The sequence below is a fragment of the Streptomyces sp. NPDC088147 genome (assembly GCF_044741565.1).
In the GTDB taxonomy this organism is placed as follows: domain Bacteria; phylum Actinomycetota; class Actinomycetes; order Streptomycetales; family Streptomycetaceae; genus Streptomyces.
The window spans coordinates 1-57,671 of record NZ_JBIUSY010000009.1 but is presented as its reverse complement, the minus strand read 5'-3'; the positions used below and the strand labels follow the sequence as shown (position 1 = coordinate 57,671).

At 70.3% G+C, this 57,671-nt stretch carries 49 protein-coding genes (1 of these 49 running past the window's edge); 32 read left to right on the top strand and 17 right to left on the bottom strand.

Annotation, left to right across the window (positions count from 1 at the left end):
* From ACIOGX_RS29125 to ACIOGX_RS29095, 7 genes are all read left to right on the top strand, one after another.
* Positions 1-273, top strand: the 3' portion of a protein-coding gene (locus ACIOGX_RS29125; RefSeq protein ID WP_401917626.1) for a hypothetical protein. The gene continues 519 nt to the left of window position 1, outside the view; only the last 273 of its 792 coding nucleotides appear in the window; the start codon falls outside the window, past its left edge; it ends in the stop codon at positions 271-273.
* Positions 274-356: 83 nt separating this feature from the next.
* Positions 357-1,622, top strand: coding sequence for a 1-deoxy-D-xylulose-5-phosphate reductoisomerase (dxr, locus tag ACIOGX_RS29120; protein WP_401917624.1), 1,266 nt, complete (start codon positions 357-359; stop codon positions 1,620-1,622).
* On the top strand, positions 1,619-2,920 hold the full coding sequence (locus tag ACIOGX_RS29115) for a site-2 protease family protein (protein WP_356511495.1): 1,302 nt from the start codon (positions 1,619-1,621) through the stop codon (positions 2,918-2,920). The genes dxr and ACIOGX_RS29115 overlap by 4 nt, the downstream gene beginning before the upstream one ends.
* Before the next feature lie 163 nt (positions 2,921-3,083).
* Complete coding sequence (gene ispG, locus ACIOGX_RS29110; protein WP_129772149.1) at positions 3,084-4,238, top strand: flavodoxin-dependent (E)-4-hydroxy-3-methylbut-2-enyl-diphosphate synthase; 1,155 nt, start codon at positions 3,084-3,086, stop codon at positions 4,236-4,238.
* Between the two features lie 200 nt (positions 4,239-4,438).
* Positions 4,439-5,284: a GNAT family N-acetyltransferase gene (locus tag ACIOGX_RS29105; RefSeq protein WP_356511497.1), complete on the top strand. Its 846-nt coding sequence runs from the start codon at positions 4,439-4,441 to the stop codon at positions 5,282-5,284.
* A 16-nt stretch (positions 5,285-5,300) separates the two neighbouring features.
* Complete coding sequence (locus ACIOGX_RS29100; RefSeq protein ID WP_356511499.1) at positions 5,301-5,882, top strand: GNAT family N-acetyltransferase; 582 nt, start codon at positions 5,301-5,303, stop codon at positions 5,880-5,882.
* Between the two features lie 67 nt (positions 5,883-5,949).
* A complete protein-coding gene (locus tag ACIOGX_RS29095) occupies positions 5,950-7,641 on the top strand; it encodes a proline--tRNA ligase (RefSeq protein ID WP_401917621.1) in 1,692 nt (563 codons plus the stop codon).
* A gap of 94 nt (positions 7,642-7,735) precedes the next feature.
* Here the strand turns inward: ACIOGX_RS29095 and ACIOGX_RS29090 are convergent, their stop codons facing one another.
* Genes ACIOGX_RS29090 through ACIOGX_RS29080 form a run of 3 tightly spaced genes read right to left on the bottom strand, consistent with a single transcriptional unit; the run spans position 7,736 to position 9,683 of the window.
* Complete coding sequence (locus ACIOGX_RS29090; RefSeq protein ID WP_401917619.1) at positions 7,736-8,662, bottom strand: aminoglycoside phosphotransferase family protein; 927 nt, start codon at positions 8,660-8,662, stop codon at positions 7,736-7,738.
* Between the two features lie 32 nt (positions 8,663-8,694).
* Positions 8,695-9,171, bottom strand: a complete 477-nt coding sequence (locus ACIOGX_RS29085; RefSeq protein ID WP_356511503.1) for a DUF4439 domain-containing protein — start codon at positions 9,169-9,171, stop codon at positions 8,695-8,697.
* Positions 9,168-9,683: a hypothetical protein gene (locus tag ACIOGX_RS29080; RefSeq protein WP_401917617.1), complete on the bottom strand. Its 516-nt coding sequence runs from the start codon at positions 9,681-9,683 to the stop codon at positions 9,168-9,170. The genes ACIOGX_RS29085 and ACIOGX_RS29080 overlap by 4 nt, the downstream gene beginning before the upstream one ends.
* A gap of 187 nt (positions 9,684-9,870) precedes the next feature.
* Here ACIOGX_RS29080 and rimP point away from each other — a divergent pair, with 187 nt between their 5' ends.
* From rimP to ACIOGX_RS29040, 8 genes are all read left to right on the top strand, one after another.
* Positions 9,871-10,368, top strand: coding sequence for a ribosome maturation factor RimP (gene rimP, locus ACIOGX_RS29075; protein WP_401917615.1), 498 nt, complete (start codon positions 9,871-9,873; stop codon positions 10,366-10,368).
* A gap of 2 nt (positions 10,369-10,370) precedes the next feature.
* On the top strand, positions 10,371-11,444 hold the full coding sequence (gene nusA / locus ACIOGX_RS29070; protein ID WP_401761334.1) for a transcription termination factor NusA: 1,074 nt from the start codon (positions 10,371-10,373) through the stop codon (positions 11,442-11,444).
* 157 nt (positions 11,445-11,601) lie between these two features.
* Positions 11,602-11,892, top strand: a complete 291-nt coding sequence (locus ACIOGX_RS29065) for a YlxR family protein (protein WP_129772252.1) — start codon at positions 11,602-11,604, stop codon at positions 11,890-11,892.
* Between the two features lie 149 nt (positions 11,893-12,041).
* Positions 12,042-15,158, top strand: a complete 3,117-nt coding sequence (infB, locus tag ACIOGX_RS29060) for a translation initiation factor IF-2 (RefSeq protein ID WP_356511511.1) — start codon at positions 12,042-12,044, stop codon at positions 15,156-15,158.
* A gap of 139 nt (positions 15,159-15,297) precedes the next feature.
* Complete coding sequence (locus tag ACIOGX_RS29055; RefSeq protein ID WP_129772140.1) at positions 15,298-15,591, top strand: DUF503 domain-containing protein; 294 nt, start codon at positions 15,298-15,300, stop codon at positions 15,589-15,591.
* Between the two features lie 40 nt (positions 15,592-15,631).
* The gene (gene rbfA, locus ACIOGX_RS29050) at positions 15,632-16,090 is read left to right on the top strand and encodes a 30S ribosome-binding factor RbfA (RefSeq protein ID WP_129772139.1); all 459 of its coding nucleotides are present in this window, start codon (positions 15,632-15,634) and stop codon (positions 16,088-16,090) included.
* On the top strand, positions 16,087-16,986 hold the full coding sequence (truB, locus tag ACIOGX_RS29045) for a tRNA pseudouridine(55) synthase TruB (protein ID WP_129772138.1): 900 nt from the start codon (positions 16,087-16,089) through the stop codon (positions 16,984-16,986). The genes rbfA and truB overlap by 4 nt, the downstream gene beginning before the upstream one ends.
* A 260-nt stretch (positions 16,987-17,246) precedes the next feature.
* Positions 17,247-18,197 carry a bifunctional riboflavin kinase/FAD synthetase gene (locus ACIOGX_RS29040; protein WP_356511513.1) on the top strand — a complete coding sequence of 317 codons (951 nt, stop codon included), beginning with the start codon at positions 17,247-17,249 and terminating at the stop codon, positions 18,195-18,197.
* A gap of 410 nt (positions 18,198-18,607) precedes the next feature.
* On the opposite strand, the gene ACIOGX_RS29035 is transcribed toward ACIOGX_RS29040, so the two are convergent.
* From ACIOGX_RS29035 to eccE, 9 genes are all read right to left on the bottom strand, one after another.
* Positions 18,608-19,588 carry an oligopeptide/dipeptide ABC transporter ATP-binding protein gene (locus ACIOGX_RS29035; protein ID WP_401917611.1) on the bottom strand — a complete coding sequence of 327 codons (981 nt, stop codon included), beginning with the start codon at positions 19,586-19,588 and terminating at the stop codon, positions 18,608-18,610.
* A 32-nt stretch (positions 19,589-19,620) separates the two neighbouring features.
* Positions 19,621-20,613 (bottom strand): ABC transporter ATP-binding protein, encoded by a 993-nt coding sequence (locus tag ACIOGX_RS29030; protein WP_356511517.1) that lies wholly within the window; start codon positions 20,611-20,613, stop codon positions 19,621-19,623.
* Positions 20,610-21,554: an ABC transporter permease gene (locus ACIOGX_RS29025; protein WP_401917608.1), complete on the bottom strand. Its 945-nt coding sequence runs from the start codon at positions 21,552-21,554 to the stop codon at positions 20,610-20,612. Before ACIOGX_RS29025 ends, ACIOGX_RS29030 begins: the two co-directional genes overlap by 4 nt.
* Positions 21,551-22,624 carry an ABC transporter permease gene (locus tag ACIOGX_RS29020; RefSeq protein ID WP_356511521.1) on the bottom strand — a complete coding sequence of 358 codons (1,074 nt, stop codon included), beginning with the start codon at positions 22,622-22,624 and terminating at the stop codon, positions 21,551-21,553. The genes ACIOGX_RS29025 and ACIOGX_RS29020 overlap by 4 nt, the downstream gene beginning before the upstream one ends.
* Before the next feature lie 3 nt (positions 22,625-22,627).
* Positions 22,628-24,532 carry an ABC transporter substrate-binding protein gene (locus ACIOGX_RS29015; RefSeq protein WP_401917606.1) on the bottom strand — a complete coding sequence of 635 codons (1,905 nt, stop codon included), beginning with the start codon at positions 24,530-24,532 and terminating at the stop codon, positions 22,628-22,630.
* A 196-nt stretch (positions 24,533-24,728) separates the two neighbouring features.
* The gene (locus tag ACIOGX_RS29010) at positions 24,729-27,905 is read right to left on the bottom strand and encodes an SCO5717 family growth-regulating ATPase (protein WP_401917604.1); all 3,177 of its coding nucleotides are present in this window, start codon (positions 27,903-27,905) and stop codon (positions 24,729-24,731) included.
* A gap of 598 nt (positions 27,906-28,503) precedes the next feature.
* Complete coding sequence (locus ACIOGX_RS29005) at positions 28,504-28,737, bottom strand: DUF397 domain-containing protein (RefSeq protein WP_030351665.1); 234 nt, start codon at positions 28,735-28,737, stop codon at positions 28,504-28,506.
* Positions 28,738-28,918: 181 nt separating this feature from the next.
* On the bottom strand, positions 28,919-29,638 hold the full coding sequence (locus ACIOGX_RS29000) for a hypothetical protein (protein ID WP_356511527.1): 720 nt from the start codon (positions 29,636-29,638) through the stop codon (positions 28,919-28,921).
* A complete protein-coding gene (gene eccE, locus ACIOGX_RS28995; protein ID WP_356511529.1) occupies positions 29,635-30,981 on the bottom strand; it encodes a type VII secretion protein EccE in 1,347 nt (448 codons plus the stop codon). Before eccE ends, ACIOGX_RS29000 begins: the two co-directional genes overlap by 4 nt.
* A 183-nt stretch (positions 30,982-31,164) precedes the next feature.
* On the opposite strand from eccE, the gene eccB reads away from it, so the two are divergent.
* The 7 genes from eccB to ACIOGX_RS28960 all read left to right on the top strand — a co-directional run bounded on the left by eccB (position 31,165) and on the right by ACIOGX_RS28960 (position 38,574).
* Positions 31,165-32,694: a type VII secretion protein EccB gene (gene eccB, locus ACIOGX_RS28990; RefSeq protein ID WP_401917601.1), complete on the top strand. Its 1,530-nt coding sequence runs from the start codon at positions 31,165-31,167 to the stop codon at positions 32,692-32,694.
* An 8-nt stretch (positions 32,695-32,702) separates the two neighbouring features.
* Positions 32,703-34,031 carry a type VII secretion-associated serine protease mycosin gene (mycP, locus tag ACIOGX_RS28985; protein ID WP_401917599.1) on the top strand — a complete coding sequence of 443 codons (1,329 nt, stop codon included), beginning with the start codon at positions 32,703-32,705 and terminating at the stop codon, positions 34,029-34,031.
* Positions 34,032-34,246: 215 nt separating this feature from the next.
* Positions 34,247-34,735 (top strand): hypothetical protein, encoded by a 489-nt coding sequence (locus ACIOGX_RS28980; protein WP_401917597.1) that lies wholly within the window; start codon positions 34,247-34,249, stop codon positions 34,733-34,735.
* Between the two features lie 7 nt (positions 34,736-34,742).
* A complete protein-coding gene (locus ACIOGX_RS28975; RefSeq protein WP_401917595.1) occupies positions 34,743-36,395 on the top strand; it encodes a hypothetical protein in 1,653 nt (550 codons plus the stop codon).
* Between the two features lie 25 nt (positions 36,396-36,420).
* Positions 36,421-37,731, top strand: a complete 1,311-nt coding sequence (locus ACIOGX_RS28970; protein WP_401917593.1) for a S8 family serine peptidase — start codon at positions 36,421-36,423, stop codon at positions 37,729-37,731.
* A 119-nt stretch (positions 37,732-37,850) separates the two neighbouring features.
* Complete coding sequence (locus tag ACIOGX_RS28965; protein WP_356511539.1) at positions 37,851-38,210, top strand: WXG100 family type VII secretion target; 360 nt, start codon at positions 37,851-37,853, stop codon at positions 38,208-38,210.
* A 64-nt stretch (positions 38,211-38,274) separates the two neighbouring features.
* The gene (locus ACIOGX_RS28960) at positions 38,275-38,574 is read left to right on the top strand and encodes a WXG100 family type VII secretion target (protein WP_129772126.1); all 300 of its coding nucleotides are present in this window, start codon (positions 38,275-38,277) and stop codon (positions 38,572-38,574) included.
* 173 nt (positions 38,575-38,747) lie between these two features.
* Here ACIOGX_RS28960 and ACIOGX_RS28955 read toward each other — a convergent pair whose 3' ends face one another.
* Positions 38,748-39,254 carry a DinB family protein gene (locus ACIOGX_RS28955; RefSeq protein ID WP_401917591.1) on the bottom strand — a complete coding sequence of 169 codons (507 nt, stop codon included), beginning with the start codon at positions 39,252-39,254 and terminating at the stop codon, positions 38,748-38,750.
* A 96-nt stretch (positions 39,255-39,350) separates the two neighbouring features.
* Positions 39,351-40,034, bottom strand: coding sequence for a class I SAM-dependent methyltransferase (locus tag ACIOGX_RS28950; protein WP_401917589.1), 684 nt, complete (start codon positions 40,032-40,034; stop codon positions 39,351-39,353).
* Between the two features lie 134 nt (positions 40,035-40,168).
* Between ACIOGX_RS28950 and ACIOGX_RS28945 the strand changes: the two genes are divergently transcribed.
* The gene (locus ACIOGX_RS28945) at positions 40,169-40,747 is read left to right on the top strand and encodes a helix-turn-helix domain-containing protein (protein ID WP_401917587.1); all 579 of its coding nucleotides are present in this window, start codon (positions 40,169-40,171) and stop codon (positions 40,745-40,747) included.
* Positions 40,748-40,981: 234 nt separating this feature from the next.
* On the opposite strand, the gene eccCa is transcribed toward ACIOGX_RS28945, so the two are convergent.
* Positions 40,982-44,959, bottom strand: a complete 3,978-nt coding sequence (gene eccCa / locus ACIOGX_RS28940) for a type VII secretion protein EccCa (RefSeq protein ID WP_401917585.1) — start codon at positions 44,957-44,959, stop codon at positions 40,982-40,984.
* Between the two features lie 334 nt (positions 44,960-45,293).
* Here eccCa and eccD point away from each other — a divergent pair, with 334 nt between their 5' ends.
* The 6 genes from eccD to ACIOGX_RS28910 all read left to right on the top strand — a co-directional run bounded on the left by eccD (position 45,294) and on the right by ACIOGX_RS28910 (position 52,457).
* Entirely contained in the window at positions 45,294-46,802 is a 1,509-nt protein-coding gene (gene eccD / locus ACIOGX_RS28935) for a type VII secretion integral membrane protein EccD (RefSeq protein ID WP_401917583.1), read from the top strand.
* 154 nt (positions 46,803-46,956) lie between these two features.
* Positions 46,957-47,247: a 30S ribosomal protein S15 gene (gene rpsO, locus ACIOGX_RS28930; RefSeq protein ID WP_030351649.1), complete on the top strand. Its 291-nt coding sequence runs from the start codon at positions 46,957-46,959 to the stop codon at positions 47,245-47,247.
* Positions 47,248-47,613: 366 nt separating this feature from the next.
* The gene (locus ACIOGX_RS28925) at positions 47,614-49,839 is read left to right on the top strand and encodes a polyribonucleotide nucleotidyltransferase (protein WP_356511551.1); all 2,226 of its coding nucleotides are present in this window, start codon (positions 47,614-47,616) and stop codon (positions 49,837-49,839) included.
* Positions 49,836-51,212 (top strand): pitrilysin family protein, encoded by a 1,377-nt coding sequence (locus ACIOGX_RS28920; RefSeq protein WP_356511553.1) that lies wholly within the window; start codon positions 49,836-49,838, stop codon positions 51,210-51,212. Before ACIOGX_RS28925 ends, ACIOGX_RS28920 begins: the two co-directional genes overlap by 4 nt.
* Before the next feature lie 35 nt (positions 51,213-51,247).
* Positions 51,248-52,000 carry a 4-hydroxy-tetrahydrodipicolinate reductase gene (gene dapB, locus ACIOGX_RS28915; protein ID WP_129772119.1) on the top strand — a complete coding sequence of 251 codons (753 nt, stop codon included), beginning with the start codon at positions 51,248-51,250 and terminating at the stop codon, positions 51,998-52,000.
* Positions 52,001-52,004: 4 nt separating this feature from the next.
* Entirely contained in the window at positions 52,005-52,457 is a 453-nt protein-coding gene (locus tag ACIOGX_RS28910) for a tetratricopeptide repeat protein (protein WP_356511557.1), read from the top strand.
* 117 nt (positions 52,458-52,574) lie between these two features.
* Here the strand turns inward: ACIOGX_RS28910 and ACIOGX_RS28905 are convergent, their stop codons facing one another.
* Together ACIOGX_RS28905 and ACIOGX_RS28900 are read right to left on the bottom strand one after the other, a co-directional pair.
* Positions 52,575-53,120 (bottom strand): hypothetical protein, encoded by a 546-nt coding sequence (locus ACIOGX_RS28905; RefSeq protein ID WP_356511559.1) that lies wholly within the window; start codon positions 53,118-53,120, stop codon positions 52,575-52,577.
* A 94-nt stretch (positions 53,121-53,214) separates the two neighbouring features.
* On the bottom strand, positions 53,215-53,454 hold the full coding sequence (locus ACIOGX_RS28900) for a hypothetical protein (protein WP_356511561.1): 240 nt from the start codon (positions 53,452-53,454) through the stop codon (positions 53,215-53,217).
* Between the two features lie 203 nt (positions 53,455-53,657).
* Here ACIOGX_RS28900 and thyX point away from each other — a divergent pair, with 203 nt between their 5' ends.
* The 3 genes from thyX (at position 53,658) to ACIOGX_RS28885 (ending at position 57,342) form a co-directional block, all read left to right on the top strand.
* The gene (thyX, locus tag ACIOGX_RS28895) at positions 53,658-54,395 is read left to right on the top strand and encodes an FAD-dependent thymidylate synthase (protein WP_356511563.1); all 738 of its coding nucleotides are present in this window, start codon (positions 53,658-53,660) and stop codon (positions 54,393-54,395) included.
* A gap of 199 nt (positions 54,396-54,594) precedes the next feature.
* The gene (dapA, locus tag ACIOGX_RS28890) at positions 54,595-55,494 is read left to right on the top strand and encodes a 4-hydroxy-tetrahydrodipicolinate synthase (protein ID WP_356511565.1); all 900 of its coding nucleotides are present in this window, start codon (positions 54,595-54,597) and stop codon (positions 55,492-55,494) included.
* Positions 55,495-55,656: 162 nt separating this feature from the next.
* Positions 55,657-57,342 (top strand): ribonuclease J, encoded by a 1,686-nt coding sequence (locus tag ACIOGX_RS28885; RefSeq protein WP_356511567.1) that lies wholly within the window; start codon positions 55,657-55,659, stop codon positions 57,340-57,342.
* Positions 57,343-57,671: the final 329 nt, after the last annotated feature.

Sequence of the window (57,671 nt, the reverse complement as noted above, 5' to 3'; positions counted from 1 at the left end):
GCGCTGGCGAAAGCGACGTATCTGAAGGTGGAGCCCGCCGGCGCGCCGGACGTGGGGGACGAGGCCAGGGCGTACCGGCTCACGCTCCTCGACGTGAAGGGCACGCTGAAGCTGTACGAATATCTGACCGTCGTACGCTCCGGCTCCACCACGCTCTCCTTCCGCGCCGAGATCACCGGGACGAAGGACGTCGGCGGCGTGCCCGACGAGATCATCCAGGCGCAGTGGCAGAAGTTCCGGGCGGCGGCCGGGCCCGACGTGAAAAGACGGTGAAGACCGTCCCACGGGACTTCGGACTTACCCGTCCGACGGGGCGCGCTGTCCTCCCGGCGCGGGGATGAGGCGAGAATAGGGGCATGAGCGACTGCCCAGCCCCTCTCGCCGATCCGCACATCGCCTTCGATCCGACCGAAGGCCGCCGGGACATCGTCGTCCTCGGCTCCACCGGATCCATTGGCACACAGGCCATCGACCTGGTCCTGCGCAACCCCGAGCGCTTCCGTGTCACCGCGCTCTCCGCCGCGGGCGGGCGCGTGGAACTGCTCGCCGACCAGGCACGGCGGCTGCGGGTCCGTACCGTCGCGGTCGCGCGTGAGGAGACCGTGCCCGCGCTCCGGGAGGCGCTCGCCGAGCGGTACGGGACGGCTGAACCGCTTCCCGAGATCCTCGCGGGACCCGACGCCGCCACCGAGCTGGCGGCGTCGGACTGCCACACCGTGCTCAACGGCATCACCGGCTCCATCGGACTCGCGCCCACCCTCGCCGCCCTCACGGCGGGCCGTACGCTCGCGCTCGCCAACAAGGAATCGCTGATCGTCGGCGGCCCGCTGGTGAAGGCCCTGGCCAGGCCCGGCCAGATCATCCCCGTCGACTCCGAGCACGCCGCGCTCTTCCAGGCGCTGGCCGCCGGCGCCCGCGCCGACGTGCGCAAGCTGGTGGTGACGGCTTCCGGCGGGCCCTTCCGCGGCCGTACGAAGGCCGAGCTGGCGCACGTCACCCCCAAGGACGCCCTCGCGCACCCCACCTGGGCCATGGGTCCGGTGATCACGGTCAACTCCGCGACCCTCGTCAACAAGGGCCTCGAAGTGATCGAGGCACATCTGCTGTACGACATTCCCTTCGAACGCATCGAGGTCGTCGTACACCCCCAGTCGTATGTGCACTCGATGGTGGAGTTCAACGACGGTTCGACCCTGGCCCAGGCGACCCCGCCCGATATGCGCGGACCGATCGCCGTGGGTCTCGGCTGGCCGCACCGGGTACCGGACGCCGCGCCCGCCTTCGACTGGACCACGGCCTCGACGTGGGAGTTCTTCCCGCTCGACACCGAGGCGTTCCCGTCCGTGGGGCTCGCCCGGCAGGTCGGGACCCTGGGCGGCACGGCCCCGGCGGTGTTCAATGCCGCGAACGAGGAATGCGTGGACGCGTTTCTGGCCGGACGGCTGCCGTTCAACGGCATCATGGATACGGTCACAGAGGTCGTCGCGGAGCACGGCACCCCCCGTATGGGAACCTCGCTCACCGTGGCGGACGTCCTCGAAGCGGAGACCTGGGCCCGTGCCCGTGCCCGTGAGACGGCAGCGACATTCAGTGAAGAACAGCCAGCGGAGGCTCGCGCATGACGATCCTGTTGACGGTCCTCGGCATTGCCGTCTTTGTCGTGGGACTGCTCTTCTCCATCGCCTGGCACGAACTGGGCCATCTCTCCACGGCCAAACTCTTCGGCATCCGCGTGCCCCAGTACATGGTCGGCTTCGGACCGACCATCTGGTCGCGCACGAAGGGCGACACGGAGTACGGGATCAAGGCGATCCCGCTCGGCGGCTACATCCGGATGATCGGGATGTTCCCGCCGGGCCCCGACGGCAGGATCGAGGCACGCTCCACCTCGCCGTGGCGCGGGATGATAGAGGACGCGCGCTCCGCCGCCTTCGAGGAGCTGGGACCGGGCGACGAGAAGCGCCTCTTCTACACGCGCAAGCCGTGGAAGCGCGTGATCGTGATGTTCGCGGGTCCGTTCATGAACCTCGTCCTGGCCGCCGTGATCTTCATCGGTGTGGCGATGAGCTTCGGCTTCCAGACCCAGACCACCCAGGTCGCCGGCGTCCAGCAGTGTGTGATCTCGCAGAGCGAGAAGCGCGACACCTGTGAGAAGAAGGACCCCGTCTCGCCCGCCCGCGCGGCCGGTCTCCAGAAGGGCGACAAGATCGTCGCCTTCAACGGGCAGCGGGTCGACGACTGGTCGACGCTCTCCGGCCTCATCCGCGAGACGATCGGCCCCGCCACCATCACCGTCGACCGCGACGGCACCGAGAAGGTCCTGCACGCCACCCTCGCCAAGAACATGGTGGCCGAGAAGGACTCCGACGGGGAGGTCGTCCCGGACAAGTACGTACCGGCCGGCTATCTCGGCTTCGCCGCCTCCACCGAGATCGTCCCGCTCTCGTTCCCCCAGTCCGTGGACCGGATGGGCACCATGATCGGGGACGGCGTCGAATCGATCGTGGCCCTGCCCTCCAAGATCCCCGACCTCTGGAGCGCGGCCTTCGGCGACGGCCCGCGCAAGGACGACTCACCGGTCGGTGTGGTCGGCGCGGCGCGTATCGGCGGCGAGGTGATGACGCTGGACATCCCGGCGCAGAACCAGATCGCGATGATGCTGTTCCTGCTCGCGGGCTTCAACCTCTCGCTCTTCCTCTTCAACATGCTGCCGCTGCTGCCTCTGGACGGCGGGCATATCGCGGGCGCGCTCTGGGAATCGCTGCGGCGCAGGCTCGCACGGCTGTTCAAGCGGCCCGATCCGGGCCCGTTCGATGTGGCGAAGCTGATGCCCGTCGCCTATGTCGTGGCGGGGATCTTCATCTGCTTCACGCTGCTCGTTCTCGTCGCCGACGTCTTCAACCCCGTCAAGATCAGCTGATACGAACCGATTCGCGGCGGCCGGACACCATTCGTGTCCGGCCGCTTATCTTTGGGTGGAGTTTTCGCGTGGATGTGCTTGCTCCGCACACCGTGGCGTAATCTCGGGGGCTGGAGCCCGCCGATCTCGGGACCTTGATCCACACCTTGGGGTTGCACAGCAGATGACTGCAATTTCTCTCGGAATGCCGTCCGTTCCGACGAAGCTCGCCGACCGACGGGTCAGCCGTCAGATCCAGGTGGGGTCGGTGGCGGTCGGCGGGGACGCACCGGTCTCGGTGCAGTCGATGACGACGACGCGCACGTCCGACATCGGCGCGACGTTGCAGCAGATCGCGGAGCTGACGGCGTCCGGCTGCCAGATCGTACGGGTCGCGTGCCCGACCCAGGACGACGCGGACGCGCTGGCGACGATCGCCCGGAAGTCACAGATCCCGGTCATCGCGGACATCCATTTCCAGCCGAAGTACGTGTTCGCGGCGATCGACGCGGGCTGCGCGGCGGTGCGGGTGAACCCGGGCAACATCAAGCAGTTCGACGACAAGGTCAAGGAGATCGCGAAGGCGGCGGGCGAGACCGGCACCCCGATCCGTATCGGCGTGAACGCCGGGTCGCTGGACGCGCGCCTGCTGGCGAAGTACGGAAAGGCCACACCGGAGGCGCTCGTCGAGTCGGCGCTCTGGGAGGCGTCGCTGTTCGAGGAGCACGGCTTCCGCGACATCAAGATCTCGGTGAAGCACAACGACCCGGTGATCATGGTCAACGCGTACCGGCAGCTGGCGGCGCAGTCCGACTACCCGCTGCACCTCGGCGTCACCGAGGCGGGACCCGCGTTCCAGGGCACCATCAAGTCCGCGGTGGCCTTCGGCGCTCTCCTCAGCGAAGGCATCGGCGACACGATCCGGGTCTCGCTCTCCGCCCCGCCGGCGGAGGAGGTCAAGGTCGGCATCCAGATCCTGGAGTCGCTCAACCTGCGCCAGCGCCGGCTGGAGATCGTCTCGTGCCCGTCCTGTGGCCGCGCCCAGGTCGATGTCTACAAGCTGGCCGACGAGGTGACGGCCGGTCTGGAGGGCATGGAGGTCCCGCTGCGCGTGGCCGTCATGGGCTGCGTCGTGAACGGGCCCGGCGAGGCCCGTGAGGCCGACCTCGGGGTCGCGTCCGGCAACGGCAAGGGCCAGATCTTCGTCAAGGGCGAGGTCATCAAGACCGTCCCGGAGTCGAAGATCGTGGAGACCCTCATCGACGAGGCCATGAAGATCGCGGAGCAGATGGAGAAGGACGGCATCGCCTCGGGCGAGCCCGAGGTCTCCGTCCGCTGACCGCGCCCTCGCGCCGGCCACCGTGTCCGCCTGCGGACATATGTGCGTGACAGGTCCCGCAGCCACCGCCCCCGGGCATCGGCTGCGGGACCCTTCGCGCTCTGACCTGCGGCGATACCGGATCCTGCTCCGATGAGCGGCATACCGGGAAGGCGCCGGGTACAGTGCGGAGATCGGCAGACGTATGGTGAGGCCCCCTCGTGTTGACGCAGACCACCACCCGGGTCCTCGAACCCGGCGAACTCGACGCCGCGCTCGCCGTCCTGGAGAGCGAGCCCGTCGAAAACGCCTTCGTGACGTCCCGCGTACAGGTCGCCGGGCTCGACCCCTGGCGCCTCGGTGGCGAGATGTGGGGCTGGTACGCGGACGGGCGGCTGCGCTCGCTCTGCTACTCCGGCGCCAACCTCGTACCGATCTGCGCCACCCCCGAGGCCGTGCGCGCCTTCGCCGACCGGGCCCGCAGGACCGGCCGCCGCTGCTCCTCGATCGTCGGCCCCGCCGAGCCCACCGCCCAGCTGTGGCGGCTGCTGGAGCCGCACTGGGGCCCGGCCCGCGAGATCCGCGCCCACCAGCCGCTGATGGTCACCGAGCACCTGCCCGCCACCGTCGCGCCCGACCCTCTCGTACGCCGTATCCGCAAGGCAGAGCTGGACGTGATCATGCCCGCCTGCGTGGCGATGTTCACCGAGGAGGTCGGAGTCTCGCCGCTCGCCGGTGACGGCGGACTGCTCTACCAGGCGCGCGTCGCCGAACTCGTCGGCGCGGGACGCTCGTTCGCCCGGATCGACGACGGCAGGGTCGTCTTCAAGGCCGAGATCGGCGCCGCCACCCCCCGGGCCTGCCAGATCCAGGGCGTCTGGGTCGACCCCGAATTCCGCGGCCGCGGCCTGTCCGAGGCGGGCATGGCGGCGGTCGTACGGTACGCGCTGGCCGATGTGGCGCCCGTCGTGAGCCTGTACGTGAACGACTACAACACCCCTGCCAGAGCGGCGTACCGCCGGGTGGGTTTCCGTGAAACGGGCGCCTTCATGAGCGTGCTGTTCTGAAAGTAGGGTTCGGCCCATGCTGAGCATTCCCGGGGGCAGCCCCCGCACCCCCGACGTACAGGTAGGGCCGGTCGATCTCGCCGCACGCGTCGACGAGGCGCTCGCCGTACAGGCCCTCGCCTTCGGGCTCAGCGACGACGAGATCGAGGTACGCCGCCACATCGTGCTCCGGCATCTGCTGCTGCGCGGCTCCCGCGCCCTCGGCGCGACCACCGTGACCGGCCGGCTCGTCGGCTTCGTGTACGGCCTGCCCAACGACCGCGCCCACTGGTGGTCCACCGTCGTCGAGCCGTATCTGCGCGGCACCGGCTCCGAGGGCTGGCTCATCGACTCCTTCGTGATCACCGAGCTGCATGTCCACCCCGAGTTCCAGGCCCGGGGCATCGGCCGCGCCCTGATCACCGCGATCACCGACAGCGCGGGCGAACCCAAGTCGATCCTCTCCGCGATCGACATCGAGAGCCCGGCACGCCGCCTCTACCGCGCGCTCGGCTACACGGACCTGGCCCGCCAGGTCCACTTCCCCAGCGCCCCCAAGCCGTACGCCGTGATGGGCGCCCCGCTCCCGCTGCGCAGGGCGGCCGGCGCGGACAACTGATTTCCGCCCGCGGGCGTGCCCCGGTTAACCTCCAGGCATCAGCCGAGAGAACGCAGGAGTGCTCCCCATGTCCCAGGTCCAGCGCATGTCCCGTTTGATGGTCAAGACATTGCGCGACGACCCGGCGGACGCCGAGACGCTCAGCCACAAGCTGCTCGTCCGCGCGGGGTACGTCCGCCGTACGTCCGCCGGTATCTGGACCTGGCTGCCGCTGGGCAAGAAGGTCTTCGACAACGTCTCGCGCGTCGTCCGCGAGGAGATGGACGCCATCGGCGCGCAGGAGGTACTGCTGCCCGCGCTGCTGCCCAGGGAGCCGTACGAGGCGAGCGGCCGGTGGGAGGAGTACGGCGACCTGCTGTTCCGCCTCAAGGACCGCAAGGGCGCCGACTATCTGCTGGGCCCCACGCACGAGGAGATCTTCACCCAGGTCGTCAAGGACCAGTGCACGTCCTACAAGGACCTGCCGGTGATGCTCTACCAGATCCAGACGAAGTACCGCGACGAGGCCAGGCCGCGCTCCGGTGTGCTGCGCGGCCGCGAGTTCCAGATGAAGGACTCGTACTCCTTCGACACCACGGACGAGGGCCTGGCCGAGTCGTACGCGCTGCACCGCCAGGCGTACCAGAAGATCTTCGCGCGCCTCGGCCTCGACTTCCGTATCGTCTCGGCGGTCTCCGGCGCGATGGGCGGCTCCGCCTCCGAGGAGTTCCTGGCGCCCGCCGCGGCGGGCGAGGACACCTTCGTGGACTGCCCCGCCTGTGACTACGCGGCCAACACGGAGGCCGTCACCTTCACCGCGTCCGTGCCCGCGGCCACCGAGCCCGGTCCGGTCGAGGAGCTCGACACCCCCGACACCCCGACCATCGAGACGCTCGCCGCGTTCCTCGACGTACCGGCCTCGGCGACCCTGAAGAACCTGCTCGTGAAGGTCGACGGCGAGATCACGGCCGTCGGCGTCCCCGGTGACCGCGAGGTGGACCTCGGCAAGCTCGGCGAACACCTCGCACCCGCGGTGGTGGAGCTGATGACGGCCGAGGACTTCGAGGACCGGCCCGACCTCGTACGGGGCTACGTCGGCCCGCAGGGCCTCAAGATCCGCTACATCGCGGACCCCCGGATCGCCCCCGGCACCGCCTGGATCACCGGCGCCAACAAGCCCGGCACCCACGCGCGCGACGTGGTCTGCGGGCGGGACTTCGAGGTCGACGACTACCTGGACGTGGTCGTCGTCGAGGCGGGCGACCCCTGCCCGGCCTGCGGCACGGGCCTCAAGCTCGACCGCGCGATCGAGATCGGCCACATCTTCCAGCTCGGCCGCAAGTACGCCGACACCTTCCAGCTCGATGTCCTCGGCCAGCAGGGCAAGCCGGTCCGCGTGACCATGGGCTCGTACGGCATCGGCGTCTCGCGCGCGGTGGCGGCCCTGGCCGAGCAGAGCGCCGACGAACAGGGGCTGTGCTGGCCCCGCGAGATCGCCCCGGCGGACGTCCATGTCGTCGCGGCGGGCAAGGCGCTCCAGACGGAACTGGCGCTGGACGTCTCCGAGCAGCTGTCGGCGGCCGGGCTGCGGGTGCTGGTGGACGAGCGCCCCGGGGTCTCGCCGGGCGTGAAGTTCACCGACGCCGAACTGATCGGTGTCCCCAAGATCCTGGTGGCGGGCCGCCGCTCGGCCGACGGTGTCGTGGAGCTGAAGGACCGCCGCACGGGCGAGCGCGAGGAACTGACGGTCGCGGAGGCGATCGCCCGCCTGACCGCCTGACCTGTGCTCGTCGTGGGACGGGTTCGCGCGCCGAGCCCGTCCCACGAGGAATCCCCGGCCCGTCCGGCGGGGAACTCCTCAGGAGCGCGGGGCCCTACAGCCAGCCCGCGAACTCCAGCAGCAGCTCGGCGCTCTGCCGACGGCCCGCCCGAAGCGTGCGCATCCCCGACTCCACCGCCCGGAACAGCGTCCACCCGCGGACCCGTTCCCGGTCCAGGTCCAGCGAATCGGCCAGCCTGTTCACCCGGCGGCGGGCCGAGGACGCCCCCGACGACGCCGCCACGAGGTCCTCGACCCGGTCGCGCACCAGCCGCGCCAGATCGTAGGCGCGCTCACCGACCAGCGGCTCCGGGCCGACCGCGAGCCAGGGCGCGCGGTCGCCGGCGAGCACCTTGCCCTGGCCGAACGCGCCGTGCAGGAGCTGGACTTCGGCGGCCGAGGCGCAGAGTTCGTCCCGCGCGGCCAGCGCCGCCGACACCAGCGGCGCGAGCGTGTCGTCGGCCGTCGTCCGCAGCGCCGCCGCTTCCCGCGCGGTCCGCTCGGCCACCGTCTCGAAGCCATGGCCGCCGGGCGGGTCGACCCACAGCCGGCGCACCGTACCCGCCGCTTCCAGGAGTGACTTCGCCTCCGGCAGGGAGCGCAGCGACACCTCGGGATGCAGCCGCTCCAGGAGCAGCGCGCCGTCGGCGCTGTCCGGGGCGTCCGTGCCGACGTCGTCCCCGGCGTCGAGCAGCTCCGCCGCGCCCCAGCCCTTCCAGTGCGCCAGCGCCGCCCGCTCCCGCGAGGGGTCCGCGAACGGCGGGACGATCTTGAGTGTCGCGGGAGAGCCGTCGGACCGCCGTACGAGCAGTACCAGACCGCTCCGGCCGCCCGGCGCGATCACCCGCTCGACCTCCAGCCCCCGCCGGGCGACCGCCTCACCGGCGATGCCGGGCAGCCGCTCCAGCCACTCGGCGGCGGCGGTCTCCCCGTACCTCTCGCCGAGCGTGCGCACCAGACGCCGCGGCGGTTCGAAACCCATACGTGCGTTGTTCCCTTTCCGAGCTCACGGGCTCACGCCCGCTCGGCGAGCCCAGGAAAGGCTACGCCGGTCCCGCGCCAGCGCACCGCGCGCACGGCGGCCTCGCGCAGCGCGCCCGCCGCCTCCCGCCGCAGGGGACCCTCCGAGGCCCGTACGAGATCGGAGTAGACACCCGCGACGCGGTCCTCCAGATGGGCGGCCAGCCGTACGGCGGCGGCGGAGTCCGGTACGGGGAAGGGCAGGGCGTACGCGGGAGCGGCGGCGGCGGGCGTGCCGCCCAGGTCCCGTACGGTCCGCGCCAGCGCATCGCGCCGGGCCCGGTGCGCCGCGTGCGCGCTGGTGGCCTCGCTCCGGCGCGCGCCGCCGACGCGACCGCCGACGACCCCGTACCCGTACACCGCGGCGTGCTCCGCGGCGAGTGCGGCCTGCGCGGCGTCCAGCGCACCGTCGTGCGCTCCGGTCGCCGTTCCCGTCGTCCACGCCCTCCACGTCGTCCGCGCCGTGCTCATGACCGGGATCCTTCCGTCAGCAGAAAGGCGTGGGCGGCGTTCGCCGCCGCGAGAGAGGCCAGCAACCGGGCCAGTTCCGGGGGCGCTTCCATGAGCGTCGCGGTGTGCGCGTCGCTGGTGCGGCGCTCGGTCGCGGCCAGCGCCCTGAGGGCCGCCGCCGGTTCCGCCGGGACGCCGGGCGAGCCGGGCGCCGGGGCCGCGGCCGTGACGGGCGCGGACGGGGCGGCGGACGGCGACGCGGCCGGGCTCGCGGACCCGGACGATTCCGGGGCCAGCGCCGCCAACTGCCGTACGACCGCGGCCCGTAGCGGGGCCAGCCGCTCGCGCTGCCCGGGGTGCCGCTTCAGCACGGCGTCGTACTGCCCCAGCAACTCCCGGTGGGTGCCTGCCGCGCGCACCCGCAGCGCGCGCTCGATCTCGGCCGCCCGCGCGATTCCCGCCGGACTGTCCGCGGCCGGCGAGTCCTGGGAACAGCCGGTCAGCAGACCGGCCGTCGTGGCGCCCGCGGCCATCAGAGCGTGTCTCCGTGTCGTCCCCGTGCGCCCCACGCGTCTCTCCTCGGGCCTCGCGATGATCACCGCAGGCGAGCGTACCCGCGGGTCACCCCCAGGTGGACGGCAACACCCCTTGGGACCGGATACCCTTTGAACTGACACGCGACGATCCCACAACAGCACACGCGGCCGAGGAGTCACCCGGATGAGCACCACCCAGAGCGAAAGGCTGCGCGGACTGCTGGAACCGCTCGTCAGCGCGAAGGACCTGGATCTGGAAGAGATCGAGGTGTCCCGGGCGGGCAGGCGTCGTGTGCTGAGAGTCGTGGTGGATTCCGACGAGGGCGTGGACCTCGACGAGTGCGCCGAACTGAGCCGCTCCATCTCCGACAAGCTCGACGAGACGGACGCGATGGGCGAGGACGAGTACCAGCTCGAAGTGACCTCCCCCGGGGCGGAGCGCCCGCTGACCGAACACCGCCACTACGTACGCGCCGTGGGCCGGCTGGCCCGGTTCCAGCTGCACGAGAACGGCGAGCTGGTGGCACGCATCCTCACCGTCGACGACGAGGGACTCGACCTCGAAGTCCCGGGCGTGAAGGGGCGCAAGCCCACCGCCCGCCGGATCGCGTTCGCGGGGATCGACAAGGCGCGCGTGGAGATCGAGTTCAGCCGCAAGGACAAGAAGGAAGAGGAGGCGTAGCCGTGGACATCGATGTGAAGCTCCTGAGGGGCTTGGCACAAGAGAAGGAGATTCCCTTCGACCTGCTGGTCGAGGCGATCGAATCGGCCCTCCTCATCGCCTACCACCGCACCGAGGGCAGCCACCGGCGCGCCCGGGTCGTGCTGAGCCGGGACACCGGCCATGTCACGGTCTGGGCCAAGGAGGACCCGGCCGATCTGGAGGAGGGGCAGGAGCCCAAGGAGTTCGACGACACCCCGTCGGACTTCGGCCGGATCGCCGCGACCACCGCCCGCCAGGTCATCCAGCAGCGGCTGCGGGACGCCGAGAACGACGTCACCTTCGGCGAGTACGCGCGCCGGGAGGGCGATATCGTCGCCGGTCTCGTCCAGCAGGGCAAGGACCCGAAGAACGTCCTGGTCAAGCTGGACGACAAGCTAGAGGCCATCCTTCCGGTGCAGGAACAGGTGCCGGGCGAGGAGTACACCCACGGTCTCCGGCTGCGTACGTACGTGGTGAGGGTGGCCAGGGGGGTGCGCGGGCCGTCGGTGACGCTGTCGCGTACCCACCCCAATCTGGTGAAGAAGCTCTTCGCGCTGGAGGTCCCGGAGATCGCGGACGGCTCCGTCGAGATCACGGCGATCGCCCGCGAGGCCGGCCACCGCACCAAGATCGCCGTACGGTCGACACGTTCCGGTCTCAATGCCAAGGGCGCCTGCATCGGCCCGATGGGCGCGCGTGTGCGCAATGTCATGGCCGAGCTGCTGGGCGAGAAGATCGACATCGTCGACTGGTCGGACGACCCGGCCGAGATGGTGGCGAACGCGCTGTCGCCCGCCCGGGTCACCAAGGTCGAGGTCGTCGATCTGGGTGCCCGCTCCGCGCGGGTGACCGTGCCCGACTACCAGCTCTCGCTGGCGATCGGCAAGGAAGGGCAGAACGCCCGGCTCGCCGCCCGGCTGACCGGCTGGCGCATCGACATCCGGCCGGACACGGAGCTCGCGGAGGACGACCGGGACCGCGGCGACGACCGCGACCGGGGCGACGACCGGGACCGTGGGCGGGACGACCGGGACCGCGGGCGCGACCGCGGCTGAATATCCGCTCCGACGATCAGGGAATGACCGGCGGTGGCGGGCCTGTCGCGCTCAGCCGCGACCCGGCCCCGCCGGACATCGACACGATCTTTCGGGCGGCGGGCGTTCGAACCTTGCCCCAAAGGGGTGACGTCGGCGCGGGGAGGTAGACTTGAAGGTGTCTGGCCGGACGATCGACCGTGCATGCCCTGAGCGCACCTGCGTGGGCTGCCGGGAGCGAGCGGCCAAGAACGATCTGTTGCGCATCGTGGTGACCGGAGAACAATGTGTTCCCGATCAACGCGGTACGCTGCCCGGCCGGGGTGCGTATGTGCACCCCGCCTTGATCTGTCTCGATCTGGCGGTCCGCCGCCGGGCGTTCCCCCGGGCCTTCCGGGTCCAGGGACCGCTCGACAGCGCGGAGCTGCGCCGTGTGGTCGAGGCGATCACAGTGCAGGCAGCACTGTAGGAAGAAGTACGGCACGGAGCCCCGTGCGGTTCAGGTACCTCGCGAGTTGGAAGTAGGTCGAGATTGCGATGAGCACTCGATGAGTACGCGATGAGTACGCCCATGAAGTAGCGACGGTCCGGCGGTAACCCGGACCTAAAAGGAGCGAAGTGGCTAAGGTCCGGGTATACGAACTCGCCAAGGAGTTCGGCGTGGAGAGCAAGGTCGTCATGGCCAAGCTCCAAGAACTCGGTGAATTCGTCCGTTCGGCGTCGTCGACGATCGAGGCGCCGGTTGTACGCAAATTGACTGACGCTTTGCAGGGGCCCGGCGGCAACGCCGGCAAGTCCGCTGCCAAGCCCGGGGCGCCCCGCAAGGCGACCCCCGCCAGGCCCGCCGCGCCCTCCCCGGCGCAGGCGGCACGTCCCGCTGCCCCCAAGCCCGGTGTCCCGGCCCCCAAGCCGGCCGCCGCCGAGGCCCCCAGGAGCACCCCCTCCGCCGCGCCGACGCCCGGCCCGCGCCCGGCTCCGGCCCCGCGGCCCGCGGCCGCCGCGCCGAAGCCGGCGCCCGCCGCACCGGCGGCCCCGGAGTTCACCGCGCCCCCGTCGGCCCCGGCCGCCGGTCCCCGGCCCGGTGCCACCCCCGGCCCGCGTCCGTCCAACCGCCCCACGGGCGGCCAGGGCGACCAGCGCCAGGGTGAGCGGCAGAACGATCAGCGCCAGGGCGACCAGCGCCAGGGCGGTCGCTCCGGCGGCGCGCGTCCCGGCCAGGCCCCGCGTCCCGGTGCCCGCCCCGCGGGCCCGCGTCCGGGCAACAACCCCTTCACCTCGGGCGGCTCCACCGGAATGGCGCGCCCGCAGGCGCCCCGTCCCGGTGGCGCCCCGCGTCCCGGCGGCCCCGGTGCCCCCGGTGGTCCGCGCCCGCAGGGCTCCGGTCAGGGCGGTCCCCGTCCGCAGGCCGGTCCCGGTGGACAGACCGGACGTCCCACCCCCGGCGGTATGCCGCGTCCGCAGGCGCCCCGCGCCGCGGGTCCCGGCGGTGGCCCCGGTGGTAACCGTCCGAACCCGGGCATGATGCCGCAGCGTCCCGCTGCCGGCCCGCGTCCCGGTGGTGGCCCCGGCGGTGGCCGTGGTCCCGGTGGCGGCGGTCGTCCCGGCGGTGCCGGTGGCGGCGGCGGTCGTCCCGGTGGCGGCGGCTTCGCCGGCCGTCCCGGTGGCGGCGGCGGTGGCGGTTTCGCCGGTCGCCCGGGTGGCGGCGGCGGTGGCGGCGCTCCGGGTCGTCCCGGTGGCGGCGGCTTCGGTGGCGGCGGTGGCCGTCCCGGCTTCGGCGGACGTCCGGGTGGTCCCGGCGGCCGTGGTGGCACACAGGGTGCGTTCGGCCGTCCCGGCGGGCCCGCCCGTCGTGGCCGTAAGTCGAAGCGGCAGAGGCGCCAGGAGTACGAGGCCATGCAGGCCCCGTCGGTAGGCGGCGTGATGCTGCCGCGTGGCCAGGGCCAGACGGTCCGGCTGTCGCGTGGTGCGTCGCTCACCGACTTCGCGGAGAAGATCAACGCCAACCCGGCGTCGCTCGTCGCCGTGATGATGAACCTCGGCGAGATGGTCACCGCCACGCAGTCCGTCTCCGACGAGACCCTCCAGGTCCTCGCCGGCGAGATGAACTACGTCGTCGAGATCGTCAGCCCCGAGGAGGAGGACCGCGAGCTGCTCGAGTCCTTCGACATCGAGTTCGGCGAGGACGAGGGCGGCGAGGAAGCCCTCGTGTCCCGTCCGCCGGTCGTGACCGTCATGGGTCACGTCGACCACGGTAAGACCAGGCTGCTGGACGCGATCCGCAAGACGAACGTCGTCGCGGGCGAGGCCGGCGGTATCACGCAGCACATCGGTGCGTACCAGGTCGCCACGGACGTCAACGGTGAAGAGCGCAAGATCACCTTCATCGACACCCCGGGTCACGAGGCGTTCACCGCCATGCGTGCCCGTGGTGCCAAGTCCACCGACATCGCGATCCTGGTGGTCGCGGCCAACGACGGTGTGATGCCCCAGACGATCGAGGCGCTGAACCACGCCAAGGCGGCCGACGTGCCGATCGTGGTCGCGGTCAACAAGATCGACGTCGAGGGCGCCGACCCGACCAAGGTGCGCGGTCAGCTCACCGAGTTCGGTCTGGTGGCCGAGGAGTACGGCGGCGACACCATGTTCGTCGACATCTCCGCCAAGCAGGGCCTGCACATCGACAGCCTGCTGGAGGCCGTGGTCCTCACCGCGGACGCCTCGCTCGACCTCCGGGCCAACCCGGAACAGGACGCGCAGGGTATCGCCATCGAGGCCCACCTCGACCGCGGTCGCGGCGCCGTCGCCACCGTGCTCGTCCAGCGCGGCACGCTGCGCGTCGGTGACACGATGGTCGCCGGTGACGCGTACGGCCGTGTCCGGGCGATGCTCGACGACAACGGCAACAACGTCGAGGAAGCGGCGCCGTCGACGCCGGTCCTGGTCCTGGGTCTCACCAACGTCCCCGGCGCCGGCGACAACTTCCTCGTGGTCGACGAGGACCGCACCGCCCGGCAGATCGCCGAGAAGCGTGCCGCTCGCGAGCGGAACGCGGCCTTCGCCCGCAGGGGCGTCCGGTTCTCCCTGGAGAACCTGGACGAGGCCCTCAAGGCCGGTCTGGTGCAGGAACTCAACCTCATCATCAAGGGCGACGCGTCCGGTTCGGTGGAGGCTCTCGAGTCCTCGCTGCTCCAGCTCGACGTCGGCGACGAGGTCGACATCCGCGTCCTGCACCGCGGTGTGGGTGCGGTCACCGAGTCGGACATCGACCTGGCCATGGGCTCCGACGCCATCGTGATCGGCTTCAACGTGCGCGCCGCGGGGCGTGCCGCGCAGATGGCCGAGCGCGAGGGTGTGGACGTCCGGTACTACTCGGTCATCTACCAGGCGATCGAGGAGATCGAGTCCGCCCTCAAGGGCATGCTCAAGCCGGAGTACGAAGAGGTCGAGCTCGGTACGGCGGAGATCCGCGAGGTCTTCCGCTCGTCCAAGCTGGGCAACATCGCGGGTGTTCTCATCCGCTCCGGCGAGGTCAAGCGGAACACCAAGGCCCGGCTCGTCCGCGATGGCAAGGTCATCGCGGAGGACCTCAACATCCAGGGTCTGCGCCGCTTCAAGGACGACGTCACCGAGATCCGCGAAGGCTTCGAGGGCGGTATCAACCTCGGAAACTTCAACGACATCAAGATCGACGACGTCATCGCGACGTACGAGATGCGCGAGAAGCCGCGCGGCTGACACGCGACAACCGGTCCGGGGCCGGTCGACGGGACGCATATTCCGTCGATCGGCCCCGGCCGTTCCGTGTACGGTTCTTGTGCCCCTGCCAAGCGCTGGCAGGGCATCTGAACCCGTACCGGCGGGGATCCGGAAACGCATGTATGTGGGGACGCTGTCCTTCGATCTGCTCCTCGGCGACGTACGGTCGTTGAAGGAGAAACGCTCCGTCGTCCGGCCCATCGTCGCCGAGCTCCAGCGGAAATTCGCGGTGAGCGCGGCGGAGACCGGCGGTCAGGACCTCCATCGCAGGGCCGAGATCGGTCTCGCGGTGGTGTCCGGTGACTGGGCGCACCTCACGGATGTGCTGGACCGGTGCGAGCGCATGGTCGCCGGCCACCCCGAGGTGGAGCTGCTGTCGGTACGACGGCGGCTGCACGGCGATGAAGACTGACCAGTACACAAGGAAACCCAGAAGGAAGAGTGACGGACCGGTGACCGACAACGCGCGGGCCCGCAAGCTGGCCGATCGCATCCAGGTCGTGGTCGCGGAGACCCTGGACCGCCGTATCAAGGACCCGCGACTGGGGTTCGTGACCATCACGGACGCCCGCGTCACCGGCGACCTGCGGGAGGCCACGGTCTTCTACACGGTCTACGGCGACGACGAGGAGCGCGCGGCCTCCGCGGCGGCCCTGGAGAGCGCCAAGGGCGTCCTCCGCTCCGAGGTGGGCCGTCAGACCGGCGTCCGCTTCACCCCGACGCTGGCGTTCGTGCCCGACGCCCTGCCGGACAACGCCCGCACCATCGAGGACCTCCTCGACAAGGCGCGCGCCAAGGACGCGGAGGTACGGCAGGTGTCGACCGGCAAGACCTACGCGGCCGGGGCCGACCCGTACCGCAAGGACGACGAGGACGACACCGACGACACGGACGGCGCCGCCGCGGAATGACTCAGCAGAACACCACGCCCGACGGGCTTGTCATCGTGGACAAGCCGTCGGGCTTCACTTCGCACGACGTCGTCGCCAAGATGCGCGGGATCGCCAGAACCCGCCGCGTCGGCCACGCCGGCACCCTCGACCCCATGGCGACGGGCGTCCTCGTCCTCGGCGTGGAGCGGGCCACGAAGCTCCTCGGGCACCTCGCGCTGACCGAGAAGGAGTACCTCGGCACGATCCGGCTGGGACAGGACACCGTCACCGACGACGCGGAGGGGGAGATCACCTCCTCGACCGACGCCTCCGCCGTGAAGCGCGAGGCCATCGACGCCGGGATCGCGGCGCTGACCGGCGCCCTCATGCAGGTGCCCTCCAAGGTCAGCGCCATCAAGATCGACGGCAAGCGGTCGTACGCGCGCGTGCGCGGCGGCGAGGAGTTCGAGATCCCGGCCCGCCCGGTGACCGTCTCCTCGTTCCGGCTCTACGACGTCCGCGAGGCGGTCGCGGAGGACGGCACCCCGGTCCTCGACCTGGTCGTCTCCGTCGTCTGCTCCTCCGGTACGTACATCCGCGCCCTCGCCCGTGACCTCGGCGCCGGCCTCGGGGTCGGCGGGCATCTCACCGCGCTGCGCAGGACCCGGGTGGGCCCCTACGCGCTCGACGCGGCGAAGACGCTCGACCAGCTCCAGCAGGAGCTGACCGTCATGCCGGTCGCCGAAGCAGCCGCCGCGGCGTTCGCGCGCTGGGACGTGGACGAGAGGCGGGCCAAGCTGCTGATCAACGGCGTACGGCTGGACATGCCCTCGTACGCCACGGCCCCGGTCGCCGCGTTCGACCCCGAGGGGCGCTTCGTGGCGCTGGTCGAGGAGCAGAACGGCAAGGCCAAGAGCCTCGCGGTCTTCGGCTGAGCACTCCACCGTGGGGCGGACGGGCACGCCTGTCCGCCCCACGGTCCCCCTCCCAGAGGGATCTGTCCGCCCCGCACCCGCCACTCACCCCACGGGCCGGGCGCTCGGAGCGCACCACCGGTGCACGGGGGCGTGTTCGGCCCGCGGCAGGCCGCACCGGGTTCTCCGGTGCCGGTGAGGGCCATGGGCGCCGGGCATGGCAGTCTTAGAGCTGCGTAATCGGCAATGAAGTACACAGTTTCGGGCGAGGAGCGGTCACAGTGCAGCGCTGGCGTGGCTTGGAGGACATCCCCCAGGACTGGGGGCGCGGCGTCGTCACCATCGGCTCCTACGACGGGGTGCACCGCGGTCACCAGCTGATCATCGGACGGGCCGTGGAACGGGCGCGCGAGCTGGGGGTGCAGTCGGTCGTCGTCACCTTCGACCCGCACCCCAGCGAGGTCGTACGCCCCGGCAGCCACCCGCCCCTGCTCGCGCCCCACCACCGGCGCGCCGAGCTGATGGCGGACCTGGGGGTGGACGCGCTGCTGATCCTCCCCTTCACTCTCGAGTTCTCCAAGCTGTCGCCCGCCGACTTCATCGTGAAGGTCCTGGTCGACAAGTTGCACGCCCGCGCGGTCATCGAGGGCCCGAACTTCCGCTTCGGCCACAAGGCCGCCGGCAACGTCGCCGTCCTCGCCGACCTGGGCGTGACCTACGACTACGAGGTCGAGGTCGTCGACCTCTATGTGACCGGCGAGGCGGGCGGCGGCGAGCCCTTCTCCTCCACCCTCACCCGCCGACTGGTCGCCGAGGGCGATGTCGCCGGCGCGGCGGAGATCCTCGGCCGGCCGCACCGGGTGGAGGGCGTGGTCGTACGCGGCGCGCAGCGCGGCCGTGAACTCGGCTTCCCGACGGCGAACGTGGAAACCCTGCCGCACACCGCGATCCCGGCGGACGGGGTGTACGCGGGATGGCTCACGGCGGACGGGGAACGGATGCCGGCGGCGATCTCGGTGGGCACGAACCCGCAGTTCGAGGGCACGGAGCGGACCGTCGAGGCGTATGCGATCGACCGGGTGGGGCTGGATCTGTACGGGCTGCACGTGACCGTGGACTTCTTGTCGTATGTGCGGGGGCAGCGGAAGTTCGAGTCGATCGAGGCGCTGCTGGACGCGATGGGGGAGGACGTGAAGAGGTCGAGGGCGCTGATCGAGGCGGCCGACGCGTAGCGCCTTCCGGCGGGGGGCGTGGGTGCGGTCGTCTTTGGCTGGGGCCGGTTTCCGGGTGCGGGTGCGGGTGCGGTGCGTTTCGGCGGGTGCCGGTGGTTGTGTGCGGGCTGTTGCCGGGGTGCGCTCCGGGGCTCGCGTCCGGGACTGCATGCTGTGCTTTTCCGGGGGACACCCCCGGACCCCCGTACGGCGCGACTCTGGCCAGTCGTTGGTTCGGGCGTTCGTGCGCCACACATCACGCTCTACGTCCCGGACACGACCCCTGCGCGCCCCCCTTCACCGCCCGTCACCGACAGGCCCGGCCGTGCGCCGGGGCAGAGTCGCGTCGTACGGGGGACATGTACCTCCGGAGCCTCCGGAGCCCCCGGGCCCCGTACAGCCGTACGAGACAGCAACCAAGAACCCGCGACCTACCCCCCCGCTCCCACCCAATGGCACGCCACCTGCGTCGTCGCGCCGCCCGTCAGTACCGGCAACGTCGCCGTCCTGCATCTCTCCGCCACCCCCGCCCTCTCCGCCTCCCCCGACGCCAGTACCTGGCACCGTGCGTGGAAGCGGCAGCCCGCCGGGATGCGGGACGGGTCCGGGGGTTCGCCCGTGAGGATGACCGGGGCGCCGTCCGATTCCGGGAGGACGGACAACAGGGCTCGCGTGTAGGGGTGCTGAGGGTTCGTCAGTACGTCCTCGACCGGGCCCGTCTCCACGATCCGGCCCAGGTACATCACCGCCACCCGGTCCGCGATGTTCCACGCGAGGCCCAGGTCGTGCGTCACGACCAGCGCGGAGAGGCCGAGTTCATCACGCAGCGACAGCAGGAGCGCCAGGATCTCGCCGCGTACGGACGCGTCCAGGGACGCCACCGGTTCGTCCGCGACGATCAGTTCGGGCTTCAGGACCAGCGCGCCCGCGATGACGACGCGTTGGCGCTGGCCGCCGGACAGCTCGTGCGGGTAGCGGAGGAAGAAGCGCTCGGGCGGGCGCAGGCCGGCGCGGGAGAGCGCCTCGGCGACGGCTTCGCGTTCGTCGCCCCGGTAGCCGTGGATCCGCAGGCCCTCGGCCACCGCGTCGTACACCGTATGGCGCGGGTTGAGGGAGCCGCTCGGGTCCTGGAGCACGAGCTGGACCCGCTTGCGGTACGCCTTGAGGGTGCGGGAGCCGTACCCCAGCGGTTCCCCGGCGAAGCTGACCCCGCCGCCCGTGGGCGGCACCAGACCGAGCAGGGTCCGCGCCAGCGTGGTCTTGCCGCAGCCGGACTCGCCGACGAGCGCGACGATCTCGCCCGCGCCGATGTCGAGGTCGACCCCGTCGACGGCGCGGGCGGGCGGCGCGCCGCGCCGGCCGGGGAAGGTGACGTTCAGCCCGGTGGCCGAGAGCAGGGGGGCGGCGGGCATGGGTGGCTCCTGAGGGGTGGTCGCGGGCGCCGTCATGGACGTACCTCCGCGGGTGCGGTCGAGCCCACCCGTACGCAGGCCGCGCGGCGGTCCTGGCCCGCGTCCCGCAGCTCCTGGTCGTCGGTCGCGCAGGAGTCCAGGGCGACCGGGCAGCGCGGATGGAACGTACAGCCGGACGGCAGCGCCGACGGGTCCGGCGGGTCGCCGGGCAGTCCGCGCGGTGCGCGCCGTGACGCCAGGTCCCCGATACGGGGGAAGGCGGCGGAGAGCGCCCGGCCGTACGGATGCTCGGCGGCGTCGTACACCGTGCGCGCCGGGCCCTCCTCGACGATCCGGCCCGCGTACATCACGGCGAGCCGGTCGCAGGTGTCCGAGAGGACCGCCAGGTCGTGGCTGATCATCAGCAGGCTGATGCCCTGGTCCGCGACGAGCTGTTCGATCAGGCGCAGGATCTGCGCCTGGATCATCACATCGAGGGCGGTGGTCGGCTCGTCCGCGACGATCAGCCGCGGATCGCAGGCCAGCGCCATCGCGATCATCACGCGCTGACGCTGGCCGCCGGAGAGTTCGTGCGGATAGGCGTCCGCGCGGGCGGCCGGCAGCCCGACCTGTTCCAGCAGTTCGCCGGCGCGCGAGCGGGCCGCGGCGGGGGTGGCGCGGCGGTGCAGCAGCACCGGTTCGGCGATCTGGTCCCCGATCCGGTGCACCGCGTTGAGCGAGTGCATCGCGCCCTGGAAGACGATGGACGCGCCCGCCCACCGCACGGCGCGCAGCCGGCCCCACTTCATGGTGAGGACGTCCTCGCCGTCGAGCAGGATCTCCCCGGACAGCCGCGCGGTGGCGGGCAGCAGCCGGAGCAGCGCCAGCGCGAGGGTGGACTTGCCGCACCCCGACTCACCGGCGATGCCCAGCTTGCGGCCGGATTCGACGGTGAGGTCGACGCCCCGTACGGCGGGCACCGCGGAGGGACCGGACCCGTACGTCACATGGAGATCCTTGATCTCCAGCAGTGTCGTGTCGGTCAACGGGACACCCCCAGCTTCGGGTTGAGCACGGCCTCGATCGCCCGGCCGCAGAGTGTGAAGGTGAGCGCGACGCACGCGATCGCGATACCGGGCGGTGCCAGGTACCACCAGTGCCCCGAGGAGACCGCGCCCGCCTCGCGCGCGTCCTGGAGCATGCCGCCCCAGGAGATGATCAGGGGATCGCCGAGGCCGAGGAAGGCGAGTGTCGCCTCGGTCAGGATGGCGTTGGAGATACCGAGGGTGGTCTGGGCGAGCACCAGCGGCATCACGTTGGGCAGCACGTGGCGCGTCATGATGTGGCCGTGGCCGCCGCCGAGGGCGCGGGCGCGCTCGATGTACGGACGGGACTCGACGGCGATGGTCTGGGCCCGTACCAGTCGCGCCGTCGTCGGCCAGCTGGTGACGCCGATCGCCAGGATCACCGTCCAGATGGACCGTGACATGACCGTCGCGAGGACGATCGCCAGTACGAGCGTCGGCATCACCAGGAACCAGTCGGTGATCCGCATGACCACCGTCGCGAACCAGCCGCCGTAGTGCCCGGCGAGGACCCCGACGAGGGTGCCGATGGCCACCGACAGCGCGGCGGCCAGCAGCCCCACGGTCAGCGAGATCCGGGCGCCCCAGATCAGCAGGCCGAGCAGCGAGCGCCCGAACTGGTCCGTACCGAGCGGGAATTCACCGCTCGGTTTCTCCAGGGCCGTACCGGGCGCGTTGGTCACGCTCTGCACCTCGTCGCCGACGAGCAGCGGCGCGAGGAGGGCGATCAGGGCGATGAACGCGAGCCCGGCGAGCCCGAGGAGTCCGGCGCGGTGTGTCCGGTACTCCTTCCAGAAGCGGGTCACCGAGCCGCGCCGGCGGGCCCAGGCGAGTGAGGAGGCCGAAGGCGACGAGGGGCCCGCGGGTGCCGTGGAGGCCGGCGGGGTCTTCTCCAGGGTCATCGGCCCACCCGGGGATCGAGGAGCGGATAGAGCAGGTCGGCGAGGAGGTTCATCAGGATCATCGCCCCGGCGAAGACGACGAACAGCCCCTGGACGAGAGGCAGATCGGGCACGCTCAGCGCCTGGTAGAACAGTCCGCCGAGTCCGGGCCAGGAGAAGACCGTCTCGACGAGGATCGAACCGGCCGCCACATGGCCCAGGTTGATGAAGACCATGGTGACGGTGGGCAGCAGGGCGTTCGGCACCGCGTGGCGGCGTCGTACGAGATCGTCCCGCAGGCCCTTGGCCCGTGCCGTCGTCAGATAGTCGCCGCCCATCTCGTCCAGCAGCGACGAGCGCATGACGAGCAGCGTCTGCGCGTATCCGACCGCGACCAGCGTGGCCACCGGCAGCACCATGTGGTGCGCCACGTCGAGGACGTAACCGAAACCGGACGAGTCGCCCGACTCCATACCGCCGGTGGGGAACATGCCGGGGACCGGGCCGATGCCCACCGAGAAGACGATGATCAGCAGCAGTCCGAGCCAGAAGGACGGGACGGACCAGAGCGTCAGCGCCACACCGGTGTTGAGGCGGTCGCTCAGGCCGCCGTTGCGCCAGGCGGAGCGCGTGCCGAGCCAGAGGCCGAGCGCCGAGTAGATCACCACGGCGACGCCCGTGAGCAGCAGTGTCGCGGGCAGTTTCGCGGCGATCAGCTCACCGACCGGTGTGTGGAACTGGTACGAGGTACCGAGATCGCCGGTCAGCGCCCGGCCGCAGTAGTCGGTGAACTGCTGCCACAGCGGCAGGTCCAGCCCGAACTGCTTGCGCAGCGTGGCCAGTTGCTCGGCGGAGGTCGGTACGCCATGGGTCATGGCCTTGACCGGGTCGCCGGGGATGATCCGGAAGAGGAAGAAGCTGGTGACGAGGACGGCGAGCAGCGAGACGACGGCGCCGCCCAGCTTGCCCGCCACATAGAGCGGATACGCGGTCCTGGTGCCCGAGGTGGTGGGGGCGGAGCCGGACGGCCCGGTCTTCACCGGGCCGTCGACGGCGTCCCGCACCACACCCGGGGTGCTTGCGGTGCTCATCGGTTATTCACGGTCTTCCGCGGTGGAACGGCGACGCATCGCGACGAAGAGACCGAGGGCGGCGACGACCACGACAGCGGCCCCGATCCCGATCACCACACCGGTCGAGGAAGAGCTGCCGGAACCGCCGCCGTCATCGGCCGGCACCGCGGACCACCAACTCCAGTAGCCGTCCTGGCCCCAGAGATTGCCGGCGGCCTCCGGCATCGTCGTGATCGACTTGATCTGGTCGGTACGGTACGCCTCGACCGCGTTCGGATAGGCCATGACATTCATATACCCGGTGTCGTACAGCCGCGATTCCATCTGCTTGACCAGTTCCGCGCGCTTGGCGGGGTCGTACTCCGCCGACTGCTCGGCGTACAGGTCGTCGTACCGCTTGTCGCAGATGAAGTTGTCCGTGGCGCCGCTGTCCTTGGGCGTGGCGGGGAGCGCACCGCACGTGTGAATGGAGAGGACGTAGTCGGGATCGGGATTGACCGACCAGCCGTCGAACGCCAGGTCGTAATCGCCCGCGAGCCAGGGGTCGGAGACATTGTCCAGACACTCGACCTTCAGCCCGATACCGAGCTGTCCCCACCACTCCTGGAGGTATTTGCCGATGGCCTTGTCGTTCGGGTCCGTCGCGTGGCAGAGGATCCGGAAGTCGAGCGGCTTGCCGTCCTTGCCGACGCGCTTGCCCGCGGCGTTCTTCGGGTAGCCGGCCGTGTCCAGCGTCCTGGCCGCCTCGGCGGGGTCGTACGCGATCGTCTGGCCGGCCGAGGGCTCCCAGAAGTACGTGTCGAACCGCGGCGGGATATAGCCCTTGCCCTCGACGGCGTGGCCCTGGAAGACCTTGTCGATGATGGTCTTGCGGTCGACGGCCTGGAACAGCGCCTTGCGGACCGCCGGGTCCAGCAGCGCGGCGTGCCCGTTGCCGAACTTCTCGCCGTCCTTCGAGCGGGCGCCGGGGTTGGTGGCGAGCGCGTAGAAACGGCGCCCGGGAGCGTCGTTGACCTTGATGTTGTCGGCGTTCTTCAGCGCGGCGGCCTGAGCGGGGGTGAGACCCGCGGTGAAGGACACCTCCCCCTTCTGGAGCGCCGCCACGGCCGCGTCCCCGTCCTTGTAGTACTTCAGGACCAGCTCGTCGAACTTGGGCGCACCGCGCCAGAAGTCCTTGTTGGGCTTGAGCTTGATGTACTGGTCGACCTTGAAGTCCGTGATGATGAACGGCCCGTTGCCGACGATCGGGAACCGCTCGTTGTTGTTGAACGTGGAGAAGTCGCCGACCTTCTCCCAGATGTGCTTGGGCACGATCGGCACATCGAGCGCGGTCATGGTGGCCTGAGGCTTGTTCAGCTCGACGACCAGCGTCTCCGGGTCGGGCGCGGTGACCTTCTTGAAGTTGGCGGTGAAGCTGCCGTTGGCGGTGGCCGCGTTCTCGTCGGTCATCATCGTGTTGAACGTCCACGCGGCGTCCTCGGCCGTCGCCCGCACGCCGTCCGACCACTTCGAGTCCTTGCGGATGGTGAAGGTCCACGTCAGCTTGTCCGCGGAGGGCTTCCAGGCGGTGGCGAAGCCGGGGACCGTGTGCGCGTCCTTGGGGTCGTAGTTGGTCAGGTACTCGTAGGTCAGCCGGTGGATGCTGGTACTGACCAATGACTGGGCCAGGAACGGGCTGAGGGAGTCGACGCTCTGGCTGACCGCGACGGTGAGGACCTTCTTGCCGTCGGCGGCCTGGGCCTGCTGGGGCGCGGGGAGCAGCGGGTTGAGGGGGATCACGCTCCCGGCCACGAGCGCGGCGGAGGCGGCACCGGAGGCCAGGAGGAGACGGAGACGGGGGCGTTGCCGGACGGGCTGCCGGGCGGGCCGCCGACCGGGTTGCCGGCCGGACTGCCGGGGCGTGCGCGGGAAGACTCTTTCGACCATGGACGGTGACCTCGTGTTATCACTCGCACGGAGAAGCCGGGTTGCTGCTGATTCGCCAACTGGTGAAGCGAAGGTTTATCAGCGCCCGTCCGGCTGAGTCAACGGCCGCCCATACCCCGTGTGGTCTGCGGGAATGCGGCGAGGGGCCGTACCGTGAAGACGGTACGGCCCCTCATTGGTCTCTACCTCTGATGCCTTACTGCTGAGGCGCTGGCGGTGCTGGTGGGGGCTGCTGCTGCGACCAGCCGGCGGGCGGGACGGGCCCCTGCAAGTCCGGCCGGCCGGGCTGGTCCGGCTGATGGGGCTGACCGGGCTGGTGGGGGTGTCCGGGCTGCTGGCCGGCGGGAGAGGGATGCTGCTGCCAGCCCTGCTGACCACCGGGTCCCGGGGGCGGGCCCGCCTGCTGCTGGGGCGGGTAGGGGTACGGCTGTTGCTGGTGCGGATGGTGCTGCTGCTGCTGCGGCGGGTAGTGCTGGGGGTACTGCTGAGGCGCGTACGGCTGGCCCTGCACCGGCTGGCCGTACGGAGGCTGCCCCGGCATCGGCTGCTGGCCGAGACCCGGCATCGGCGGGACGAGGTGCGGCGGCGGCTGGCCGTCCGCCGTCCACAGCCCCTGCGCCTGCTGGGCCCGTACGAAGTCCTCCGCGACCATCGCGGAGAGATTGAAGTACGCCTCACGCGTCTTGGGCCGCATCATGTCCAGGTCCACTTCGGCCCCGGCGGCCAGATGCTCGTCGAAGGGCACCACGATCACCCCGCGGCAGCGGGTCTCGAAGTGCTGCACGATGTCATCGACCTTGATCATCTTGCCGGTCTCGCGGACCCCGGAGATCACCGTGAGAGAGCGCTGCACCAGGTCGGCGTAGCCGTGCGCGGACAGCCAGTCGAGCGTCGTCGACGCGCTGCTCGCGCCGTCGACGGACGGCGTCGAGATGATGATCAGCTGGTCGGCCAGGTCCAGCACTCCGCGCATCGCGCTGTAGAGCAGACCGGTACCCGAGTCCGTGAGGATGATCGGGTACTGCTTGCCCAGGACCTCGATCGCGCGCCGGTAGTCCTCGTCGTTGAACGCCGTGGAGACGGCCGGGTCCACGTCGTTGGCGATGATCTCCAGACCGGAGGACGCCTGTGAGGTGAACCTGCGGATGTCCATATAGCTGTGCAGATGCGGGATCGCCTGGACCAGGTCGCGGATGGTCGCGCCGGTCTCGCGCCGTACACGGCGGCCGAGCGTGCCGGCGTCCGGGTTGGCGTCGATCGCCAGGATCTTGTCCTGCCGCTCGGTGGCCAGGGTGGAGCCCAGTGCCGTGGTCGTCGTGGTCTTGCCGACACCGCCCTTGAGACTGATGACCGCGATCCGGTAGCAGGAGAGCACCGGTGTACGGATCAGTTCGAGCTTGCGCAGGCGCTCCGCCTCCGCGGCCTTCCCGCCGATCTTGAAGCGCGAACCGCCGGACGGATTGCGGCTGCTCCTGGCCTTCGGCTTGTTGTTCCGCAGCAGCCGGTCGGAGGAGAGCTCCACGGCGGCCGTATAGCCGAGCGGGGCGCCGGGCACGGACCGCTCGCGGTGGTCGTGCGAGACGGCGGAGGGCCAGGCGGCGCCGGTGCGGGGATCCACCGGAGACGCCCCGGGCGCGGACTGCTGATGCGGTTGCGGTTGCTGTTGCGGCTGGGCCTGAGGGGGCTGAGGGGTGTGCGGGCCCTGCTGGGCAGGGAGGTTCGGGGTGGCGGGTACGGGCAGATGAGACGCCTGCGGAGGCAGCGGCGCGGAACCGCCGGCGCCCGGCTGGCCAGGGTGCGCCTGCTGGCCGGGGAGTCCGGGCTGTCCCGGCTGTCCCGGCTGTCCGGGCTGTCCTTGTTGGGGGAATCCGTAGCCGCCCGGCGCTGCCTGCTGACTCTGCTGCGGGAAGCCGTAACCGCCTTGTGGGGCGGGCGCGTACGGGTTCGGCTGCCCCTGCTGGTGCGGGAATCCGTAACCCGGCGGCGGGACGGGGGCGTCGGGGCCGGGCACGGCGGGCGGCAACGCGGCCGGAGCGGGATGCCCGGACTGGCCGGGGTGTCCGGGCTGGCCGGGGTGCCCGGGGTGATCTTGCCAGCCGGGCTGCGCCTGGTGTCCTGGCTGTCCCGGCTGGGCCTGGTGTCCGGGCTGGGCCTGGTGGGGGAAGCCGTACCCGCTCTGCTGCGGCTGTCCGGGCCAGGCGTTCGGAGGCTGCGCGGGGCTCTGCGGCTGGGGCTCGGGCTGCGGCTGCGCGTGCGGCTGGGCCTGAGCCGGGGCGGGGGCCTGTACGGGCCACTGCGGCGCGGCCGTTGGAGCGGCGGGCTGGTACGCGGGCGGCAGCGGAGGCAGTCCGGGGTTCTGGGCCGCGGCCGACTGAGCGGCCCAGGGCTGGGCCGGCGCGGGGGCCGGGGGAGCGTCCTGGGGTTCGTCCGCAGGTGCGGGGGCCGGGGGAACGGCGTCCGTGACCGCGTCCACAACCGCCGGCGCGGGCGCGGGGTCGGCCGGTTCGTCGGCGTCGGCGGTCACGCCGCCGTCGCGCTCGTCGTCGTCCTCACGCTCCCGGGAACCGTCGGCCTCTCCCGTGGTCCCGGACACTGCCGGAGCCTCGGCCTCCGGGGCCGGGTCGGCCGCGGGCTCCGGTCCGTCCGGCGCCCCCGCTTCCTCCGTATCGTCGGTGACCACCGCGTGGGAGGGCGCGTGCGCGGACTCGGCATCGGGCGTGGCCTCGGGCTCACTCACGCGTACGGCCTCGGCGCTGTCCGGTCCCTCGGGAGCACCGGATTCCGGGCTCTCCGCGGCCGCGTTCCTCGCCGCCTCCTGCTCGGCGATCTCCCGCTTGAGAGACGCCGGGGAGAACCGCATGGTCGACCCGCTCTCGATGTCGCCGCCGCCGAACGGCTCCGACGCGGCGGGAGCGGGCTCCGAAGCCGAAGCCGAAGTCGAAGCCGAGGCCGAAATTGAGGCAACATCCGGTGCGGGTGCGGGTGCGGGTGCGGGTGCGGGTGCGGGCGCCGTAGCCGCCGTCGGGGCGGGCCCCGGAGCGGGCTCGGGCGGCGGCATCGGAACGGGCGTCTGCATCGGGGGCGCCGGCTGCTGTGCCGGTGTCCAGTGGGGTTCGAAGCCACTGCCCGAGGGCAGCCCCGGCACGGCGACGGGCGCACCGTCCGGCGGCGGGGGAGGGGTCGTGAACGACGCGGGCGGCGGCGTGCTCGCCGCGCCACCACCGGACGTATCCCCCGGTGTGTTCTGCGTGTACCAGGCCGGCGGGGTGTAGTCGATGGTGAACTCACCCGTCATCTCGGGCTCCACGTCGGACTGATCGTCCGCGGCAGGCCGGTTCCAGCCCCCGCGCGTCTCGTCCCGATCGCCCTTCACTTTGCCTCCTGATGTGGTCGAGCACCCTTGTGCCGTGGTGGGTGGGGGCGACCGAATCTGTACGTCCGGTCCGCCCGGCTCTTCCCCTTACGACGCGGTCGGCCTGTCCACAAGTTCAACGCTGCCGCGCCCACACCCACCCTAATCGCCAACGGCGCCGACACGTCAGGCCGGACCCGGTCCGTCAACGGCCGTCCGTACACCATGTACCGCCCTCGGCCTGCCCTCAAGTGAACAGTGCGGGGCGGAGAGTGAACGGGGCGAACGGTCAAATCCGTACATCCCTGTACGAGATCCTGGCGAAATCCACACCGGCCGGGTGCACCCGCTGCCCCCGGCCCGGTTCCGGCCCGTCCGGTCTGCGCTGCCCAACAATCCGGTCTCGGTGTCGAGCCCCGGGCCGTCGTGACACACGAATCCGAGACGACAATGCGGGACGGCAATGCGGGACGGCAATGCGGGACGGCAATGCGGGGCGAGAATCCGGTACGTGCGTCCGGCCGTACGCGTGAGGGGCGCGCTCCGTCCGAAGCGCGCCCCTGCCTGTACGTCCTGGCTGGCTGTATGTCCCGCCCGTGCGTCCTGTGTCCCGGTCGCCTCAGCGCAGATCGAACTCGCCGTCACGCGCGCCGAGTACGAACGCCCGCCACTCCGCTTCGGTGTAGCGCAGCACGGTGTCCGGGTCGATGGACGACCGCATCGCGACGGCCCCTTCGGGCAGGTAGGCGATCTCGACCCGCTCCTCGTCCGCGCTCGTGCCGGGGGCGCCGATCCACTCGACACCCGAGATGTCGAGGGCGTACAGCTCTTCCTTCTCCTGTGCGCTCCCCATCAGTCAAGCTTCCCTTCGGTAACGGCCGACGTCACTTCGGACATCTTAGGACAGCCCCCTCAAGCCGACAGGGCGCTCCGGTAAGTTCGACGCCTGTTCGCGCGGTCCGCACACGACGTGAAGATCCGGTGCCGAATCCGGACGCGAAATCCGGATTCGGGATGCGGATGCGGATGCGGAATCAGTCCATCCGGCGGGCGACGCCGAGCAGTCCGGTCTCGGCGTCCGTGGCGCCCGTCATCACCCAGTGGCGCTCACGTCCGGCGCACCAGAGCGTCACACCGTCCGCGAGCGTGGGCAGGGCCTCGCACTCGACCGTGGACAGCCCCAGGATCCTGCCGATCTGCTCCGCCTCCTGCGGTGACACCCGCTGGACGCCCACCAGCGTGGCGGCCCGCATCAACCGGGGCGCGACCGGGCTCAGATACGGCAGGAGGGTCAGCACCGACTGCCACGGCGAGGACACCACGCGCCCGCGCGGCGGTCGCATTCCGCAGTCCCGGACCACCACGACCGGGCTGCCCACCGTCGCACCCATCGGCGGGACGCGGCCCACCTCGTGGAGCGTGATGCAGTCCAGCCCCGCGCCCGCGGCCTGCGCCAGCCGGGTCCACGCCTGGGCGCGCCCGGTCTCGACCGCCACCCGCGCGCCCGTGCCCGCCGCGCGCAGCGCCAGGACCTGAGCCGTCCACAACCCGCCGATCAGCAGCACGTCGTACGGTGTCGAACGGTGGAACCCCACCAGCTGGGGGCGTCCCTCGGCGTCGTCACCGATCACCACCCCGTCGTCCCCGACGGGCAGCGACAGCGCGCCCAGATCCTCAACGGCGAGCGTGTGTCCCGCGTGGCGGGGGCCGCGCAGCCCCCGCAGCCCGCGCGCGGTCCCGCTTCCGGCGGTCATCGCGCTCCTCCCAGGGGCAGCGTCGCCAGTACGCCGGGCAGCTGCTCGCGGTCCAGCCGTACGAGACCGACCTTCGCCGCCCGCGCCGCCTGCTCCAACGACCGTCGCACCCGCACCAGTCCGGTGTCGGTGCCGCCCGTGATCCGCACATGACCCGACATGGTCATCGAGCCCCGGTGCGAGCCCGGCCGCAGGGTGAGGCTGAAGGTCGTCGCGTACGCCGGCGCCGCCGTGAGCAGCGCGGCCAGCTTCGGCAGCGGGGTCGCGGCTCGTCCCAACTCGGGCCAGCGGGCCACCGCGTAGGTGGTGTGCCAGCGGTTGTCGCACCGCCACACGCGCGGCGTCTCGGCCGTACGCCGACGGGGCGCGGTCTCCGGCCGTCCCGCGCGGGCGGACAGCGCCGGACTCGCGCACGCCGATGTCGCCATGGTGGAGTTCAGCTCGTCCTGGTCCAGCACCACGGCCCGGAAACCCGCGCCGGTGATACGGCTCGCCACATGGTCCGCCGTCCGCACCAGACAGCGCTGGGCGCCCTCGATGCCGCCGCCACGTGCCTCGACGGCCTCCCGGCACAGCTCCGGGTCCAGCTTCACCGCCACCCAGGTGAGCCGCAGCGCGGGCGCTCCGGTCCGCTCCTGGAGCGGGGCGTACGAGAGCCGGGCCACCGACTGCTCGGGAAGATGCGGCGCGGGCGCTGCCCGCACCTGCTGTACCAACTGCACCGACTCCAGCGCGATGTCGTCGACCTCGAGGGCATCGCCGAGGAGGGACAGCGGGAGCGACCGTGCCCCGAACACCGGGCGCAGCGCGTCGCTGCTCGCCTCGACCCGTACCACCGCCGTCAGGAACGAGCCGTCACCGAGCATGCCGACCGTGCGACGGTCCCGGTCGACGTACGTGAAGGGCCGGAATCCCGGCACGCTCTCCACGACCGGGACCAGCGACGGGTCGACTTCCCAGGCGCACGGCTCCGCGGCCCGTCTGCGGGAATGGAGGGCGAGGGCGGTGGACACCCAGTCCTGTATCGCGTGACCGCGGCGGCGTATCACGGCGACCAGTACCAGCACGGCGGCGACGACGAGCGTGGGCACCAGCCAGAGCCCGCCGAGCGCCCCACCGATCAGGGCCAGCGCGACCGCCGCCTCGACCAGCACCAGTTGACGCAGCTGGAAGGGACCGACCCGGCTGGTGCGCGACAGGGCGCGCGGAGTGGTGGCCGCGGGGACGGCCGACGGAGGCGTCACCGGCCGTGCGTTGCTGCGTTGCCGTCGGGAATTGCTCCGGGACTGGTCAGGGGGTTGCCCGGTGGTCCGCCCATTGCGCTCGCGCGTCGCCGTACCCATCGCCGCGTTGCCCCCTCGTGTCCGTAATTACCAAATTTCCTACGGGCGTTGACCGGCCGATCACCCTACCTGAGCAGTGCGACGGAAGCGCCAGCATGCATAGTAGGGGGCTGGTACGACAGCAGGCCCGCTCGGCGAGTGTGGGAGCCTGGTCGCCCTGTGGGGGAGAGGGACAGCGGACAGATGGCATCACGACGGGACGAACTCAACGCATACACCTTCGCGAAGCGAAGGCTGATCGCGCAGTTCGTACAGCCCAGCCCGACCGGCTCGGAGGAGGGCGCGCCGCGACCGCTTCGCGCGGTGGTGCCCGGCGCGATCGTCGGTGTGGTGGTTCTCGCGGTGTTCGGCGCCTGGGGGATGTTCAAGCCGGTGGCGCCCAAGGACTGGAACAAGCCCGAAGAGAACGTCATCATCGCCAGCAAGTCCACCACGCGTTATGTGGTGCTCAGGACCGGCGACAGGACCCAGCTCCACCCCGTTCTGAACATGTCCTCCGCCAAACTCCTCCTCGCCCCGGACAAGGGCAAGGTCATCAACGTCGACGAGTCGGTGCTCGACAACGGCAAGATCCCGCACGGCGCCACGCTCGGCATCCCCTATGCCCCCGACCGGCTGCCCGACGCGAAGGAGGCCGGGGCCACGAAGCGCTGGGCGGTCTGCGAGCGGCCGGGCGAGGGCGGCAGGGCGATCCAGAAGGCGTCCTTCGTCTTCGCCGAACGGGAGCAGAAGAAGACCGAGGGCGCGAACCAGTTGCGAGGCGGTCAGCTGCTGTACGTGGAGGATGCGGCGACGAGGACCCGTTACGTCGTCGACGCCGAGGGCAAGGCGTACGAGGTGGAGAAGGACAGCCTGCTGGTGAGCCAGCTGGTGGGCACGGGCACCAAGCCGCAGCGGGTGTCCACCGGCTGGCTGGACACCCTGCACAAGGGGGACCGGATCACCTTCCCGGAGATCGACGGAATCCCTGGTTCCGACGCTGGCGCCCCCGGCGAACTGGATGCCGAGGCCGACAAGGTGGGCACGGTCCTCACCGCCACCGACGGCACGAGGAACCAGCACTACCTGGTCCTGGAGGGCCGGGTCGCCCCTGTCTCGGACTTCACCGCGAAGCTGCTGCTCAACAGCAAGGACCTGATCGACGTCGGCCAGGCGGGAAAGGCCAGGCCGGTCAGCCGGGCCGCGATTCAGCCGGGCGAGGCGTTCGGGCAGGACCGGGACTGGCCCGAGAACGCTCCGGAGTCCGTCAACTCGGCGAGCACCGGCGAGGACAGCCGTAACACGGTGTGCAATGTGCTGCACGAGGTGGACGAGGACAACGGCACCACCACGCTGAGCACGTGGGCGGGCACCGACTTCCCCGCGACGCTGCCGACCGGGTCGAGCAGTGGCTATGTCACCCCGGGATCCGGCCAGCTCTTCCGCCAGTTCAAGGGCTCGACGACGAAATCGGGCTTCGTCTTCCTGGTCACCGACACCGGACTGCGCTACGCGATGCAGTCGAACGGAGACAGCGCGGCGGACGACTCCGGTATCGGCTCGTCCGGTTCGGCGGAGCAGAAGCAGGCGGCGCAGCAGGAAGCCCAGCAGGCGCAGAACCGGCTCGGCTACAAGGCCGTCGATCCGGCGCCGATCCCCGCCGCGTGGTCGGCGTTCCTGCCGACCGGGCCGCGACTGTCGACGGCGGACGCCCGCCAGCCGCAGGGCTCGTGAGGGTGACCATGCCACACACTCACACGCACACCCAGGCGTGCCGGCGCCTCTTCGCGGTCTCGGCCGCCACGGCGGTCGCGCTGATCGGCCTGCCCGTGTCGCCCGCCGCCGCGGACTCCGACCAGTGCACCTACCCCGGGAAGAAGTACGAGGGCAGGCCCTGGTCGCTCCAGCGCGTTCAGCTCGACGAGTTGTGGGCCCAGTCCCAGGGCAAGGGGGTGCGGGTCGCGGTCATCGACACGGGCGTCGACATCAAGAACCGGCAACTCAGGGCCGCCGTGGACACCAAGAGCGGCAAGAACATGATGGACCGGGACCTCAAGGACGACAACGGCAACAAGCTTGAGCGCGGCAAGGAGGACGGCACCACGGACACGGTGGGGCACGGCACCAAGGTCGCCGGCATCATCGCGGCCCGCCCCATGGCGGGCACCGGTTTCGTCGGTCTCGCGCCCGAGGCGACGATCATCCCGATCCAGCAGAACGACGCCGAGGGGAACGGCACTGCCAAGACCCTTGCCGACGCGATCAACTACGCCGTCGCCGAGGACGCCGACGTCATCAACATCTCCCAGGACACGGCCAACGCGGTAAGGCCCACACTCCTGCTGGAGCAGGCGGTGAACAACGCGCTCGACAAGGAGGTGGTGGTCGTCGCCTCGGCGGGCAACGACGGTCTGGGCGGCAACGTCAAGGAGACCTACCCGGCTTCGTACGACGGTGTCCTGGCCGTGGCCTCCTCCGACCGCAACAACGAACGCGCGGCCTTCTCCCAGTCCGGCGAGTTCGTGGGCGTGGCGGCGCCCGGCGTCGACATGATCTCCACGGTCCCGGGCGGCGGCCACTGCGCCGACAACGGCACCAGCTTCTCCGCCCCGTATGTCGCGGGCGTCGCGGCTCTCATCAAGAGCAAGCACGAGGACTGGACGCGGCAGCAGATCATCGCGCAGATCCAGCAGACCGCCGAACGATCGACAGCCGGTCATGACAGGCTGGTGGGCTGGGGAGTCGTCGACCCGGTACGGGCCCTGACGGAGGACGACAAGCCCATCGAGGAACCGGTCGCCCACGAGGGCCTCGACAAGGCGGAAGCGCCTACTCCGGCCCAACTCCACCTGGGAGAAACGGCGGAGGAGCGCAACGCCCGTCTGGCGACCTATGTGGTCGTGGGCGGCGGTGTCCTGGTCGCCGCGATCGCGGGCGGCGCGGTGGCGCTCCGCGACGCGCGGCGGCGAACGCGCCGGGTGAGCGGGGCGAGTGGGTCGAGTGGTTCGAGCGGGTCTAGTGGTTCGGTCGGTTCGAGCGGAGCGGGTGCGACGGGTGAGGTGCGCGGCTAGCGGATCGTCAACCGGCCGTGAATATGCGCGAAAGAGTTGTGAGGGGATTGCGACCGGGTAGGACCAAAGGTTCGTCGTAGGGGGAAGTCACATGATGGATAAGGCACTTGGGGCTGTCAGAGCCAGTAGATAGAGTGGCTTTCATGTGATCAGTGATGTTCACGCCACCGCGATCACGATGTGCGGGGAGTGAGCAAACGGGGAGGTACGGCATCGTGCTCGATGCAAGTGGTGGTGGCGGGGGCGGAACCAGCGCCGGCAGCGACCTGGAGAAGGGCGTCGGAGCGCTGAAGCGCTTCCAGACGCGTGTGAACGCGCTGCTGACAGATCTTGAGAACGGCGCGGCCGGCAACAAGAAGGTGGCCGCACACCGGATTTCGAGGAGTTCCTTCAGCGGTGGCAACCTGCCGTTCGCGGAGGCGGACGGGTTCTTCACTCAGTACAACCGTGTCCATGCGGAGCTCGTCAAGCTCTCCAAGTCCCTCGGCGATCAGATCGAGATGCTGAGCATCGGGGTGCACGCGGCGGAGGTCGGCTTCAACAACGTGGAAGAAGACCTTCGGCAGCGCTTCCACACGATCCAGACTCGGCTTGACAACGAGATTGCGGCGCGGGAGAAGCGGGACTCGACGCACGGGGACAAGAACGCTGAATCTGGGCAGCCGCGTGGCGACGCCGAGACCGTCACGAAGGACATGGGGTGAATAGCTGATGAGTGGCGAGGAGCAGCCAGAACTGACCCCCGAGCAGCAGCAGGCACAGGACTCGGCGCTGATCCAGGGCAAGTTCACCGCGACCGATGCCTTCGAGCAGGTCTCGGCGATGATGGAAGGCCTCGGGTTCGGTGGCAGTGGCCCGGGTGGGTTCTACGGCAAGACGAGCTTCGAAGGCGCTCAGCTCAACGCGATGCTCGACTTGGTCGAGGCATCGAACCCGTCGGATCTCGAGGAGGCGGGCCGAGCGCTCGTCGCGGCCAAGGACGCCCTCAACAAGGCCGCTGAAGAACTCAACAACTACGTCTTGTCCGTCGAGTGGAAGGGCGATTCCGGCACCGAGTTCCGCAGGTTCGGGGGAGAACTCGCGAAGCACGCCTGGGCCCTGGGCACATTCGCCAACGCGGCGGGCACGCAGATGAAGGTCGCGAGCACGGGCCTGACCTCGGTGCGCAACTCGGCGCCCCCGCGTGACGGCCGGGCGGTCCCGAAGAAGGTCGAGGACTTCCCTCTGCCGGAGCGCACGGACGACAATCCTGAGTACGTCAAGGCCGTGAAGGTGGAGAAGGACCGCCAGGAGGCCATCAACCAGATGAACCGCCTGGCCTCGTTCTACGCGGTCTCGGAGGAGTCTTTGGCCGGGCAGGAGCCGCCGAAGTTCCCCGGGATGCTGAATGCGGCCGTGCCGCGGCCACGTGGCCAGATTGGCACGGGAGAGGCCTCCGGCGGGACTGGGACGGAAGCCGGGGCACAGGGCACCACCGTGCAACAGCCGCCGTCGAGCCGTGCGGATCTCGGGAACGGAAGCAGCGGACCTCGGGCTGAGGCCATCGGTACCGTCACGCCCCTTCCGGTTGCGGACACGTCGATGCGGATCGACAGCGTCACGGCACCTCCGGCTCCCACCACGGCCCCCAGCGGCACGCCGGTTACCTCTCCCGCTGGGCCGCCAAGCCCCAGCGGTGGTCCCGTCCCTCCGGTGGCGCCCGGATTGGTCAACCCCGTGCGGGGCGGTACGTCACGAACGTCGGGCCCGAGCGGAGCACCCAGAGCGGGCGGTCCGCCTCTGGGGAAGGTGGCACACACGGGCGCTACAGGAGACCGCTCTCCGGCTGCCGGGCGTCCCGGAGTGACGGGCGGTGGTCCCCCGACGGGGCGCGCCGGCGCCCCCGGCCAGACACCCACAGTCGGTAGACCGGGAACGGCAGGTCAGCCTGGTGCGGGCCGTACGAGCGGCATCGTGGGCGGTACGCCTCAGCAGCGCTCCACCTCAGGTTCCTCGGGCTCGCGCATTCCGCGTGGAACTGTCATCGGAAGCGGTGGGACATCGGCGGGGCGTCCTCCTGCCGGGCGAGTGGGCCAGCCCGGGGTCATCGGTGCGAACCCGAACGGCACGCCCCGGCCCGGAGGCCGTGGCACGGCTAGTTCGAACGGCGTGGTGGGCACTCCGCGCGGCAGTGTTGCCGGTTCACGTTCCGGCACAGGCGGTTTCACTCAAGGCGGCTCCGGACTCGTGCGCGGTTCCGGTCGGAACCGGCCCAGGGACGAAGAGCAGGAGCGCACTGGATCAGAGCGTCCTGACTATCTGACGGAAGACGAAGAGACGTGGGCGGCTCGACGGCGCGGTGCCGTGCCGCCGGTCATCGAATAGGCACAGGGAAGGTGCGGAAGTCAGGATGACGGCAGGAATGAGCCAGGCCCGGAAGCGCGGAGCGCCTCGTGTATTGCGGCGTGGGCTGCTCCGCGCGCTGGCCGTGGTCGGCGCGTGCACCCTGGGCATCGCCAGTATGGCTCCGGCCGCCGTTGCTGCGGACGGTGTGCAGTCGAAGCAGTGGTACCTGGACGCGATGAACGCCGAGGAAATTTGGAAGTCTGCCACTGGTAAAGGCATCAAGGTCGCTGTCATCGATACCGGAGTTAATCCATCCACACCTTCTCTGACAGGACAGGTACTCAAGGGTTTCGACGCCACGGGCACCGCTGGCGAAGCCACGGACGACTACAGCGGTCATGGGACCACCATGGCCGAACTGATCGCAGGTACGGGGAAGAGCGGAGGAATCCGAGGTCTGGCCCCCGATGCGAAGATCATCCCGATGCGCATTACCGATACAGAGATGCAGAACAATCAGTCGGTCAATGCCTTCGACGCGGAAGATGCCATCCGGGCCGCGGCGGACAGTGACGCGCAGATCATCAGTATGTCCTTCTCAAGTGACTTTTCCGCTCCGAAAGAGAGGGAGGCGGTGAAGTACGCTGAAAGCAAAGGGAAATTGTTCTTCGCGGGGGTGGGGAACAACGCCCAGAAGGGCAACAAGAAACAGTTCCCCGCAAGCTATCCGCAAGTTGTCGGCGTCGCCGCGACTGGTCCGGACGGTCGCGTAGCCGACTACTCCCAGCATGGAGATTCTGTCGACATCGCCGCCCCCGGTAACGACATTCCGCGCTGGTGCGACGAGAATTTCACCAAGTACTGTGACGGCGACGGCGGAACCAGCGCGGCCACCGCGATCGCCTCCGCCTCCGCCGCCTTGATCTGGTCCGCCAATCCTGACTGGACGGCGAACCAGGTCCTCCGCGTCATGCTCGAGTCCGCCGGCCGAGGCGAGGACTGGAAAGCGGGCACGGTCAGCAACTATGTCGGCCACGGTGTCGTGCGCCCCGGCGCCCACATCAACCGTGGAGTGGGCAAGCCCGGCGACCCGAACCTCAACCCTCTGACCAACGAACGGACGCCGGGCTCTCCCGGCGCGCCCGGCTCGTCCGAGTCTTCGGCCTCCTCCGAGCCTTCCGGATCGGCTTCGGCACCGGCCTCGGGGGCTTCGAACGCCCCGGGCGACGGGGAAGGGGACAAGGCCGTCACCGCAGGCGCCAGCAAGAGCACAGAGGACGACAGCCAGTTGGGCCTGATCCTCGGTGGGGCCGCGGTAGTGGTGGTCCTCGCGGGTGGAGCCTTCTTCTTCCTCCGCAAGCGCCGCGCCGCCTGACCGTATGACCCGCACGTACCTCACCACACCGCCCCGGCCCCGGCATCCACCCGCCGTCGAGGCTCACGCACGGCCCGGGGAGACACACACCCACCGGGATCTTCGAGAAAGGAAGACCAATGGCAGTCCAGAAGGTCAATGGCGTAGCCCTCAAGTCGCTGCAAGGCGAGCTCACCAACAGCTTTGACGACGTCAAGGGGCAGCTGCACGCGCTGCAAGCGACGATCGACAGCCTCGAAGGCGCCTGGCGTGGTATCGGCGCCGGCGCGTTCAACGCGAAGCAGACGCAGATCAACAACAACATGGTGGGCATCGGCAAGCTGCTGCTCAAGTTCCAGGAAGCGATCGAGGCCGCTCGTACGATCTCCGGCAACACTGAGGACGAGGTCGAGGCGGCCATGAAGGGCATCGACGTGGTCGACGGCTACTCCGGCGACGCCACCGCGACGGCTCAGACGTCGAACCTCAGCAAGTTCTGATACCGGATGGCCGTCCCGCGAATGCGGCCATCGCACCACACCCAGGCAGTAGTTGGAGGACACCATGGCATATGACGACGGCACGATGATCGTCACTTACGCTTCGCTCGAGGCCGCCGCCGGCGACATCAAGAAGCAGGCGGACAAGCTCGACCAGAGCCTCAAGGCCATCCAGGCGAAGATTCGTTCCGTGTCCGAGCTCTGGGAGGGCGAGGCCCGGGAGGCGTACAACGTCGCCCAGGCCGACTGGGACCGCAGGGCCACCGAGATCCACAGCAACCTTCTGAAGATCTCGTCCGCGGTCCGCGAGGCAGCTCCCGCCTACCAGAGTGGCGACAAGCGGTCCGCCGCGAACTTCCAGTAGGCACAACGGCGGAAGCCGTCACAGGTCAGGGTGGGCACGCACGGGAGGTGCCCACCCTTCCTTGTGTCCGACGGCAACCTCACCGGACCCAACCGGCCACCTGAGGTCGCCCCGTGCGCCGCGCCCCGTGCCCCATGTGCCGCGCCCCGTGCCCCGTGCGCCGGTACCCGGCGTCAGCGGCCGGTAGAACCGTCGATCTGCTCGCGAAGAATGTCGGCGTGGCCGGCATGTCGGCCGGTCTCCTCGATCATGTGCACCAGGACCCATCGCATCGACGGCGCCGGCCCCCGATGCGGCGGACGCGGGGCGGGAAGGGCCAGATCGGGGCAGGCGTCGATGACCTGGTTCGCTCGCTCGACGGTCTCGCGGTAGTCGGCCAGCACGCCGTCGACGGTGTCCTCCGCGGACGGCCGCATGGTCGCACGCCACTGGCCGGCATCCTCACCGAGGAAGTAGAACCGTTCGACGAACGCCAGATGTTTGAGCAGCCCTAGAAGGCTGGTGCCCGAGGGCACTCCGCCGGTCCGGACCTGCGGTTCCGGCGCGCCCTCGACCTTGGCCGCGACCGCGTTCCGCAGATAGTCGAGGAAGCCCCGCAGGGTGGCCTTCTCGTCGGCGCCGGTCCTCGGAGGGCCGGTGTCCTGCGCCCGTGTCCGGGATCGCCGCGCATCTCCTGGCATCGAATCTCTCCATTCCGACGTGACCATTCCGGACGTGACGTCGTGTGGCTCAGGCGGTCAACCGACGGTTGTCCGGTCAACCGACGGTTTGTCCGGTCATCCGGCGGTGCGTTGGACGAGCAGGACGTTGTCGATGACGGTGGCGGTCTCATCGGCGGGTCCGGTGGCCCGGCGGCGGGGCATGTCGGCGCGCAGCACGGACCAGTGCGCGGGGTCGAGATCGAGCCCGGCGGCGACCTCGGTGGGTGTGGGGTAGTGGAGATCGGGGTCCTGGTTCCACGACCAGGGCGCGGTGGAGCCGTGGTCGACGATCAGCAGGAGACCGCCGGGCCGCAGGGCCCGTGCGGCCCTGCGCAGGACTTGGCCGCGGAGCAGCGGGAACGGCGTGTGGAAGTACTGGGCGGAGACGAGATCGAACTGGTCGGCCGGGAAGCTGTCGGCCAGATCGTGCTGTTCGGTGGCGACCCGGTCCGCGACGCCGAGATCGTCGGCACGTCCCCGTATCCGTTCGAGAGCGGTGGCGGAGATGTCCACGGCGGTGACGTACCAGCCCTGTTGCGCGAGCCAGATGGTGTCGCCGCCGGCGCCGCAGCCCAGATCCAGGGCCGTGCCGGGGCGCAGCGGTGCGGCGGTCTCGGCGAGCAGCGGGTTGACGCGTGTGTCCCAGGCGCGCCGGGTGCGGTAGTGCCGCTCCCAGAACTGCTCGGCGTCCTCGCTGGGCGCGCCCCGGCCGCCCGCGTCGTCGTCGGCGGCGGGTGGCTGTGGCCGGGTGGAGTCCATCTGAGTCGCCCCTTCGTCGGCCGGCGCGCCGAGCGTGATCCGCTACGGCCCCTCGGGCGCCGGTGATGTACCGACAGCATCGCCACCGCCGCTTCGCAGTTGCAAGAAAAGTTGCGGATCCGCATCATCGGGCCATGGACGACCGCGAGGAAGACGTTCTGGCCGGAGTCGGACCGCGTCTGCGTGCCCTGCGCCGGGCGCGGAGCGCCACGCTGGCGGCGCTGGCCGATGAAACCGGTCTCACGGCGAGCACTCTGTCCCGTCTCGAGAACGGCAAGCTCCGCCCCACGCTGGAGCAGCTACTGCCCCTGGCCAGTGCGTACGACGTCCCGCTCGACGATCTCGTCGCGGCGCCACCCACCGGCGACCCGCGCGTCCACCTGCGGCCGGTGCGGCGATCCGGGCTGGTGATGGTGCCACTGACCAGGCGGGCCGGCGGTATCCAGGCCTACAAGGTGATCTATCCGCCCGCCGGCCGGGCATCCACGCTGAAACTGCGGACCCACGAGGGATACGAGTGGTTCTACGTCCTCGACGGACAGGTCAGGTTCGTGCTCGGCGAGGAGGAGTTCCGGCTCGGCGTCGGCGAGGCCGCGGAGTTCGACACCCGCGTACCGCACTGGATCGGCAGCGCCGACGGCCGGCCCGCGGAGCTGCTCGCCCTGTTCAGCGCGCAGGGAGAGCGCGCACATCTGGCACCGTCCGGGCACTGAGCCGGCCGATCGGTCGGGGGAGGGGGAGGAGGAGGCGGAGGGAGGAGGTGTTCGCCGTCGGCGTCCCGCGCGTACGGCTGCCCGCGCCGGCACGTGCCTGTCGTCATCGCCCCCGGGCGGACGCGCGTACCGGCCGTACGCACGTCCGCACCGAAGCTCCACGCCCGCGTCCCCCCGCGTCCCCCTGTATCTCCCCGCGTCCCTCGCGTCCCTCCGCGTCCCCCGCCCCGATCGTCAGCCGTGTGCCTCCGGCATCAGGCCCGTCTGCACCAGCGGGTTCCCGCGGCGGCGCGAGACGAAGATGCCCCGGCCTACCGGCATCGGACGCATCCTCACGTTGCCGAGCACCTCACCTTCCTGCGGGTCGCCGGAGAGCAGTACGCCCTGTGCGCCGAGTTCCGTCATCCGTTGCAGGAACGGCTCGTACGCGGCCCTGCTCGCGCCCGCCGCGTTGCGGGCGATGATGAAGCGGACGCCCACGTCGCGCGAGAAGGGCAGCAGCTCCGTCAGCTTCCCCAGGGGGTTGCCGCTCGACGTCGAGACCAGGTCGTAGTCGTCGACGAGCACATACACGTCCGGGCCGCGCCACCAGCTGCGGTCCCGCAGCTGCTGCGCCGTGACATCCGCCGACGGCGTACGGCGCCGCATCAGGTCGACCAGGGCGTCCACGTGGTGCTCCATGTTGTTGGACATGGGGACGTACTCCGCCAGGTGCGTGGCCGGGGTGGCGTCCAGCAGCGCGCGCCGGTTGTCGATCACGAAGAGCTTGCACGAGTCGCCGTCGTACCGCTCGGTCAGCTGCTTGATGAGCAGCCGCAGCATGTTGGTCTTGCCGGCCTCGCTCTCGCCGAACACCAGGAAGAACGGGTCCTGTTCGAAGTTGACGAAGACCGGCTCCAGGTTGTTCTCGTCGATACCGAAGGCGACCCCGCGCTCCGGGTGGGCGAAGCCCGCCGGGAGGTCCGCCATCGGCAGTTCGCGCGGCAGCAGCCGTACGGCGGGAGCGCCCGGCGCCGTCCAGTGCCGGGACACCTCCTGGTTCATCGCGGCCGTGGCCTCGGACAGATCGCTGTCGGAGTTGATCCCGTCGATCCTCGGGACCGCCGCCATGAAGTGCAGCTTCTCCGGGGTCAGCCCGCGCCCCGGCACCCCCGAGGGGACATTGACCGCGGACTTGCGGTCCAGCTCGGAGTCCATGGTGTCGCCGAGCCGCAGCTCCAGGCGGTTCATCAGATGGTCCTTGAGGTTGGCCCGGACCTCCATCGAGCGCGAGGCCGTGAGGATCACATGGATGCCGTAGCCGAGCCCGCGCGCCGCGATGTCGAGGACGGCCTGCTCCAGGCCCTCGTAGTCCGAACGGAAGTTGCCCCAGCCGTCGATGACCAGGAACACGTCACCCCACGGCTGGTCCGTCGGCGAGATGTCGCCGCGCGCCCGCAGCCTGCGGTACGTGGCGATGGAGTCGATGCCCGCGCCGCGGAAGTACTCCTCGCGCCGCGACAGGATCCCGTACACCTCGGCGACGGCGCGCCGCACCCGCTCGGGGTCCAGGCGTGACGCGACGCCGCCGACATGCGGCAGGCCCGCGATCGACGACATACCGCCGCCACCGAAGTCGAGACCGTAGAACTGGACCTCCTGCGGCGTGTGGGTCAGCGCGAACGCCGAGATGATCGTCCGCAGCAGCGTCGACTTGCCCGACTGGGGGCCACCGACGATCTGCATATGGCCCGCGGCCCCGGAGAAGTCCCGGTAGAGCGTGTCGCGGCGCTGCTCGTACGGCTTGTCGACCACACCGAGCGGTACGACGAGACGGCCCGCGCCCTCGAACCCGGGCTGCGTCAGCCCGCGTCCCTCCACCCCCGCGAGTCCCGGAAGCAGTTCGTCGAGCGCCGGCGGGTTGTCCAGCGGGGGCAGCCACACCTGGTGCGCCTCCGCGCCCCGCCCCTCCAGCCGTCGCACGATCACATCGAGTACGGAGTCGGCCAGCGCGTCGTCCTCGCTCGTACGCGCCTCGGGCACGTCGGGCCGGGTGGTGCTCGGCTCGACGTACCGTACGGGCACCGGAGCCGCCGTGAACGCCACGGGCCTGCGGTCCACCGGGAGCGGTCCGCCGGGGGCCGTCGCCCGCTGCTGGTTCGTGCGGTACACACCGGAGACGTAGGCGGCCTTGAACCGCACCATCTCGTCCGTACCGAACTTCAGATACCCGGAGCCGGGCACATTGGGCAGCTGGTACGCGTCGGGCACGCCCAGCGCCGCGCGGGACTCGGCCGCGGAGAACGTCCGCAGACCGATCCGGTACGACAGATAGGTCTCCAGACCGCGCAGCCGGCCCTCCTCCAACCGCTGCGAGGCCAGCAGCAGATGGACGCCCAGCGACCGCCCGATGCGCCCGATCTGCACGAACATCTCGATGAAGTCCGGCATGGCGGTGAGCAGTTCGCTGAACTCGTCGATGACCAGTACGAGGGAGGGGATGGGCTGGAGGGGCGCGCCCGCGGCCCGCGCCTTCTCGTAGTCGTGGATGTTCGCGTAGTTGCCCGCGTCGCGCAGCATCTCCTGCCGGCGGTTGAGCTCACCGCGGATGGAGTCGCCCATGCGGTCCACCAACGTCAGATCGTCCGCGAGGTTGGTGATCACCGCGGCGACATGCGGCATCTGCGACATCCCGGCGAAGGTCGCGCCGCCCTTGAAGTCCGCGAGGACGAAGTTGAGGGTCTCCGAGGAGTGCGTGACGGCCAGGCCCAGTACGAGCGTACGCAGCAGCTCGGACTTGCCGGAGCCGGTCGCGCCCACACACAGACCGTGCGGACCCATGCCCTCCTGCGCGGCCTCCTTCAGGTCCAGCATCACCGGGGTGCCGTCCTCGCCGACACCGATCGGGACCCGCAGCCGCTCCGCCTGGGAGCGCGGGCGCCAGGTGCGGGTGACGTCGACGGAGGCCGCGTCGCCCAGATTCAGCAGATCGGTGAAGTCGAGGTTGGCGAGCAGCGGTTCGTCGTCGTCGCCGCCCGAGGCGACGGCGAGCGGCGCCAGCTGGCGGGCGAGCGCCTCGGCGCCCTCGGCGCTCAGCTGGTCGGGCGCGCCGTCGTACACCAGGCCGTGCCCGGACTCCAGTTGCAGCGAGTCGGGGTGGACGACCACGGACAGTCCGCCGCGCGCGCCGGTGACCTCGCCCGGGACGACCTCGATGACCGTCACGCCCTGGAGGCCCTCCGCCGCGGCGAGCGCCGACATGGCGGGTACCGACTGGCCGTCGAGTACGACGACGATGTGCGGCTGGTCGAGCAGCGGCTGACCGCCGGGCTGGAAGCGCGGACGGCCCTCCAGGCGGCTCCCCAGCAGCTCTTCCAGCTCCCGCGCGTCGGTGGTGATCAGCCGCCGGCTGCCCGCGCCGTCCGTGCTGCCCGGGACCTGCACATGCGGCAGCCACTTCGTCCACTCCCACCGCGGGGCCGCCTCGCGCCCGGCGGCGACGGCGATGACCAGATCGTCGGGGGAGTGCAGCGCGGCGAGCGAGCAGACCACCGCGCGGGCCGTGGAGCGTACGCACTCCGGCTCCCCACTGACCGTCAGGTGGTAGAAGGCGCGCAGCGAGACGGCCATCGGCAGCCCGCCCAGCGTGCTGTGCGCGGTCAGGAACTGCTGCATCGCGCCCGCGGTGAGCGGCTCCAGATCGTCCACCGGCGCCGTCTCGGGCGCGATGAGCGGGGTCGCGAGCTGCTGGTTGCCCAGACCGATGCGCACCTGCCCGAAGTCGACGTCGCCCACCCGGCGTTCCCACACCCGGCTGCCCTCGGCGACCAGCGCCCACAGCTGCTCAGGCGACGGATGGAGGTAGTACTGCGCGTCACGCTGGAGGCGCGCGGTGCGCAGTACCGTGCGCCGTGTCTGCGTCAGGTACTTGAGATAGTCGCGCCGCATGTCGGCGAGCTGGCCCTGGGTGCCCCGGCGGTAGCGGACCAGCATCGCGATGGCCATGGCGACCGTCGACGCGATCATCACCATGCCCATGATCCGCATGATCGGGTTCGGGGTCATGAAGAAGAAGACGACCGAACCGCCCATGCCCAGCATCGGCAGCAGCTGCATCAGCGCGCCCTCCTGCTGTCCTCGCGGCAGCTCGGGCGGAGGTTGCACTTGCACCTGCTCGCCGGGTACTTCGGCAGGCAGGACCCGTGGTGGGCGCTTGACGACGATCTGGCTCACAGCTCACCAATTCCCTTGCCGGACGGAATGTTTCCTATCGGCGCCCCCGTGGCGACGGGTTCCATCCGCGGGGAGGGATCCTACTTGCGTGGCGGAAGGAGGCATGGCGGTAGGGTGGCGCGACGCGTTTGCGCACCCGTGAACTACTGCAAAAAACAGGGTGATTCGGGTCGTAGTGCAAGGCCCGGTATCAGCACGCGGCCCACGATCCACACGATCCACGCACAGGACCCGCCCACGCACACGATCCGCGCACGGTCTCCGCGCATCGGATCCACGTACCCGGTCCACGCGCACGATGCATCAGAACCACAAGGGGGAACAGCAGGTGAGTATGACGGCCCAGACGGCCCGAGCGGCTGCCGCAGGAACCGGTCACCCCGGTCCCGTGGCTCCGGCCGGCGGCGGGACCGGCTTCTGCCGGATCACGGTCGTCGCGCCGGACGGCCGCGTCGATGTGGCACTGCCCGAGGACATCCCCATCGCCGATCTCTACCCGGAGATCCTCAGGCTGTCGGGACAGAGCCCCGCGGAGGGCGCCCCCGTCGGGTACCACCTGGTACGCAGGGACGGCACCGTACTCGACAGCGCGCGCTCCCTGGCGGCCCAGCGCATCCTCGACGGCGAACTGCTCTCGATGCGGCCCTTCGCCGAGTCCCTGCCGCCGGCGGTCTTCGACGACGTCTCGGACGCCGTCGCCTCCGCCGTCGCCCGCGACAGCACGCTCTGGACCGACGGCCTGATGCGCGGCGCCGGGCTCTTCGGCGGCTCGGTCCTGCTGGTCCTGCTCTCCTTCGTCCTGTGGACCGCCGACCCCCGGCACGACATGCACGGCCTGCCCGGCATCCTGGCCGCCGTCACGGCCGTCCTGCTGCTCGCGCTCGCCGGCGTACGCGCCCGGATCTACGACGACCGGGGCTCGTCCATCGCCCTCGGCATCGGATCACTGGCCAACGCCGCCGTCGCCGGCTCCGGACTGCTGTCGCTCGCGCAGGGCCAGGGCACCGGCAGGCTGCAGTTCCTGCTCGCCTGCGGCGCCGTGCTCGTCGCCGCGGTGATCCTGATGATCGTCACTCCGAGCGGGGACGGCGCGTTCGTCGCGTTCGTGTTCGCCGCCGCCGTCGGTCTGCTGGTGACCTTCGTCGCGATCCTGACCGACATGGGCCCCGCCGAGACCGCCGCCGTCTGCGCCCCGCTCGCCGTGGGAACCCTGGCGTTCCTGCCCGGCCTCTCCACCCGCTTCGCCCGGCTCCCCATCGGCTTCGAGCCGCCCCGTTCGTCCGTCGGCGACTACGGCACCGACCCGGTCCCCCAGGGCCCGGTCGACGCCGAGCGCATCGCGGCCCAGGCCCGGCGCGGTCATGAACTGCTGGTCGGCCTGGTCGGCGGCTGCGCGCTGGTGGCCGTGGGCGCCGCCGCGGTGCTCGGCTTCTCCGACAACGTATGGGGACAGCTGCTCGCGCTCGCCACCGGCATCGCCATGCTGATGCGCGCCCATCTCTTCCGCTACACCGCCCAGGTCGGCTGCGCCCTGGCGGCGGGCCTCGGTGCCCTGGCGCTGCTGGTGCTGGGGCTCTGCCTCAACCCGCCCACGGAGCTGATCCACGAGGCCCTGCGGGGTGACGGCACGGCGCTCGACATCCGTACGGTCTGGCTCACCACCGCGGTCGCGGCCGTCGCCGCCCTGATCACCGCCATCGGCCTGATCGTCCCGAGCAAGGGCGTGACCCCCTTCTGGGGCCGCTTCCTGGAGATCGCGGAGGCCTTCGTCCTGCTGACGCTCGTACCGCTCTGTCTGGCGGTCTTCGACGTCTACCACTCCATCCGGGCGCTGACCTCCTGACGGGGCTGGTACGCTACGTAGCGGCCGTTTGTGTACGCGTTCCGGGACCGTCCGGAGCAGCGCCCAACGGATCCCCGCCTCCCGAGTAACGGAAGCTCCCCAGAGTATTCGACCTGGGGCACTCGGTGGCCACGAAGACCCACGAGGAGTACGCGTGTCGCTCGACGCCGCTACGAAGAAGCAGATCATGACCGAGTTCGGCACCAAGGAAGGTGACACCGGCTCCCCCGAGGTCCAGGTCGCCATGCTGTCGCGCCGGATCTCGGACCTGACCGAGCACCTCAAGACCCACAAGCACGACCACCACTCCCGTCGTGGTCTGCTCATCCTGGTCGGTCAGCGCCGTCGGCTGCTGCAGTACCTGGCCAAGAAGGACATCCAGCGCTTCCGTACGCTGGTCGACCGCCTGGGCATCCGCCGCGGTGCGGCCGGCGGTGCCAAGTAAGACACCGTGAAGGGAGCGGTTCCCACTTCCAGGGGGCCGCTCCTTTCGCGTACGCGCGCACGTTCTGTCGCGCACGCGCCGGGGTACGAGTGGGCCGACCACCCCCGTACCGGGCCCACGAGCGCCCCGCCCGGGACAACCGGAATGTCATCCCGCGGCGAAGCTCAGTAATCTGGTCGCACGAGCACAACTGAAGAGGAGGAGCGAACTCCGCCGCCGCCGGTCCTCGGTAGTGGCTCCCGGATGGCGCGCGGCCCATGCCGCGGGCCCGGGTGCTTCGATCGAAGACCGGCCCGCACCAAGGAGCGCTTCTCCGCCACGTCCCCTGCCACACGGGCACCGGACGAACACGAGGAGAAAACACTAGTGGAGAACGAGACCCACTACGCCGAAGCCGTTATCGACAACGGAACCTTCGGCACCCGCACCATCCGCTTCGAGACGGGACGGCTGGCCAAGCAGGCCGCCGGTTCCGCCGTGGCCTACCTGGACGACGACACCATGGTGCTGTCGGCCACCACCGCCTCCAAGAAGCCCAAGGACCAGCTCGACTTCTTCCCCCTGACGGTGGACGTCGAGGAGCGGATGTACGCGGCCGGCAAGATCCCCGGCTCCTTCTTCCGCCGGGAGGGCCGGCCGTCCGAGGACGCGATCCTCACCTGCCGCCTGATCGACCGCCCGCTGCGCCCCTCCTTCAGGAAGGGCCTGCGCAACGAGATCCAGATCGTCGAGACGATCATGGCGCTCAACCCCGACCACCTGTACGACGTGGTCGCCATCAACGCCGCCTCCTGCTCCACGCAGCTGGCCGGCCTGCCCTTCTCCGGCCCGATCGGCGGCACCCGTGTCGCCCTGATCAAGGGCCAGTGGGTCGCCTTCCCGACCCACACCGAGCTGGAGGACGCCGTCTTCGACATGGTCGTCGCCGGCCGTGTCCTGGACGACGGCGATGTCGCGATCATGATGGTCGAGGCCGAGGCCACCGAGAAGACCATCCAGCTCGTCAAGGACGGCGCCGAGGCTCCCACCGAGGAGATCGTCGCCGCCGGTCTGGAAGCCGCGAAGCCCTTCATCAAGGCGCTGTGCAAGGCCCAGTCCGACCTCGCCGCCAAGGCCGCCAAGCCCACCGGTGAGTTCCCGGTCTTCCTCGACTACCAGGACGACGTCCTGGAGGCGCTGACCGCCGCCGTCAAGAGCGAGCTCTCCCAGGCGCTCACCATCGCCGGCAAGCAGGACCGCGAGGCCGAGCTGGACCGCGTCAAGGAGCTCGCCGCCGAGAAGCTGCTCCCGCAGTTCGAGGGCCGCGAGAAGGAGATCTCCGGTGCCTACCGCGCGCTGACCAAGTCCCTGGTCCGCGAGCGCGTCATCAAGGACAAGGTCCGCATCGACGGCCGCGGCGTCACGGACATCCGTACGCTCGCCGCCGAGGTCGAGGCCATCCCGCGCGTGCACGGCTCGGCGCTCTTCGAGCGTGGCGAGACCCAGATCCTGGGCGTCACCACTCTCAACATGCTCCGCATGGAGCAGCAGCTGGACACCCTCTCGCCGGTGACCCGCAAGCGCTACATGCACAACTACAACTTCCCGCCCTACTCCGTCGGTGAGACCGGCCGCGTCGGCTCCCCGAAGCGCCGCGAGATCGGCCACGGCGCGCTCGCCGAGCGCGCGATCGTGCCGGTGCTGCCGACGCGCGAGGAGTTCCCGTACGCGATCCGCCAGGTCTCCGAGGCGCTGGGCTCCAACGGCTCGACGTCCATGGGCTCGGTCTGCGCCTCCACCATGTCGCTGCTGAACGCCGGTGTGCCGCTCAAGGCCCCCGTCGCCGGTATCGCCATGGGCCTGATCTCGCAGGAGATCGACGGCAAGACGCACTACGTCGCCCTCACCGACATCCTCGGTGCGGAGGACGCCTACGGCGACATGGACTTCAAGGTCGCCGGTACGAAGACCTTCGTCACCGCGCTCCAGCTCGACACCAAGCTCGACGGCATCCCCGCCTCGGTCCTGGCCGCCGCGCTGAAGCAGGCCCGCGACGCCCGCCTCCACATCCTCGATGTGATGAACGAGGCCATCGACGTCCCGGACGAGATGTCCCCGAACGCCCCGCGGATCATCACCGTCAAGATCCCGGTGGACAAGATCGGTGAGGTCATCGGCCCCAAGGGCAAGATGATCAACCAGATCCAGGAGGACACCGGCGCCGACATCACGATCGAGGACGACGGCACCATCTACATCGGTGCCGCCGACGGACCGGCCGCCGAGGCCGCCCGCGCCACGATCAACGGCATCGCCAACCCGACCATGCCGGAGGTCGGCGAGCGTTACCTGGGCACGGTCGTCAAGACCACCACCTTCGGTGCGTTCGTGTCGCTGCTCCCGGGCAAGGACGGTCTGCTGCACATCTCGCAGATCCGCAAGCTCGCCGGCGGCAAGCGCGTGGAGAACGTCGAGGACGTCCTCGGCGTGGGCCAGAAGGTCCAGGTCGAGATCGCCGAGATCGACCAGCGCGGCAAGCTCTCCCTGATCCCCGTCATCGAGGGTGAAGAGGCCGGCGAGTCCGAAGAGGCGAAGGACGAAGCCGCGAAGTGACAGCCAGCTCCAGGACGACGGCCCGCACCTCCTCGGAGGCGCGGGCCGTCGCCCGTACCCAAACCCTGCTCAAGGGCGAGAACGGCATCGGTACGGTCCGCCGGACCACCCTCCCCGGCGGCCTGCGCGTCGTCACCGAAACCCTCCCGTCGGTACGCTCCGCGACCTTCGGGATCTGGGTGCAGGTCGGCTCCCGCGACGAGACCCCGGCGCTCAACGGCGCCACGCACTATCTGGAGCACCTCCTCTTCAAGGGCACGGCCCGGCGCAGCGCCCTCGACATCTCGTCCGCCATCGACGCGGTCGGCGGTGAGATGAACGCCTTCACGGCGAAGGAGTACACCTGCTACTACGCGCGGGTGCTCGACACCGATCTCCCGCTGGCCATCGACGTCGTCTGCGACATGCTCACCGGCTCGCTCATCGAGGCCGTCGACGTCGACGCCGAGCGCGGGGTGATCCTCGAAGAGATCGCCATGACCGAGGACGACCCGGGCGACTGCGTACACGACCTGTTCGCGCAGACCATGTTCGGCGACTCCCCCCTCGGCCGGCCGGTCCTCGGCACCGTCGACACCATCAACGCCCTCGACCGCGACCGGATCGCGCGCTTCTACAAGAAGCACTACGACCCGACGCGTCTCATCGTCGCCGCCGCGGGCAACATCGACCACGCCACGGTGGTACGGCAGGTCCGCAAGGCGTTCGAGAAGGCCGGCGCCCTGTCCCGTACGGACGCCACACCCGTGGCCCCCCGCGACGGCAGCCGCGCCGTGCGCACCGCGGGCCGGGTGGACCTGCTGAACCGCAAGACCGAGCAGGCCCATGTCGTCCTCGGCATGCCGGGCCTGGCGCGCACCGACGAGCGCCGCTGGGCGCTCGGCGTCCTGAACACCGCTCTCGGCGGCGGGATGAGCTCCCGGCTCTTCCAGGAGGTACGGGAGAAGCGCGGGCTCGCCTACAGCGTCTACTCGTACACCTCGGGCTTCGCCGACTGCGGCCTCTTCGGGGTCTACGCGGGCTGCCGGCCCAGCCAGGTCCACGACGTCCTGAAGATCTGCCGCGACGAGCTCGACCGGGCCGCCGAGGACGGACTCAGCGACGAGGAGATCGGCCGCGCCATCGGCCAGCTCTCCGGCTCCACCGTCCTCGGCCTGGAGGACACCGGCGCGCTGATGAACCGGATCGGCAAGAGCGAGCTGTGCTGGGGCGCCCAGATGTCCGTGGACGACATGCTGGGGCGGATATCCGCCGTCACCCCCGACGACGTACGCGCGGTCGCCCGCGATGTACTGGGACACCGTCCCTCGCTGTCCGTCATCGGACCCCTCAAGGACAAGCACGCGGACCGCCTCGACGACGTGGTCTCCTGACCGGGCCGCACCCCGACGCTGAAGGAAGCAGAGCAATGAGCAAGCTGCGCGTGGCCGTTCTCGGAGCCCGGGGCCGTATCGGCGCCGAGGCGGTACGGGCCGTCGAGGCCGCCGACGACCTGGAACTGGTCGCGGCCCTCGGCCGGGGCGACAAGCTGGAGACCCTGGTCGAGACCGGCGCCCAGGTCGCGGTGGAACTCACCACCCCGGCCTCGGTGATGGGCAACCTCGACTTCTGTGTACGCCATGGAATCCACGCGGTCGTCGGCACCACGGGCTGGACCGACGAGCGGCTCGCGCAGCTGAACACCTCGCTGGCCGCCTCCCCGGAGACGGGCGTGCTGATCGCGCCGAACTTCTCCATCGGCGCGGTTCTCACCATGAAGTTCTCCGAGACGGCGGCCCGCTACTTCGAGTCGGTCGAGATCGTCGAACTGCACCACCCGAACAAGGTCGACGCGCCCTCCGGCACCGCCGTCCGTACGGCCCAGCTGATCGCGGCGGCCCGCACGGCGGCGGGCAGCGCCCCGCAGCCCGACGCCACGGTCACGGCGCTGGACGGCGCGCGCGGCGCCGATGTCGACGGGGTGCCGGTGCACTCCGTACGGCTCCGCGGCCTCCTCGCCCACCAGGAGGTCATCCTCGGCGGCGAGGGCGAGACCCTCACCGTCCGGCACGACTCCCTGCACCACAGCAGCTTCATGCCGGGCATCCTGCTCGGTGTGCGGCGTGTGGTCTCCGCCCCCGGCCTCACCTTCGGCCTCGAACACTTCCTCGACCTGAGCTGAGCCCATGCGTGCGAAGATCACCTACTGCGTCACGGCGGCCGTCCTGGTCGTCTACTTCGTCCTGGTCGGCAGCCGGGGAGTGCTGCTGATCGAACACGGCACGGCGCTCACCGTCACCTTCGGTGTCGCCGTGCTGGTCCTGCCACTCATCGGTGTCTGGTTCCTCTGGAAGACCACCCAGTTCGTCGCCCGCGCCAACCGGCTCGCGGCGGAGCTGGACGCCGAGGGCGGCCTGCCGGTCGACACGCTCGTACGTACGGCCGGGGGCCGGATCGACCGGGACTCCGCGGACGCCGTCTTCGCCGAGCGCCGGGCCGAGACCGAGGACTCACCCGACGACTGGCGCTGCTGGTTCCGGCTGGCGGTCGCCTACCACGACGCCCGGGACACCCCCCGCGCCCGCAAAGCGATGCAGCGGGCCATCGCGCTCCGCGACGGCAAGCCCGTACGGGTCTGACCACCCCGGCCGCCCAGGGAGCGCCCGGGGAGCGCACGACAGAGCGGGGCCCGGCCTGCCACGGCCGGACCCCGCTCGTACCGCTCTTCTGTCCGTACGACTGTCCGTACGACGACGTCAGGCGCCTCGGTACTCGTCGCCCCAGGCCTCCACGGTGTCGGCGGCCCGGTCGAACGCCTCACCACGCGACAGGAAGTCCGCGTTGTGATCGGTGAGCAGCTGCATCGGCTCACCCTGCCGGCGTACGAGAACGAGCGCCTGCCCCTGTACGGTGCGCGGCAGCCCGAGCCAGCGAACCGGCTGCTGGACGGTGCGCACGGCCGTGACCTGGTCCCAGGACACGGTCTTCGTCAGCAGCAGGCCCACCCGGCGTACGCCGTGCCGGCTCACCCACGCACCCGCGCGGAGCAGGCGCAGGGCGACGGCGATCACCACCCCGGCGACCACCAGACACACCGTCGCACCGGACAGCGCGCCCGCGAACGCGATGATCATCGCCGCGAGCAGAACGAACGAGGCGAGCAGCAGAAGCAGCGCCGCCGCCACCACGCGCCAGGGGCCTGGGCGGTACGGACGCCGCCAATGATCATGATCGTCGAAGGGCAGCGCGACGTCATCGGTCGCGTCAAAAGCCCGGTCGGCCGTCAAGAAGGGCAGGGGCACGACTGATCCTCACTCACAAGCACGCTCGATTGCTGTGCCCGGTGAGGCTATCGATCCCCGGCCCGACCGGACCACCCCAGGGGGGCCGGACGAGTCAGCGGCCCTGTGACGCCTCGGACTGCTGCGTATGGCCGGCCGACTGATTCGTGTCCAGGGACGGCAGCCCGAAAAGCAGCGCGCCGGTGAACCCGGCGACGACGGTCAGCCCGATCAGCGTACGGCTGACGAGCTCGGATGTGCCGGCCCGCTGTCTGGGCGGGGGCGCGACGTTACTGCGGAAGCTGTCGGCTTCGGCGACGAATGCGAACGGGACGGCCTCTCGCCGGCGGAACATGGAGGGACTCTCCTTGCGATTCTCGTGATGGAACGCCGCTGGTGTGCCAGCTGCTACTCAGTGAGACGAACAACAGCCCCATTCGGTGCCCTAATTCCCCGAATTGACCAAGGAAGCCGAGCGAGACCGGCCCGTCCGTCGCTGTCAGTGCCGAGCCGTAGAGTGGGCGCCGCCCGTGCGATGCGAATGGAAGGACCCCGCCGGTGAGCGACACCCCCGCCGAGACCAAACCGAGCTTCCGCAGCGATGTCACCGTCGAGCTGGTCAAGCACGCCGCCGGTGACTCCGATGTGCTGTGGGCCGCGCGCGTCTCCACCGCCGGCGAGCAGTCCCTGGAAGAGCTCTCGAAGGACCCCGAGCGGTCTAAGGGACTCATCAATTTCCTGATGAGGGACCGCCACGGCAGCCCCTTCGAGCACAACTCGATGACGTTCTTCATCAGCGCCCCGATCTTCGTCTTCCGCGAGTTCATGCGGCACCGCGTGGGCTGGTCGTACAACGAGGAGTCGGGCCGTTACCGCGAGCTCCAGCCGGTCTTCTACGTGCCCGACGCGTCGCGCAAGCTCGTCCAGGAGGGCCGTCCCGGGAAGTACGTGTTCGTCGACGGCACCCGTGAGCAGCAGGAGCTGACCGCCCGCGTCATGGAGGACTCCTACGCGCGGGCGTACGAGGCCTACCAGGAGATGCTGGCGGCGGGCGTGGCCCGTGAGGTGGCCCGTTCCGTGCTGCCCGTCGGGCTCTTCTCGTCGATGTACGCCACCTGCAACGCACGCTCGCTGATGCACTTCCTCGGCCTGCGCACCCAGCACGAACAGGCCAGGACCCCGTCCTTCCCGCAGCGGGAGATCGAGATGGTCGGAGAGCGGATGGAGGAGCACTGGGCGAAGCTCATGCCCCTCACCCACGCGGCCTTCAATGCCAACGGCCGGGTCGCCCCCTAGAAGGCGCTCCGGGCCTGTCCGGGGCACAGATGTACGGTCGGCCGAGTGAAGTGTCCGGATTGCGGCGTTTCGAGAAGTTCATCTAGGCTGATCAAACGGACCCGGCACTGCTTGAACCCCCGAGCAGGCAGTGCCGGGCTCCTCTTGTCCCGTCCCCCAAAGGGACACGGTGAGCTGAGCAGCGAGTAGCGTGTTACCCATGGCTCCGATCTCCACTCCGCAGACCCCCTTCGGGCGGGTCCTCACCGCGATGGTCACGCCCTTCACGGCGGACGGCGCAATCGACCTCGACGGTGCCCAGCGGCTCGCCGTCCACCTCGTGGACGCGGGCAACGACGGCCTGGTCCTGAACGGCACCACCGGTGAGTCGCCGACCACCAGCGACGCGGAGAAAGAGCAGCTGGTACGGGCCGTCCTGGAGGCCGTGGGAGACCGGGCCCATATCGTCGCCGGCGTCGGCACCAACGACACCCGCCACAGCCTGGAACTGGCCCGCACAGCCGAACGCGCCGGAGCGCACGGACTGCTCGCGGTGACCCCGTACTACAACAAGCCGCCGCAGGAAGGCCTTTTCCGGCACTTCTCCGCCATCGCGGACGCGACAGGACTGCCGGTCATGCTCTACGACATCCCGGGCCGCAGCGGTGTCCCCATCGACACCGAGACGATCGTCCGTCTCGCCCAGCACCCGCGCATCGTCGCCAACAAGGACGCCAAGGGCGACCTCGGCCGCGCCAGCTGGGCCATCGCCCAGTCCGGCCTCGCCTGGTACTCCGGCGACGACATGCTCAACCTCCCGCTGCTCTCCGTCGGCGCGGTCGGCTTCGTCTCCGTCGTCGGCCATGTGGTCACCCCGGAGCTGCGCGAACTCCTCGACGCCCACCTCACCGGTGACGTCCACAAGGCCACCGAGATCCACCAGAAGCTGCTCCCGGTGTTCACCGGCATGTTCCGCACCCAGGGCGTCATCACCACCAAGGCCGCGCTCACGCTGCAGAAGCTGCCGGCCGGACCGCTGCGCCTCCCGCTCGTCGAGCTGTCCGACCATGAAACGGCTCAGCTCAAGATCGATCTGGCGGCCGGCGGGGTACAGCTCTAATCACAGACTTCACAACTGAATACGCGAAGACATAGCCCATCGAGACAAAACCGACACATCGGTTTCACCGGACAACGGTCCATACAGACAACAGCAAGTGCACGAATGTCATGCGCGCCACGTGCCTCTGCGGCACGTGGCGCGTGTGGTGAGGAGAGTCTTTTGAGTCATCCGCATCCTGAACTCGGCGCGCCGCCGAAGCTGCCCAAGAACGGCCTGCGTGTCACCCCGCTCGGCGGTCTGGGCGAGATCGGCCGCAACATGACGGTCTTCGAGTACAACGGCCGTCTGCTCATCGTCGACTGCGGCGTCCTCTTCCCCGAGGAGGAGCAGCCCGGCATCGACCTGATCCTGCCGGACTTCACCACCATCCGGGACCGCCTCGACGACATCGACGGGGTCGTGCTCACCCACGGCCACGAGGACCACATCGGCGGTGTCCCGTTCCTGCTCCGGCTGAAGCCGGACATCCCGCTGATCGGCTCCAAGCTGACCCTCGCGCTGATCGAGGCGAAGCTCCAGGAGCACCGCATCCGCCCGTACACCCTTGAGGTCACCGAGGGCCACCGCGAGCGCATCGGCCCGTTCGACTGCGAGTTCGTCGCGGTCAACCACTCCATCCCGGACGCCCTGGCCGTCGCCATCCGCACCCCCGCGGGAATGGCGGTCCACACCGGCGACTTCAAGATGGACCAACTCCCGCTGGACCGCAGGCTCACCGACCTGCCCACCTTCGCCAAGCTCGGCGAGGAGGGCATCGACCTGCTGCTCTCGGACTCCACCAACGCGGAGGTCCCGGGCTTCGTCCCGCCCGAGCGCGACATCTCGAACGTCCTGCGACAGGTCTTCGCGAACGCGCAGAAGCGGATCATCGTGGCGAGCTTCGCGAGCCACGTCCACCGCATCCAGCAGATCCTCGACGCGGCGCACGAGTACGGGCGCAGAGTCGCCTTCGTCGGCCGCTCGATGGTCCGCAACATGGGCATCGCCCGTGATCTGGGCTACCTCCGGGTCCCGGCCGGTCTGGTCGTCGACGTGAAGACACTCGACGATCTCCCCGACCACGAGGTCGTCCTCGTCTGCACCGGCTCCCAGGGCGAGCCGATGGCCGCGCTCTCGCGCATGGCCAACCGCGATCACCAGATCCGTATCGTCCAGGGCGACACGGTCATTCTGGCGTCGTCGCTCATCCCGGGCAACGAGAACGCGGTCTACCGCGTGATCAACGGCCTGACCCGATGGGGCGCGAACGTCATCCACAAGGGCAACGCCAAGGTCCATGTCTCGGGCCACGCCTCGGCCGGCGAGCTCCTGTACTTCTACAACATCTGCAAGCCCAAGAACCTGATGCCGGTCCACGGCGAATGGCGCCACCTGCGCGCCAACGCCGAACTGGGCGCGCTGACCGGGGTTCCCAAGGACCACATCGTCATCGCGGAGGACGGCGTGGTCGTCGACCTGGTCGACGGCAGGGCGAGAATCGTGGGCAAGGTCCAGGCCGGCTACGTCTACGTGGACGGTCTGTCGGTCGGCGATGTCACCGAGACCTCCCTCAAGGACCGCCGCATCCTCGGAGACGAGGGCATCATCTCGGTCTTCGTGGTGGTCGACTCCACCACGGGCAAGGTCGTCGGCGGCCCGCACTTCCAGGCCCGCGGCTCGGGCATCGAGGACACCGCGTTCTCCGCCGTACTGCCCAAGGTCGAAGAGGCCATCGGCAAGGCGGCCGCGGACGGCGTCGCGGAGCCGCACCAGCTCCAGCAGCTCGTGCGCCGCACGGTGGGCAAGTGGGTCTCGGACACGTACCGCAGGCGTCCGATGATCCTGCCCGTGGTGGTCGAGGTCTGACGCGTCTGACGCATCGTCCGATGCGTCACCCGGAGCGGGGGGCCTCGATTTGCTTCGAGGCCCCCCGCTCCAGTACGTTTACGGCTCCACCTCGACGGGAACCCGAGTTAATCACGTGCCCGGGACCTTCCGAATGAGGGTGGGAATCCGACTCGGATCACTCTGATAAAGTCGGACTCGCCGGAAAGGGAAACGCGAAAGCGGAAAACTGGAAGGCGGCCCCGCTCCGACGGAGAATCGGACACGAAAGAGTCTGATAGAGTCGGAAACGCAAGAACGCAAGACCGAAGGGAAAAGCCCGGAGGAAAGCCCGAGAGGGTGAGTACAAA

Excerpts from the sequence above, each read along its gene's own strand:
- dxr (WP_401917624.1), top strand. The coding sequence starts at position 357 with ATGAGCGACTGCCCAGCCCCTCTCGCCGATCCGCACATCGCCTTCGAT.
- ACIOGX_RS29115 (WP_356511495.1), top strand. The coding sequence starts at position 1,619 with ATGACGATCCTGTTGACGGTCCTCGGCATTGCCGTCTTTGTCGTGGGA.
- ispG (WP_129772149.1), top strand. The coding sequence starts at position 3,084 with ATGACTGCAATTTCTCTCGGAATGCCGTCCGTTCCGACGAAGCTCGCC.
- ACIOGX_RS29100 (WP_356511499.1), top strand. The coding sequence starts at position 5,301 with ATGCTGAGCATTCCCGGGGGCAGCCCCCGCACCCCCGACGTACAGGTA.
- ACIOGX_RS29095 (WP_401917621.1), top strand. The coding sequence starts at position 5,950 with ATGTCCCAGGTCCAGCGCATGTCCCGTTTGATGGTCAAGACATTGCGC.
- ACIOGX_RS29090 (WP_401917619.1), bottom strand. The coding sequence starts at position 8,662 with ATGGGTTTCGAACCGCCGCGGCGTCTGGTGCGCACGCTCGGCGAGAGG.
- ACIOGX_RS29085 (WP_356511503.1), bottom strand. The coding sequence starts at position 9,171 with ATGAGCACGGCGCGGACGACGTGGAGGGCGTGGACGACGGGAACGGCG.
- ACIOGX_RS29080 (WP_401917617.1), bottom strand. The coding sequence starts at position 9,683 with ATGGCCGCGGGCGCCACGACGGCCGGTCTGCTGACCGGCTGTTCCCAG.
- rimP (WP_401917615.1), top strand. The coding sequence starts at position 9,871 with ATGAGCACCACCCAGAGCGAAAGGCTGCGCGGACTGCTGGAACCGCTC.
- ACIOGX_RS29055 (WP_129772140.1), top strand. The coding sequence starts at position 15,298 with ATGTATGTGGGGACGCTGTCCTTCGATCTGCTCCTCGGCGACGTACGG.
- truB (WP_129772138.1), top strand. The coding sequence starts at position 16,087 with ATGACTCAGCAGAACACCACGCCCGACGGGCTTGTCATCGTGGACAAG.
- ACIOGX_RS29035 (WP_401917611.1), bottom strand. The coding sequence starts at position 19,588 with ATGCCCGCCGCCCCCCTGCTCTCGGCCACCGGGCTGAACGTCACCTTC.
- ACIOGX_RS29025 (WP_401917608.1), bottom strand. The coding sequence starts at position 21,554 with ATGACCCTGGAGAAGACCCCGCCGGCCTCCACGGCACCCGCGGGCCCC.
- ACIOGX_RS29020 (WP_356511521.1), bottom strand. The coding sequence starts at position 22,624 with ATGAGCACCGCAAGCACCCCGGGTGTGGTGCGGGACGCCGTCGACGGC.
- ACIOGX_RS29015 (WP_401917606.1), bottom strand. The coding sequence starts at position 24,532 with ATGGTCGAAAGAGTCTTCCCGCGCACGCCCCGGCAGTCCGGCCGGCAA.
- ACIOGX_RS29005 (WP_030351665.1), bottom strand. The coding sequence starts at position 28,737 with ATGGGGAGCGCACAGGAGAAGGAAGAGCTGTACGCCCTCGACATCTCG.
- ACIOGX_RS29000 (WP_356511527.1), bottom strand. The coding sequence starts at position 29,638 with ATGACCGCCGGAAGCGGGACCGCGCGCGGGCTGCGGGGGCTGCGCGGC.
- eccE (WP_356511529.1), bottom strand. The coding sequence starts at position 30,981 with ATGGGTACGGCGACGCGCGAGCGCAATGGGCGGACCACCGGGCAACCC.
- eccB (WP_401917601.1), top strand. The coding sequence starts at position 31,165 with ATGGCATCACGACGGGACGAACTCAACGCATACACCTTCGCGAAGCGA.
- mycP (WP_401917599.1), top strand. The coding sequence starts at position 32,703 with ATGCCACACACTCACACGCACACCCAGGCGTGCCGGCGCCTCTTCGCG.
- ACIOGX_RS28975 (WP_401917595.1), top strand. The coding sequence starts at position 34,743 with ATGAGTGGCGAGGAGCAGCCAGAACTGACCCCCGAGCAGCAGCAGGCA.
- ACIOGX_RS28970 (WP_401917593.1), top strand. The coding sequence starts at position 36,421 with ATGACGGCAGGAATGAGCCAGGCCCGGAAGCGCGGAGCGCCTCGTGTA.
- ACIOGX_RS28965 (WP_356511539.1), top strand. The coding sequence starts at position 37,851 with ATGGCAGTCCAGAAGGTCAATGGCGTAGCCCTCAAGTCGCTGCAAGGC.
- ACIOGX_RS28960 (WP_129772126.1), top strand. The coding sequence starts at position 38,275 with ATGGCATATGACGACGGCACGATGATCGTCACTTACGCTTCGCTCGAG.
- ACIOGX_RS28955 (WP_401917591.1), bottom strand. The coding sequence starts at position 39,254 with ATGCCAGGAGATGCGCGGCGATCCCGGACACGGGCGCAGGACACCGGC.
- ACIOGX_RS28950 (WP_401917589.1), bottom strand. The coding sequence starts at position 40,034 with ATGGACTCCACCCGGCCACAGCCACCCGCCGCCGACGACGACGCGGGC.
- ACIOGX_RS28945 (WP_401917587.1), top strand. The coding sequence starts at position 40,169 with ATGGACGACCGCGAGGAAGACGTTCTGGCCGGAGTCGGACCGCGTCTG.
- eccD (WP_401917583.1), top strand. The coding sequence starts at position 45,294 with ATGACGGCCCAGACGGCCCGAGCGGCTGCCGCAGGAACCGGTCACCCC.
- dapB (WP_129772119.1), top strand. The coding sequence starts at position 51,248 with ATGAGCAAGCTGCGCGTGGCCGTTCTCGGAGCCCGGGGCCGTATCGGC.
- ACIOGX_RS28910 (WP_356511557.1), top strand. The coding sequence starts at position 52,005 with ATGCGTGCGAAGATCACCTACTGCGTCACGGCGGCCGTCCTGGTCGTC.
- ACIOGX_RS28900 (WP_356511561.1), bottom strand. The coding sequence starts at position 53,454 with ATGTTCCGCCGGCGAGAGGCCGTCCCGTTCGCATTCGTCGCCGAAGCC.
- dapA (WP_356511565.1), top strand. The coding sequence starts at position 54,595 with ATGGCTCCGATCTCCACTCCGCAGACCCCCTTCGGGCGGGTCCTCACC.